Below are 56062 nucleotides of genomic sequence, written 5' to 3'. Positions count from 1 at the left end.
TCGGTGGGGGCCGTGGCGGCGCCGCTTCCGGCGACCACGCGGGTCGTGCGCGGCCGCGTACGGCGGTCCAGGCGCAGGGCGATCACGGTGAGGGCGATCGCGGTGACCGTCATGGCGGCGCCCGCCCAGGCGGTGGCGGCGAAGCCCAGGTCGGCGTCGATGACGGTGCCGCCGAGCCAGGGGCCACCGGTGTTGCCGAGGTTGAAGGCGGCCGTGGTGGTGGCACCGGCCAGGGTGGGGGCGGCGCCGGCCACGTTGAACATGCGGGCGTTGAGCGCAGGGGCGGTGAAGAAGGCCGAGAAGCCGAGCAGGAAGGCGAGGGCGACCGCCGCGGCGGCGGTGGAGGCCAGCAGGGCGAGCGCGCCGAGGAAGACGGTGGAGGCGGTGATGCCCCAGATCATCACGCCGAACAGGTGCGCGTCGGCGACCCGGCCGCCGACGGTGGTGCCGGCCAGCGCGCCGATGCCGAAGAGGCCCAGGATCCAGGGGACCCACTGCGAGTCCAGCCCGGCCACGTCCGTGAGCAGCGGTGAGAGGTAGCTGAAGGCGCAGAAGACGCCGCCCGCGGCCAGCGCCGTGATGCCGATGGAGAGCCATACCTGGCGGTCGCGGTAGATGCGCAGCTCGCGCCCGAGCGAGGGCTTCTCGGCGGGCAGCGGGATCTTCGGGATCAGCGCCAGGATGCCGACGAGGGCCATCGCGGAAGCCGCGCCGACCGACCAGAAGGCCGAGCGCCACCCCAGGTGCTCGCCGAGGAAGGCGCCGGCGGGGACGCCGAGGACGTTCGCGATGGACAGGCCGCCGATCATGACGGCCATCGCACGGGCCCGCTGGTCCTTGTCGACCATGGCGATGGCGACGGCCGCGCCCACGGCCCAGAAGCCGGCGCAGGCGAGCGCGGAGACCACGCGGGAGGCGAAGAGGAGCTCGTACGAGGGGGCCAGCGCGCCCGCGATCTGCCCCAGGCCGAAGAGGCTGATGAGGGAGACGAGAGTGGTGCGGCGGGGGAGCCGCAGGGTGGCCACGGCCAGCAGCGGTGCCCCGACGACCATGCCGATGGCGAAGGCGGATATGAGCAGGCCCGCCTGCGGGATGGTGACGCCCATGTCCTCGGCGATGGGTGGCAGCAGCCCGGAGAGCATGAATTCGCTGGTGCCGAGCGCGAAGACGGACAGGCCGAGGACGTACACGGCGACGGGCATGCGGGGGCGTGCGGCTGCTGCGGGCATGCCTGTCACCAACCAGCGCGAACGCGATCAAATTCCCCGGTCGGTGAGGGCGGCGAGTTCGGCGGCGAGGTTGGCCCGGGCCGGGGCCTCCCAGTGCGCGGCTCCGTAGGGCGTGCGGAAGAGCCGCGGCAGGGCGAGGAGCTGGCGCAGGACGGCGGCGCGGCCGGTGCGGAAGGCGTCGTCGGGGACGAAGCCGTACTCGGCGCGGACGGCGGCCGCGTACGCGGCGTAGGCGTCGGGCGACCCGGCCAGGACGGCCAGGTCGGCGTCGCAGAGGGCCTCGCCGTCGGTGTCGCCGGGGGCGGGATCGTGGGTGACGGTGAGCCGGACCAGCCGGGCCACCTCGGCGGTGCGCGCGGGGTCGATGCCGAGCTCGGGCAGGGCGCGCTCGGCGAGGGCGGCGCTGCGCTCCTCGTTCTCGGAGCGGTCGGGGCGGTAGACGGCGTCGTGGAACCAGGCGGCGAGCCGCACGGCGGCCGGATCGGCGGCGTGCGGGGCCAGTACGTCGATCCGCGCGAGGACATCGGCCAGGTGGGCGGTGGTGTGGTACCGGCGCTGCGGTTCCGCCCAGGCGGCGAGGAGGCGGTCGGCGTAAGGGGCGGGATCGCGGTCGGCGGGGGCGCCGGCGTCGGTGACGGTCGCGTGCCAGCGGGCCCGGAGATCGGCGGTGTCGCTGCGCGGGGTGCCTGTGTCCATGGGCACATTGTGGGGTGGCGTGATTGTGCTGGTGAAGGGCGGGGGGAGCCCCGTACTCTGAATATTGGACTAGACCTATTTATCTGGTTTCCCCGGTTTTCCGAGCTGCTTTCCGAAGGATGGGATCGAATGAGCAACCGTGCGCTCCTGGAGGTGATCGCCCTCGACGTGGAGGATGCGGTCGCGGCCCAGGCCGGTGGGGCGGACCGACTCGAACTGGTCACCGACATGGCCGCCGACGGGCTCACCCCGCCGCGCGAGACCTTCGCGGCGATCAGGGCGGCCGTCGAGATCCCGCTGCGCGTGATGCTCCGCAGGACCGACGGTTTCGCGGCCGGTGACGTGTCCGACCTGGTCCGGGTGGCGCGGGAGCTGCGGGCGGAGGGCGCGCAGGAGTTCGTACTCGGCTTCCTGCACGCCGACGGCACCCCCGACCTGGCCGCCGTCGAGGCGGTCGTCGCGGAGCTGGACGGCTGCCGCTGGACCTTCCACCGGGCGATCGACCGGGCGGCGGACCGGGACCAGCTGCGCAAGGCGCTGGCCGATGTGCCCGGGCTGGACACGTACCTGACGGCGGGCTCGCCGGAGGGCGTGGAGGCGGGGCTGCCGGTGCTGCTGGCGGAGGCGGCGCGCGGGGGCGAGCCGGGGTACGGGGCGCGGATCCTCGTGGGCGGCGGCCTGACGCTGGCGCACCTGCCGGTGCTGCGGGCGGGCGGGATCGACGCGTTCCACATCGGCGGCGCGGCCCGTCCCTCCGGGTGGGGCCGGCCCGTCTCGGCGGAGGCCGTCGCGGACTGGCGCGCCGCCCTGTCCTGACGGGGGCTCCGCCCCCGGGCCCCCGCTCCTCAAACGCCGGCGGGGCTGAAAGATCGCCTCAAACGCCGGCGGGGCTGGAATCGCGCCGGCGGCGCTTGATTTCCAGCCCCTCCGGCGTTTGAGGAGCGGGGTTCGGGGCGGAGCCGCAGGAGCGGACCCGCGGGTCAGGTCACGTCACCTCAGGCGAGAGCCACAGGCAGTGGGGCCGAGTGGAGGGCCGTCAGGCCCGAGACCGCGCGGGTGAGGCAGACGTACAGCCGGCGCAGGCCCGTCCGTTCGTCGGGCTCGCCGTCCACGATCGCCGCGGGCTCGTCCAGGACCACGTAGTCGTACTCCAGACCCTTCGCCAGCGACGCCGGCACCAGCGTCAGCCGGGACTCCGAGGTCGTCTCCTCGCCGGGGGACAGGTGGGGCAGCCCCGCCGCCAGCAGGGCTTCGGCCAGCACCGGGATCCGCGCGTCCGCCGCGATCAGGCCGATCGAACCCTCGTGTGCCAAGGAGTCACGGCACGCGGCGACCACCGCCGCATCGAGACCCGCGGCCTCCGCGACCGCCGCGACCCGCAGCGATCCCGGGGTCTCGCGGACCGAGGAGACCGGGGCCAGGCCCGGGGAGATCGACGGGAGCAGCCGGGAGGCGTAGGCGATCACCTCGCGCGGCACGCGGAAGCCCGCCGTCAGCTCCTCCAGTACCGCCTGCGGCTTGCCCAGGTGCGCGAGTGCCTCGTCCCAGCTGCGCGTGGCCCACGGCGTGGTGCCCTGCGCGAGGTCGCCGAGGACCGTCGCCGAGCCCGTGGTGCAGCGCCGCCCCACGGCCCGGTACTGCATCGGCGACAGGTCCTGGGCCTCGTCGAGCACCACGTGACCCAGCGAATGCGTCCGTTCCACCAGGTCGGCCGCCTCGTCGATCAGGACCAGGTCGGCCGCCGACCACTTCGCCGACTTCACGCTCCGGAACGGCTTCGGCCACAGGAGCAGCTTCTGCTCGTCCTCGGTGAGGACGTCCGCCGCGTGCAGCGCGAGGAACTCGGGGTCGGACAGCAGGCGCAGGACCAGCTTCGCCGGTTCGACGGGCGGCCAGATCTCCTTCACCGCCGCCTTCACGGCCGCGTTGCGGGCCACCGCGTCCTGCACCCGGTCGTCGGGTGCCTCGCCCGCCTGCTCCATCCGTACGAGCACCGCGTGCGCGATGCGCTGAGGCAGCGCCTCGCGGGCGGCGCCGTAGCGGATGTCGCGCTTCTGGAGTTCCTCGACCATCTCCTCCAGCTCGTACGCGGGCACCCGCCAGCGGCGCGAGCCGCGGACCACCATCAGCGGCTCCGTGGGGCGGCTGACGTGCGAGCGGACCGCGCGGCTCAGCACCTCCGCCATCCGGGCGTCGCCCTTGACCACGGCGGATTCGGCGGCGTCGGTGCCGCGTACCTCCAGGCCGGGGCGGGCCACCAGGTCGTCGACGGTGGCCTGCTTGACCTCCAGCTCGCCCAGGGCCGGCAGGACCTGCTCGATGTAGTGGAGGAAGGAACGGTTCGGCCCGATGACGAGGGTGCCGGTGCGGGCGAGGCGGTCGCGGTGCGCGTACAGCAGGTACGCGACCCGGTGCAGGCCGACCGCGGTCTTTCCGGTGCCGGGGCCGCCCTGCACGCAGACGGAGCCGGACAGGCCGGAGCGGACGATCTCGTCCTGCTCGGGCTGGATCGTCGCGACGATGTCGCGCATCGGGCCGACGCGCGGGCGCTCGATCTCCTGCTGGAGCAGCTTGCTGACCGCGGCCGCCTCGGCGGGGTCGGACAGGTGCTCGTCCTCGTACGCGGTCAGCTCGCCGCCGGTGTACCCGAAGCGGCGGCGCAGGGAGATGTCCTGCGGGTCCTTCTTGGAGGCCCGGTAGAAGGGCTGGGAGACGGGCGCGCGCCAGTCGATGACCATGGGGTCGCCGTCCGCGTCGTGGACGTGGCGGCGGCCGATGTAGAACTGCTCGCCCTCCGCGCCCTCGGCGAGCTCGGCGCCGGGTGCGTGCAGATAGTTCAGGCGGCCGAAGAAGAGCGGGGTGTGGGCGAGGTCGGCGAGGGCCTTGATGCGGTCGTCGATCTGGGCCTGGAGGACGATCGCGTTGACCCAGTTCGCGGTGACGTCGCGGATGTCGAGGGCTTCGACGTCCTCGCGCATGGCGCGCAGCGCGGAACGGGAGGCGGTGAGGTGGGCGCGTTCGCGGCCCAGCGGATCGTCGTGCGTGGTCTCGGGGGCGTGCGCGGGCACGGAACTGCCTCCAGCTGCTGGGTGCGGAACAGATGGCCCGCCGGTTTCCGGCCGGAGGGCGGCTCTCCCCGATGAGGCGGCGGGAGGCGGCAAGAGCGGAGATTCTAGCCACCGGTGCGGTGCGGCGCGAATGGATTAACGCGTGGCGGCAGGGGCGGCGGCGGGGCGTCGGGGAGGGGCGGCGAGGGACGTCGGTGGACATCGGGACGCCGGTGGGATGCCGGGGGAGGCCGGTGGACGTCGGGGGGATGCCGGGGGAGGCCGGGCGGTCCGGAGCGGGTGTCATACGGGGGAGTGTCAGACTTCGGTAGCTCCCCTAGGGGTGCGCATGCGACGGGAGGAGGACCCGGGGACCCGTGAGGTTCCCTCCCGGGAGCGATGTGCGGGGCGGCGCGCAAACGCACCATGGATCCATGAGCACCGCAACCTTCACCCCGATCCAGGGCGGCCGCCCTAGCGGCGCCACCGACACTTCCGATTCCCGTCCGCGCCAGGGCCTCGGCGGCATGCTGCGCGCCGTCAGGATCTTCGCGGCGACCGCCGTCAGCGTCGTCGTCCTCGGCGAATACGCCGAGGACGCGGGCGTCATACGTCACTGACCTGCTCCCTGCACGTCCCGGCCCGTGCACGCCCGCCCTGGCTCGGTGCAGGCCCGTGCAGGCCCGCGCAGCGCGGCCACTGATCCACTAGGGTCACGCGGGTGACCCGGAGCCCCGTTCCCAGCCGCTCGCCGTCGCCTCTCGCCGATGTGCTGCTGACCGGCTCGCTGCTGGTGCTGGGCGTGCTCTGCATCGCCCTGCGCATTCCGGTGGCCGACGCGCTCGTCGAGGGTTTCTCCGCCGCCGAGTGGGGGCCGCCCGCCACGTATCCGCCGTTCGCGGCGATCCTGTTCACGCCGGCCGCGTGGCTGCCGGCCGGCGCACTGAAGGCCTTCCTCGTCCTCGGCAACGCCGGCCTGCTCGCGCTCCTGGTCACGCTGTCCTGCCGCCTCGCGGGTCTGCGCTCCCGGCCCGGGCCCGTGCTGGCGGCGACCATCGTGGGGCTGTGGCTGCAACCGCTGTTCCAGGCCCCGCTGCCCGGCCAGATCAACCTGGCTTTCGCCTGCCTGGTCCTGTGGGACCTCGGCCGGCCCCGCTCGGCGCTCGGCAAGGGCTTCGGACTGGGCGTCGCCGCCGGGATCACCCTCGCCCCGGCGGCCATCGCCGCGTACCTCCTGCTGACCCGCCACGTCCGGGCCGGGCTCACGGCCCTGGCGGCCTCGGCCGCCACCGCCCTGCTCGGGCTGCTGGTCCTCCCGGAGGCCTCCGCCGACTTCTGGACCGGGCAACTGCCCGCCGCCGCCCGGTCCCTCGTCCTGGACTGGCCACCGCTGTGGGTGTGGTGCGCGCCCTTACTGGCCGTCCTCGCGGCCCGGGCCTGCCGGGGTCAGTCGCTGGCCAGCAGCTCGTCGGCGTCCATGATCCGGTAGGCGTACCCCTGCTCGGCGAGGAACCGCTGGCGGTGCGCCGCGAAGTCCTGGTCAATGGTGTCGCGCGCGACGACCGAGTAGAACCGCGCCTCGTGGCCGTCCGCCTTCGGCCGCAGCACGCGGCCCAGGCGCTGGGCCTCCTCCTGCCGGGAGCCGAAGGTGCCCGACACCTGGATGGCGACGGTGGCCTCGGGCAGGTCGATGGAGAAGTTCGCGACCTTCGACACGACCAGCACGCTGATCTCGCCCTCGCGGAAGGCGTTGAAGAGCTTCTCGCGCTGCGCGTTGGAGGTCTCGCCCTTGATGACGGGCGCGTCCAGGTGCTCGCCCAGCTCGTCGAGCTGGTCGATGTACTGGCCGATCACCAGGGTCTGCTCACCGCGGTGCTTGGCCACGAGTGCCTCGGTGACCTTCCGCTTCGTCGCCGTCGTCGCGCAGAAGCGGTACTTCTCCTCCGTCTCGGCGGTGGCGTACGCGAGCCGCTCCGACTCCGTCAGGTTGACCCGGACCTCCACGCAGTCGGCGGGCGCGATGTAGCCCTGCGCCTCGATCTCCTTCCACGGGGCGTCGAACCGCTTCGGCCCGATGAGCGAGAAGACGTCGGACTCCCGACCGTCCTCGCGCACCAGCGTCGCGGTCAGGCCGAGCCGCCGGCGCGCCTGCAGGTCGGCGGTGAACTTGAAGACCGGCGCGGGCAGCAGGTGCACCTCGTCGTAGACGATCAGGCCCCAGTCCCGGGAGTCGAAGAGTTCCAGGTGCGGGTAGATGCCCTTCCGCTTCGTCGTCAGGACCTGGTACGTGGCGATGGTGACGGGCCGGATCTCCTTGCGGGTACCGGAGTACTCACCGATCTCTTCCTCCGTCAGCGAGGTCCGCTTCACCAGCTCGTGCTTCCACTGGCGGGCCGAGACGGTGTTCGTCACCAGGATCAGCGTCGTCGCCTTGGCCATCGCCATGGCTCCGGCGCCGACCAGCGTCTTGCCGGCGCCGCAGGGCAGCACGACCACGCCGGAACCGCCGTGCCAGAAGCCCTCGACGGCCTGCTGCTGGTAGGGGCGCAGGGCCCAGCCGTTCTCGGCCAGCTCGATCGGGTGCGCCTCGCCGTCCACGTAACCGGCGAGGTCCTCGGCGGGCCAGCCCAGCTTGAGCAGGGTCTGCTTGATCTGCCCGCGCTCGGAGGGGTGCACGGCCACGGTGTCGGCGTCGAGCCGCGCACCGACGAGCGGGGCGACCTTCTTGGACCGCAGGATCTCCTCCAGCACCGGCCGGTCGGTGCTGGTCAGCACCAGTCCGTGGACGGGGTGCTTGCTGAGGGTGAGGCGGCCGTAGCGCGCCATGGTCTCGGCGACGTCGACGAGGAGCGCGTGCGGGACGGGGTAGCGGGAGTACTCGACGAGCGCGTCGACGACCTGCTCGGCGTCGTGACCGGCGGCCCGGGCGTTCCACAGGCCGAGCGGGGTGATCCGGTAGGTGTGGATGTGCTCGGGAGCCCGCTCCAGCTCGGCGAAGGGGGCGATGGCGCGCCGGGCGGCTCCGGCGAGCTCGTGGTCGACTTCGAGGAGGAGGGTTTTGTCGCTCTGGACGATGAGTGGACCATTCACGCGCGGCGCCCCGTTTCATTCAGGTCAAACCTCCAGTGTGCCGTACGGCGCGGAGGCTGGGAACACGGCGCTTCGGCGGGGTGCCGACCGGGGCACCCGGTCAGGCGTCCCGCCGGGTCAGCGGCCCAGGCCATCCAGGAGCAGGGTGAGGCCGCCGTGGAACTCGCGGTCCTGGGTGAAGGAGCGCGCGCCGAGGGCGGCCTCGCCGTGCCGCTGGGCCTGCGCAAGGGCATCGCGATCGGTCTCGGCCTGTTCACCATGCTGATCGGCTGGCCGTCGGGTACGGGGTGCACGCGGAGGACCAGTGGCCGGTGGAAAAGCTGCTGACGCTGGCGGAGCGGGCACGTACGGTCCGAACGTGAGTCATGATCAGCAGCTGTTCGTGCCCGCCGACTTCGCCGTGCCGCGGACCCTCGTCGCCGACGGCTTCCGGCTGGAGCCGCTCGGCGCCGAGCCCAACGAACGGGACCACGCCGCCTGGACCGGCAGCATCGCGCACATCAGGGCGACACCCGGCTTCGTGGGGCGGGGCCGGCCACCGGTCGAGGGGATGTCCGCCGAGGCGAACCGTGCGGACCTGGTCCGCCACGCGCGGGAATTCGAGGAGCGGGTCGCCTTCGCGTACAGCCTCCTGGAAGGGGATCCGGACGGTGGCGGCGACGTGATCGGCTGCCTGTACGTCCACCCCTCGCGGGAGGACCCCGCACGGGTCGCGGTCAGCCACTGGGTGCGATCCGACCGGGCCGCCCCGGACGCGCGGGTCCACGAGCAGGTCACCCGCTGGCTCCGCGAGGTGTGGCCCTTCGATGCCGGGCGGATCGACTACGCCCCCAGGTGAGGCGGGTGGCGGCGACGCCGCGGCAGCGGCATCGCCCCCACCGTCGGGCAGGTGTTCTACGGCCGAACGGGTAGACGGCAGGGTCGATGGGGCCGGCCGGTGATGTTGCGCCGGGGTGTCGTGGGCGGGCGTCGTACGGTGGCCGTCGCTGCCAGGCGATCTCTGAACGGACCCTCATGATGCAGACAAGCTGGGACCGCACGCTCTTCAGCACCTCCTCGGCTCCCGCCACCACCATCACCCACGACACCGGCCTGCTCCTGCTCCGGCTCGTCGTCGGCCTCAGCATGGTCGGCCACGGCACGATGAAGCTCTTCGGCTGGTTCGGCGGCCCCGGCCTCACCGCGACCGGCAAGGGCTTCACGATGGCCGGCTACCCCGCCGGCGACGCCATGGCCGTCATCGCCGGTCTCTCCGAGACCCTCGGCGGCCTCGGTCTGGCCCTCGGCCTGCTCACCCCGCTCGCCGGAGCGGCCCTGACCGGCATCTTCATCAACGTCCTCGACGTCCGGGGCCTGAGCGCGTACTTCCCGCCCAAGGGCGTGGAGCTCGAAGTGGTGCTGTTCGCCGCGGTCGTCGCCCTCACCCTCACCGGCCCGGGACGCTTCGCCGCCGACCACTACCTCCCCGTGCTGCGCGAGTCCCGCCCCCGCTACTCCCTGCTCGCACTGCTGGTGGGCATCGTCGCGGGATTCATCGTCCTGATCATCCGGGACTGAACCGCCCCGCCGGGCCGTCTCTTTCGGAGCTTGACGGGCCCACGGCGCCCGGCAGGATCCGAAAGAGGTCGGCCTACGCACCCAGATGCGGCAGCGGCCCCGCCGGGTACGGGGTCTCCTCGGGCAGCAGGGCCCGCGCGGCCGCCTCGTCCCCGGACCCGATCAGTCCGCGGATCTCCCGGGCCAGCCCGGTCACATCACGGATGCCGACCGTCCACTCGTCCGCGTAAGCACGGGACGCCGGACCGGACAGGCCGAGCTGGAGCGACCGGTAGGGCAGCGGATTCAGCCGAAGGTCCCGCTCCGGGTCCCACTGGACCCGCACGGGCGCCGCGCGCAGGGCTTCCTTCCAGGCCGCCCGGTCCGCGTGCACGCCTCGCGCGTAGTGGGACAGGCAGGCCTCGCGCAGCGCCCGGTCGAAGCCCTCACGGGTGATCTCGACCGCGAGCACCGTCTCCTGGCCGGCCTTGGACCCCCAGCCGCAGCGGTACATCATCCACAGGAACGACGGCTTGATCCACGTCATCCGCTCCCGCTTCCAGGCGGGCGGGAAGCGTCCGTCGCGGGCGGCCGGCACCCCGAGCGCCGGGGAGTAGGCCTGGTACACGGTGATGGTGGTGCCGGTGTGCGCCGCGCGGATCTGGCGGTTCGGTACGTCGTCGGACATGAGCACAGGATGGCGGCTCGTCATCGCGCCGACCATCGGATTTCGGGCCGGGGCGGGGAGAGGCCGGGCGGGGCGCCGGCCGTCGGCCGGCCGGCCGGGCGGCCGGGCGGGCCACCACCGCCACCGCTCCTACACCTGGTCGTCCGCCAGCTCCGCGACACCGGTGATCCGGTGCAGCGCGTACGTCCGTACCTCGTCCGCCGTGTGGTCGTACCCGGTGACGAAACCGCCCTCCACCCGGACCGGCGCGATGACCCGCTGGCTCGCCGCGCCCTCCGCGTTCACGTAGCCGATCCACACCGCCGACCCGGTCAGCGCCGCCGCCTGCACCGTCGCCAGGGTCTCCGCCGCGCTCGTGCGCGGCAGCTCGCCCGGCACTCCCGCCGCGGAGGTCGCCGCGGGCTCCTTGCGCACCGCCGTCGCCGCCACGTCGCCCGCGCGGATCGCCCGTACGGCCGCCGCCAGCAGCGTGGCGTCCGGCACCGGCGGGCCGTCCGGCACCGGTACGGGCGCCGAGCGGGCCGGGGTGCGGTGGGCGTCGGCCCGCGCCACCAGCACGTCGCCGGTACGGGACTCCGCGGCCGGCGCATAGCCCATCGCGCGCAAGCCCTCCAGCAGGACGGTCGGTTCGGCCTGCGCGGCCAGTACCGTCGGCGCGAGGCGGCGCAGCCCCAGCCCGGCCGAGCGCTTGTCGGCGAGGATCTCGCCCAGCATCGCGTCGTCGTCGCAGCGCACGTACGAGGAGGCCGCGCCGACCCGCAGGTGCCCGTGCCGGCGGGCCACGTCGTCGATCAGGTAGGCGAGCGGCTGCGGGACCGGCGTACGGCTGTGCTCCTTGAGGAAGGCGTGCAGGTCGGCGGCGGCGTGGCCGGCGTCCAGGGCCCGGCGCACCGAGCCGGGCGTGAAGCGGTACACCGTCGCCCCGCCCTTGGACTCCACGTCCGCGAGGACGGCCAGCGTGTCGCCCAGCGGGCGGCGCAGCGGGCCGGGGGCCACCGCCGTCAGGTCGGCCTGGAGCAGCACGTGGTCCACCGGCTCCGGCAGCAGCGGGGCCAACAGCGGCGCCGGGTCGCGGTGCTCCAGCAGGGCCCGGCCGGGCCCGGACAGGGCGCCGCGGCCGGTCACGCCGAGGACCTCCGCCTCGGTCAGCACCCAGTGCGCGAGCCGGGCCCGCAGGTCGCTCGCGCCGCGTACGGGGCGCTCCCAGGCGAGCCGCGCCAGGAGGGTGCCGGGGTCGGGCGAGCCGCCCTCGGGGAGCTCCGCGAGCAGTTCCAGCACGCGCCGGCGCACCTCGGGGGCGGCGGAACGGTCGAGTTCGGGGCCGAGCGCGGAGAGCGTGCGCCCCTTGGCGTCCTGCTCGCCGACCAGCGGGGCCGTGCGGGTGGCCGGCAGCCAGGCCGCCACGAGCTGCGACCAGCGCTCGGCGGGCGGCAGTTCGACCCAGTCGTCGAAGGCCGGGGTGGGCGCGTACCGCTCGTCGGCCTCCCCGTCGCTGGCCAGCAGCCCGGCCGCGTAGGCCAGTTCGATCCAGAAGGCCGCCTGCGGCTCGGTCGTGTCCAGCAGGGCCGCGGCCCGCTTCAGATCCCGTACGGAGAGCCCGCCCGCGCGCAGCACCGGCGGACCGGCGTGCTCCCAGGACTTCACGAGCTCCTCGACGGTGCCCAGTGCGGCCAGCGCCTGACCGGCGGCGTTCGCGTCCACAAGCTGTGGACGGTGCTCGCGGGCCGCGGGCACCGGCGGCGCCACCGGCGCGGTGTCACGGTGCGCGAGCCCGCCGCGCAGGTGCAGTGCCACCTCGCGGGGCAGTAGGACGGTCCGCGCCGTCGCGGGCAGCAGCAGGCCCCGGTCGCGCAGCCAGCGCACGGGCGGCGTCGGGTTCGGGGTCACCTCCCCGTACGGCGGCCCCCACACGAGCCGGCCCAGCACCTGGTGCGCCTCCGCCGGTGCCTCGTCCAGCAGCGCCGACATCCGCTCCGGGTCGGTGAACAGCCCGGTCAGTGCGGCCACCGCGGACACCGGGTCGTGGGTGGCGGGCAGCCCGACGGCCGCCACGATCTCCTGCACCCGGGTCGGCGACATCCCGGAGGTGGCCTCCGCGACGGTCGGCCCGAGGCCGGTGGGGGAGGGGCGGGAGGCGGCCGGCGCGAGCAGCTCGCGCGCCGTGCGGACCAGCCGCAGCCGGTCCTCGTCGCCCCACACCAGGGCCTGGTCGCGCAGGGTGGCCAGCGCGTCGGGCAGCGCCGCGCGGGCCCGTTCGTCCTCGCCGCCCGTCAACAGCCCCTCCAGCACCGGGTACGGGCACGGGTCCGGAGCCACCGCGAGCGCCTCGGCGGTCTGCAGGGCGAACCGGTCCAGCCGGTCGAGGGCCCGCACCACCGAGGCCCGGGTCCCGGCGCGGGTGGCCAGCTGGGTCACGTCGCCCGGCACCGGGCCGAGCAGGTCCGGCCGGGCGCGCAACAGGGCCGCGAGCGCCGCGTCGTCACGGGCGCGCAGCGCCTCGGCGAGTGAACGCGGGGAGCTTCCCGCCGGGCTCCCGCCGGCGGATCCCGCCGCAGTGCTTGCCTCGGGCACAGTCGCCTCCTGGTCGCGTCGGCCGGTCAGTCGGCCGGTCCCCATCCGGTCAACGGTATCCGCTGCGCCCGCAGCAGCTCCACGGGCGCACGCGCTACCTTCGGGTCAGGGGGTAAGGGAGGAGCCTGGGCGTGGGGATCGAGAGCGACCACCTGGTCTACGAATATCTGAGCCGCGTCGGGGACTTGGCGCAACGGCGGCAGCTGTCCTCGGGCGACCGGATGCGGTTGGTGGCCGGGCTGCGGGACGAGATCGACCGTCGGCGCGCCAAGTACGACCCGGACACCCCGGCCGCCGTGCGTCGCATCCTGGAGCGGATCGGCACGCCCGAGGAGGTCCTGGACACCCTCGGCTCCCGGCAGGGCTCGGCCCCTGCCTCCGCCCCGGCCCCCGCCTCCGCCTCCTCCGACGCCGGGCTGTCGGTCCCCGTCCAGCGGGGACCGGGCCGGCTGCGCCGCCGGGAGGCGCCCCCGGCCCGCCCGGCGGAGCCCGAGAACGTGCCACCGCACCTGGCCGGGCTCGACGACCTCGGCCCCTCCGGCGGGGCCGAGCCCGACTGGTGGCGGGTGAGCCCCGGGGCGCACGGGGCGGGCCCGCAGGTGGAGGGCTTCGCGGGCGGCATCGAGATCCCGGACCTGTTCAAGGAGGGGCCGGAGGAGGAGTCCGCGGAGGCGGGGAAGCCCGGGGCGGCTCCGCCCGGGGAGGACGGGGGGCGCGCGCGGACCCTCGTACGGTTCCTGCGCGAGCGGCGGCGTGCGAAGAAGGCCGCGGCGGCCGGGGCGGTGGCGGAGGCTGCGGCGGTCCGGCCGCGGCCGAACGCCTTCCTGCTGCTGGCGGCGGCGGTCCTCGTCGTGGGCATGGTGACGGGCTACTGGCTGCTGCTCGTCATCGGCTGGGCCCTGCCGTACGCGTCGCGCGTGCTGGGCCCGGCGGAGCGCAAGTGGGTCGTCCTCGGGCCGCCCGGGGCGGTCCTCGCGGGGGCGGTGCTGTGGGTGTGGGGGCGGATGAACGGCAAGTGGGGGGAGGCCCTGGCCGACGAGCAGGTCAGCGGTGCGCTGCACGGGATGTGGCCGTGGGTGCTGAGGGGCGCGGCGCTGGCGTCCGTCCTCTACCTGGTGTGGCGGGCGCGGCGGAGGTAGCCCGCGGAGTGCGGCGCCGCTGCCCGGCCCCGGGCCCCGCGCCTCAAACGCCGGCGGGGCTGGTAGTGCCGCCGGCGGGGCCGGTGGTCGTCCGTTCCCCCCGGCGTGGCCCCGGTGTCGGCCGCCCGTACGGCAGCCTCGGCACAATGGCAGGTATGAACCTCACAGTCGGCTTCGACCTCGACATGACCCTCATCGACTCGCGCCCGGGAATCAAGGCCGCCTACCAGGCCCTCGCGGCCGAAACGGGAACGTTCATCGATGCCGACGCGGCGATCACCCGACTGGGCCCGCCGCTGGACGAGGAGCTCGCGCACTGGTTCCCGAAGGCCCGGATCCCGGCCGTGGCCGACCGCTACCGGGAGATCTACCCCACGCACGCCATCGCGCCGACCCCGGCGATGCCGGGCGCCCGCGAGGCGATCGACGCCGTCCGGGCGCTCGGCGGCCGCGCGATCGTCGTCACGGCCAAGCACGAGCCCAACGCCCGCCTGCACCTGGCGCACCTGGGCATCGAGCCCGACGCGGTCATCGGCTGGCTCTGGGCGGAGGCCAAGGCCGACGCCCTGCGCGAGTACGGCGCCCAGGTCTACGTCGGCGACCACGTCGGCGACGTACGCGGGGCCCGTACGGCCGGCGCGCTGTCCGTGGTGGTGCCGACCGGCCCGTGCCCCGAGGCGGAGCTGCGCGAGGCGGGCGCGGACGTGGTCCTGCCCGACCTCACCGCGCTGCCGCAGTGGCTCGCGCAGTACGTGGCCGCGCAGCCCGTGTAGGTCCCGCTACGCCTGCGAGGCGCGGGCCGCCCTGCGCTGCGCCGCCGCCGAGCGGAGCACGCCCGCCGCGGAGATCGCGAAGCCGACGCCCATGAGCATGCACACCGCCCACGCGTACGGCGGGAACGGGTCGATGTCGAGGAACAGCGGAGCCATGGTCGCCAGCGTGGCCACGGCCCCGGCGATGAACACGATGCCGCCGGCCTTGACGAGTCCGTCGCCCGGCCGCGCTTCGTCGGAATGAGGAGTAACAGTCACCTCACCAGGGTAGTTGCCTGGCCGAAGGCAGCCGACGGCGAAGGACCGGGGAACGTCTTGTCACCCGGCACTGGACCATTAGCCTTGAGGTGGCGGGTCACACATGGCCCGCTGCGCTGTTGTCCGGAGCCGTTCACGGCACTCCGGACCCCGACGAGCACAAGGACAGAGGACGGACGTGCCTACCGGCAAGGTCAAGTGGTTCAACAGCGAGAAGGGCTTCGGCTTTCTCTCCCGTGACGACGGCGGCGACGTCTTCGTCCACTCGTCGGTGCTCCCTGCCGGGGTGGACGCACTCAAGCCCGGCCAGCGCGTCGAGTTCGGTGTCGTCGCGGGTCAGCGCGGCGACCAGGCACTTTCGGTGACAGTACTGGACCCGGCGCCCTCCGTCGCGGCGGCGCAGCGGCGCAAGCCCGACGAGCTCGCCTCGATCGTGCAGGACCTCACGACCCTCCTGGAGAACATCACCCCGATGCTGGAGCGCGGCCGCTACCCCGACAAGGTGCACGGCACGAAGATCGCCGGCCTGCTGCGCGCGGTGGCCGACCAGCTCGACGTCTGACCCCTCGCCGTCGCACGCACGGCTGCGCCCCGCCACTCGAAAGAGCGGCGGGGCGCAGCCGTGTACGGGGCGATCAGCCCCGCGGGAAGTCCAGCGAGCCGGGCGCGATGGCCGGTACCAGCCCCTCCGCCGCCGCCCGGGTCAGCAGCCCGCGCACCGCCGCGTACCCGGAGTCGCCGAGGTCGGCGGTGAACTCGTTGACGTAGAGCCCGATGTGCTGGTCGGCGACGGCCGGGTCCAGCTCCTGGGCGTGCGCGCGCACGTACGGGCGGGAGGCCTCCGGGTCGTCCCAGGCCATCCGGACCGACGTACGCGCCGCCGCGGCCAGCTCGCGCAGCCGCTCGGCGCCCAGCGAGCGCTTGGCGATGATCGCGCCGAGCGGGATGGGCAGGCCGGTCGTGGACTCCCAGTGCTCGCCCATGTCGGCCAGGCAGTGCAGCCCGTAGTCCTGATAGGTGAACCGGGCCTCGTGGATGACCAGTCCGGCGTCCACCCGGCCGTCGCGGACCGCCGGCATGATCTCGTGGAACGGCAGGACGACCACCTTGCCGACGCCCTCCGGCAGCACGTCCGCCGCCCACAGCCGGAACAGCAGGTAGGCGGTGGATCGCTCGCTCGGCACGGCCACCGTCCGCCCGGCCAGGTCGAGCCCCGGCCCACGGGTCAGGCTGGGATCTTTCACGAGCACGAGCGGACCGCAGCCGCGCCCCAGCGCACCGCCGCACGGCAGCAGCGCGTACTCCTCCAGCACCCACGGCAGCACCGCGTACGACACCTTCAGCACGTCCAGCTCGCCGCGCTCGGCCATGCCGTTGGTGAGGTCGATGTCCGCGAAGGTGACGTCGAGGGCGGGCGCGTCCGGGACCCGGCCGTGCGCCCACGCGTCGAAGACGAAGGTGTCGTTCGGGCAGGGCGAATAGGCGATCCTCAGCGGGTCACCGGTGATCGTGCTCATGGCGTTCTCCCCAGTTCGCGAGTACGGGACCCAGCACGCGGAAGCCGTCGGTGAGCGCGGCGAGCGCGTCCCCGATCCGCCAGGCGGCACGGTCTCGCGGGCCCACGGCGTTGGACACGGCGCGGACCTCCAGTACGGGCAGGCCGTGCGCGGCGGCCGCCTCCGCGACCCCGAAACCCTCCATGGCCTCGGCCCCGGCCATCGGGTGCCGGGCGGCGAGCTCGGCGGCCCGTTCGGCGGTGCCGGTGACGGTGGAGACGGTCAGCACGGGCGCGAGCAGCGCCCCCGTCGCCTCGGCGGCGCGGGCGGCGAGCTCGGCGGGCGGCAGGTGCACGGTGTGGCCGAAGCCGAGCTGCGTCACGTCGAGGAAGCCGTCGGGGGTCTCGGCCCCCAGGTCGGCGGCGACGATCGCGTCGGCGACCACGAGGGAACCGAGCGGGGCGGCGGGTGCGAACCCGCCGCCGATGCCGGCGGAGACGACGAGCGAGTAGTCGGCGAGGGCCAGGGCGGTGGCGGCGGCGGCGGCCGCCGCCGCGGGCCCGACGCCCCCGACGAGCACGTCGAAGGCGATGCCGGGAAGGTCCCGGCGGTTGATGAGGTAACCGCCGGGGAGCGTGCGCGGACCGGGACCGAAGGCGTCCGGATGAGGGGTCAGCCCGGTGGTGACGGAGTCTGCCTCCGCCGCCACCGCGGTCACGACGAGCGCGCGCACCGGTACCGCCCCGGTTACTTGAGCTTGAGGTTGAAGGACCAGACGGCGATCGGCTTGCCGTCCTCGCTGGTCTGCAGGAACGCCAGCTTCTTCGAGGAGGGAGCCTCGCCCTGGCCTCCGGTGGCGAAGACGTCCGCGCCGGGGAAGCTGCGGTAGGTGTTCGAGGAGGGCTCCGTGATCGGCTGGCCGTCCAGGACCGCCGACCAGCGGCTGCCGTCCTCGACGATCTCGGGCTCGACACCGAGACGCAGCGTGTCACCCCGGGCGTACTCGACGGTCTTGGGGTTCTTGAGGTTGGTGAGGCACTCCTGGACCTGTTCCATGGAGAGCTCCTTGCCGTCGTTCTGGCAGGAGGCTTCGGCGGACACCGACGAGGTGCCGACCGTCACGGTCGCCAGCGGTGTCGGCTTCTCGCCGCAGGCGGAGAGGAGGAGGAGGCCGGCGGACACGGCTCCGAGGGCCGCGACGCTGCGGCGGGCCCTACCCGAGAAAAGCGGTGCGGTCATGAGCCGAAGGCTATCGGGCCGGTGGGCTGCGCCGCCGCACGGGGTACCGGTGGCCTGCGGCGCGGCGTTGCTCCGGTTGCGCGAAGCCCCGCCCGGAGGCATGCCGGGTGCGGCCCCGTTGCCGGTGCGCTGCCCCCGGACCCCCGCGCCTCAAACGCCGGCGGGGGGTGATTTCGCTACGCCACGCGGGGGCGGGACGTGCCCGGGTGGTGGGTGGAGAGGACGCCGCGGAGGGCCATCGTCGTGCCCAGGGCGACGATCGCGGCGGCCACGGCCATCCCCAGTACGCCGTTCAGCGGCAGGACGATGCCGATCGCGCCGCCCATCACCCACGCCACCTGGAGCAACGTCTCCGAACGGGCGAAGGCCGAGGTGCGCACCGCCTCCGGCACGTCCCGCTGGATCATCGCGTCCAGCGACAGCTTCGCCAGCGCCTGGCAGAACCCCGCCGTCGCGCCCAGTACGGCCATGAACAGCCCGCTGAAGAACACCGCCGCGAGCACCGCCACGCCGAGGGTCAGGCACAGCACCGCCGCGATGATGACCTCCGGCGCCCGGGCCCGCAGCCACGAGCCCACCGCCGTGCCGCACGCGTTGCCCACGCCCGCCGAGACGCCCACGATCCCCAGCGACACCGCCGCGCTCTGCCCCGCCAGGGGATGCTCGCGCAGCAGGAACGCCAGGAAGAAGATCAGGAACCCGGACAGCGCGCGCATCGAGGCGTTCGCCAGCAGCCCGCACAGCACCGACCGGCTCACCGTCCGCAGGCCCGGCCGCTTCGAGTGCGCCTCGTGCGTGGACAACCGCGCCCGCCGCTCGCCCTTGGCCTCGTCCACCTTGTGCGGCAGCGTGAACGCCGCGAAGGTGCCCCATACGAAGATCACGCAAGCCCCGTACAGCGGCCACGGCGGCCCGATCATGTGCAGGGCGGCGCCCAGAGGCGCCGCGGCGCCCGTGGCCAGCAGACCGGCCAGGGTGACCCGCGAGTTCGCCTTCACGAGTGAGAATTTCGGTGGCAGCAGCCGCGGCACCACCGCACTGCGCACCACGCCGTACGACTTCGACGCCACCAGCACGCCCAGTGCCGCCGGATACAGCTGGATGCCCCCCGTGGCCACCGCGCCCGACATCATCAGCGCGAGCAGCGCGCGGGCCAGCATCGCGGCCGCCATCGACGCCCGGCGGCCGTGCGGCAGCCGGTCCAGCAGCGGGCCGATCACCGGGGCAAGCACGGTGAAGGGGGCCATCGTGATGCCGAGGTACAGGGCCACCCGGCCGCGCGCCTCGTCCGTGGGGACGGAGAAGAACACCGTCGAGGCCAGCGCCACCGTGATCATCATGTCGCCGGCGCCGTTGATGGCGTGCAGCTCGATCAGCCTGCCGAGGCCCGATTCCCCGGCCCCGTGCGCGTGCGTGGCCCGCCGGATGCCGCGCGCCGGAAAGTGCAGCGCACGTCCGACAGCCCGGCCGGCCCGCCTGGCCGGTCCCGAGCCGTCGTCGGACGACCGTACGGGTGCCACACTCGACATAGTGCCCCACCCGGCCCTCCCGGGGCGCCCCCCGGCGCGTCGCCGACCCGGTGGCTTGTCCGCGAATCGGACCTTGCATGTGTGCCCGAGGCTTAAGAGGAGGTAGCGTGCGTAGCGCGCCACCGGCGGTTGCTCCTGGCCGCGCGCCTCTTCGTGATCCCGCAGAATGGGTTGCAGTGAGGTGCGCCCGGAGTCCGATCGGGTGCGGACGTCGACGCGGCCCTCTGGTCCGCTCCGCCCGTGCCCCGTACGGACAGCACCGACGGGTCGTTGTGGACGACAGTACGGACGGCGCACACGTGAGACGGCGTAGGAGAGAACGAGACCAGTGAGTGCTGCGACGACGCGAAGCCGTACCCCGCGTACCCCCGACCGCCTGTGCGTCGAGGCGGTAGAACTCGCCCGTGCGGCGGCCGAGGAGGCCGCCTTCCCCGGAGTGGTGGGCGCGCACGTCTCCGCCGTGGCGGAGGGCGACCGCGTCGTCACCCACTTCTTCGAATCCAAGGAACCCGGCTACCGGGGCTGGCGCTGGGCCGTCACCGTGACCCGCGCCTCCCGCGCGAAGAACGTCACCCTCGACGAAACGGTGCTGCTTCCCGGCGACGACGCGCTGCTGGCCCCCGAGTGGGTGCCGTGGAGCGAGCGGCTGCGCCCCGGCGACATGGGCCCCGGCGACCTGCTGCCCACCGACGCCGAGGACCTGCGGCTGGAGCCGGGCTGGTCCGGCGAGGACACCCCGCCGCCGAACTCCGTGGTCTCCACCGAGATGGCCGAACTGGTCGAGGCCGAGGACGCCGACGTCACCGACCGCGCGGTGGTCCCCGTACGCGGCTCCATCACCTCGGTCGCCGAGGAACTGGGCATGCGCCGGGCGCGCGTGCTGTCGCGGTACGGGCTGCACACCGCCGCCGACCGCTGGGACGAGTCCTTCGGCGCCAAGACCCCGATGGCGCAGGCCGCGCCCGCGTCCTGTGTCTCCTGCGGCTTCCTGGTCGCCATCGGCGGCTCGCTCGGCCAGGCCTTCGGCGTCTGCGCGAACGAGTTCAGCCCCGCCGACGGCCGTCTGGTGTCGCTGTCCTACGGCTGCGGCGGTCACTCGGAGGCCGCGGTCATGCCGGCGCCGTTGCGGCCCGCCCCGCCGGTGCTCGACTCGATGGCCTCGGACGAGTTCACCCTGCGCCCGGCTGCCGACAGCGGCTCGGTGCCGGTCTCGGCCTCCGACCTGCCGGCCGCGGATCTCGGGCACTCGTAGCCCGGCTCACCGGCAGCACGCACGCCCGCACGCCCGCACGCCCGTCCGGCCCTGTCCGCGGGCGCCGCGGCGTACCCTCGCCCCATGGGGGACACGGGCGCGGACGCGGACATGGTGGGAATGATCGGCCGGGTGACCGGGACGGTCGGGCCGGGCCTGGTGGGCGAGGTCATCGTCCGGATCCGCGGCGGGGCGGAGCACTTCCTCGCCCATCCGGTCCACGGGACCGGCCGGCTCGCCGTCGGGACGGTGGTCACGGTGGTCGAGTACCTGCCGCCGCGCACGGTGTACGTCATGGCGGCCTACGACAACTGACGCCCCGTCCCACCTGTACGTATCAGGACGGCGACAAGAGGCGGCCCACGTCTTCCGGAGCGGCCGCGGCAGGCGCAGACTCGCCCTCGTCGGTGCCGAACGGCACCGCGCTAAGGGGGCGTTGCCGATGGCTATCGGCGTCGTGGCGGGTATCGTTCTCGCCGCAATCGTGGCTCTGATCGGCCTGTTCAAGCTCATGTGGCGGGTGGCCGAACCGAACGAGGCACTCGTCATCTCCGGCTCCACGCACAAGACCGAGGGCCTCGGTCAGGGCATGGGCTTCCGGATCGTCACCGGGCGGGGGACGCTCGTGCTTCCGGGCGTCCAGGCGGTGCGGAAACTGTCCCTGGACCTCAACGAGACCCAGCTGTCGGTGGACTGCGTCACCCACCAGGGCATCCCGCTGCGGGTGAAGGGCGTCGTCATCTTCAAGGTCGGCGACGACCTGGTGTCGATCGCCAACGCGGCCCGCCGCTTCCTGGACCAGCAGAAGATGATGCCCGAGCGCGTGCACATCGTTTTCGCAGGTCATCTGCGGTCCATCGTGGGCGGTTTGACGGTCGAGGACATGATTCGCGACCGGGAGAAGCTGACGGGCCAGACCCGGATGGCCTGCGGTACCGAGATGGAGAAGCTCGGCCTGATCGTCGACTCGCTGCAGATCCACGAGATCGAGGACCCGACCGGCTACATCAAGAACCTGGCGATGCCGCACGCGGCGGCCGTGCAGCGGGACGCGAGGATCGCGCAGGCCGAGGCGAACCGGCTGGCGACGGAGGCCGAGCAGGCCGCCTTCGCCCGGATGGCCGAGGCCACCCGGGACAGCGAGATCCTGCAGGCCGGCTACCAGGCCGAGCGGGACAAGGCGGCGGCTACGGCCCGTCAGGCGGGCCCGCTGTCGGAGGCGGCCGCCCGCCAGGAGGTCGTCGTTCAGGAGACCCGGGTCGCGGAGCTGGAGGCGCACCGGCGCGAGCAGCAACTGCAGGCGGACGTACGCAAGCCCGCGGACGCGGCGGCGTACGAGACCCGCACCCGGGCCGAGGCCGAGCGCGACGCGCGGATCTCGGCGGCGCAGGCGAAGGCGCGGGAGACCGAGCTGGCGGCGGCCGCCGAGGCGACGCGGGTGACGACGGCGGCGACCGCCGACGCGCAGGCCGTGGAGGCGCGGGGTATCGCGTCGGCGAAGGCCACCCGGGCGACGGGTGAGGCGGAAGCGGCGGCCACGCAGGCGCGGGGCCTGGCGGAGGCGGAGTCGGCGAAGGCCCGCGGTCTGGCCGAGGCGGAAGCGATCAAGGCGCGGGCCGCCGCGCTGGCGGAGAACCAGGAGGCGGTGGTCGCGCAGCAGCTGGCCGAGAACTGGCCGGCGATCGTGGAGGCGGGGGCCGGGGCCTTCGGGAACGTGGAGCACATGGTCCTGCTGAACGGGGCCGAGGGCATGTCGGAGATGTTCGCGAAGGCGCTCACGATGGGCGGTACGGGCCTGGGCGTGGCCCGCCAGCTCCTGGCCTCGATGGGCCAGCCCCCGACGCCGGGGCCGTCCCCCGCGTCCCCACCGGTGAACGGCCGCATCCCGATCCGCGAGGAAAATTGAGCCGCTCCTCAAACGCCGGCGAGGCTGAAAGAGGGCGCCTCAAACGCCGGCGAGGCCGGATTCAGCGCCGACGGAACAGTCGCTTCGCGCCGAAGACCAGTACCAGGCCCCCCGCCAGGACAAGGGCGCCCTTGCCGAAGCTGCCCGTCGTCTCCGTCAGGGGGGCCGCTTCCGGCGGGGAGCCCGGCTGCGGTGAGGCGGAGGGGGCGGATGCGACCGGGACCGCGATGACCCGGCTTCCCTCGCCCTCCGCGCCGAACATCAGCGTGGAGCCGTCCGGCGTGTACGTCACCGACTCCGCCTGGCCCTGCCACGGCGCGTCCACCCGCTCGCCCTCGCCCACCGGCAGGCCGTCCTTCCACGGGTAGCTGCGCGCCATGAAGTACCCGCGCAGCGTCAGCCGGGTGCCGTCCGGGGAGAAGGCCCCGTCCGTCACCCACGGCACGTCGGCGACCCGCCGGAAGACGTTCGCGCCGCCTGTCGACAGCTCCCCGGGCCCCTCGTACAGGCCGCCCTTGTTCTCGTCCTTGCTGGCGATGTAGACGCGCCCGGTCACCGGATGCACCATCAGGGCCTCCGCGTTGCGTGCCCCGTCCGCGTACTTCACCGTGAACTGGGTGGCCTTGACGGTGACGTCACCCAGTTGCTTCGGCTCCGGGAAGCGGTAGATCCACACGTGGTCCCAGGTGCCGTTGCGGTTGTCGCCGATGTCCCCGACGTACAGCTGGCCGTCCGGTCCCAGGGAGATCGCCTCGACGTCGCGCGGTGTGCCGATGCCGGTCAGCGTCACCCGGGCCACCGTCGTGCCCGTGGCCGAGTCCACCGCATAGATGTAGGGGCCGTCGTCGCTGTCGTTGTGCGTCCAGTAGACGCCCGGGTGGATCCGGCTGGCGGCCAGGCCGCTCGACTCCCTGATCCGCGGGTCGGAGATGGTGAAGGAGGCCGCGGCGGGGGTCTCCGCCGCGGCGGCCGGGCCCGGCAGCACGGCGAGGGCGGCGGCGACGGCGGCGGTGACGGCAACGGCGGCGGACGCGGCGGCGGACGGCAGGGACAGGCGCATTCCCCCAGCCTGCCAGTACGTGCCGCGTGTCCGGCGTCACAGGGGTTTCTGTCGCGCGATCCGCGATGATGACCGGATGCGTTTCATGTTCGTCGGTGACTCCATGACCATCGGACGCGCCGGCGACTACACCTGGCGCTACCGGATGTGGCAGCACCTCAGCTCGACCTTCGGCGGTCCCTACCGGATCGTCGGCCCGCGGTGCGAGCTGTACGACACCGTCGCCGACACGCCCACCAGCCACGCGTACGCCGATCCGGGCTTTCCGGAGCACGCCCGCGGCCACCTGGCCGGCTGGGGCGAGGGCTGGCAGCACATGGCCCCCCTGATAGGACCCGCGGTCGCCGCCACCGGCGCCGACGTCCTGCTGGTCTCCCTCGGGCTGATCGACCTCGGCTTCTACACCGATGCCGAGCAGACCGCCGCCAACGCCCGCCGGTTCGTCGCCGGGGCCCGCGCCGCGCGCCCCGGCGTCCGGATGGTCCTGCTGCCGGTCATACCGAACAGCCGGGCCGAGGAGGACGCGCCCTTCGCGGCCGAGGTGGCCCGCTTCAACGAGCTCCTCGCGAAGGCGGTCGCCGACCTCACGACCGATGCCTCGCCGATCCTGCTGGCCGCGCGCCCGGACGCGTACGACATCCACCGCGACACCTACGACGGCACGCACCCGAACGCCTCCGGCGAGCACCGGCTGGCGGGCGAGTTCGCGGCCGTCCTGCACCAGGCGTGGGGGATCGGCGGCCCCTACCGGCCCGCGCCGGGGCTGTAACACGCCCGTCACGGCGGGGTCTTGCTTCGAGCGCACTCGAAGCAGTTGGCTAGGGACCCATGAAGTACACGCAGCTCGGACGCACCGGCCTCAAGGTCAGCCGACTTGTACTCGGCACCATGAACTTCGGCCCCCAGACGGCGGAGCCCGAAAGTCACTCGATCATGGATTCCGCCCTCGACGCGGGCATCAACTACTTCGACACCGCCAACGTGTACGGGTGGGGCGAGAACAAGGGCCGCACCGAGGAGATCATCGGCACCTGGTTCGCCCAGGGCGGCGACCGCCGCGAGAAGACGGTCCTCGCCACGAAGGTGTACGCCTCCATGTCCCGCGAGGGCGACACCTGGCCCAACTACGACCGCCTCTCGGCGCTGAACATCCGGCGGGCCGTCGACGCCAGCCTCAAGCGGCTCCAGACCGACTACATCGACGTCTACCAGTTCCACCACGTGGACCGGCTGACCCCCTTCGAGGAGATCTGGCAGGCCGTCGAGGTCCTCGTCCAGCAGGGCAAGATCCTCTACGCGGGCTCCTCCAACTTCCCCGGCTGGAAGATCGCCCAGGCCAACGAGACGGCGGCCCGCCACGGCCGGCTCGGCCTGGTCAGCGAGCAGTGCCTCTACAACCTCGCCGAGCGGCGTGCCGAGATGGAGGTCATTCCGGCCGCCGAGGCGTACGGGCTCGGGGTCATCCCGTGGTCCCCGCTGCACGGCGGGCTGCTGGGCGGGGTCATCAAGAAGGAGGTCGAGGGCGGCCGCCGTGCCTCCGGCCGGTCGGCGGAGGCGCTGGCGAACACCGCCGTACGGGCGCAGGTGCAGGCGTACGAGGACCTGCTGGACAAGCACGGCCTGGAGCCGGGCGAGGTCGGGCTGGCCTGGCTGCTGACGCGTCCCGGGGTCACCGGGCCGATCGTCGGGCCGCGCACGCAGGAGCAGCTCGACTCGGCGCTGCGCGCGGTGGAGCTGGAGCTGCCGGAGGAGGTACTGGCGGGCCTGGAGGAGATCTTCCCCGGTCCCGGGGCGTCGCCGGAGGCCTTCGCCTGGTAGGCGGCGGGGGCTACTGGCCGACGGCAGCCGCCACGGCCACGACGACGAACATCAGCACGAGCACACCGGCCATCACACGGTTTCGGGTCTTGGGATCCACCCGTCGAGCGTAACGCGGCGGCTCCTGCACCGTGGACGCAGGGGCTGTGCCGTGGTGCGCTGCCGGCCGTGGCGTGGGTCACGGTCGCGGCTCAGCCGCCGAGCGGCCAGGCCCGGACGGTCTCGTACCGGGGCTGCTCGCCCGGCACCCCGCTGACGGGGAGGTTGCTGCGGACCAGGCTGAGCGTGTCCACCTGCCAGGGCGTGCCCTCGAACTCCGCGAGGGCGTCCAGGTACGGCTTCAGCGGGGTGTCGGCGCGGTGGCTGCGGGCCAGGGTGAGGTGCGGGGTGTACCGACGGTGCTGGTCCATCGGTACCCCGGCCCGCCGGGCGGCGGCGTCGGCCCGTTCGGCGAGCATCCGCAGGGCGGTGAGCTCCCCGGCGGCGCCGGCCCACAGGGCCCGCTCCCCGAAGTGGCCGCTGCCGCGCAGCCGCAGCGTGAAGGGGGCGGTGCGGTGGGCGGCCCGCTCCAGGCGCGTGTGCAGCTCGGGGAGCACCTCGTCCCGTACCTCGCCGAGGAAGGCGAGGGTGAAGTGCCAGCCTGCCCTCCCGGTCCAGGTCAGCCGATCGTCGTGGACCTCGTCGACGGCCCGGGCCAGCTCGGCGACGGCGTCGTCCGGCGGGAGGACGGCTGCGAACAGTCTCATGCGGCGAGCGTAGCCGTGCGCGGCGCCGTTTTCGGGGGCTGCGCCCCCGGAACCCGGGCCGCGAGGTCAGGCCACCGTCACCAGTTCGCTGCGGCGCGGAACGGCCGGGACGAAGGTCACGCCGTGGCGGTTCACGCGGAGGCGGAGGTTGCCCACGCGGGCCAGGACCACCGCGATCGCGACGGAGGCGGCCAGGGAGATCGCACCGCCCGCGGCCATGCCGATCCGGGCGCCGTAGGTGTCCGTGATCCAGCCCAGCAGCGGGGCGCCCAGCGGGGTGCCGCCGGTGAAGACCATCATGAACAGGGCCATGACCCGGCCGCGCATCTCGGGGTCGGTCGCCATCTGCACGCTGGAGTTGGCCGTGACGTTGACCGTCAGGCCGAAGATCCCGATGGGCACGAGCAGGGCGGCGAACAGCCAGAAGCCGGGTGCCAAGGCGGTCACCAGGAGCAGGACCGAGAACAGCGCGGCGGCGGCCACCAGCACCCGCAGGCGGGACTGTCCGCGCCGGGCGGCGAGGAGGGCGCCCGCCAGGGAGCCGGCCGCGATCAGGGTGTTGAAGAGCCCGTAGGTGCCCGCGTCCCCGTGGAAGACGTCGCTGACGTATGCGGAGAGCCAGATCGGGAAGTTGAACCCGAAGGTGCCGATGAAGCCCACGAGCACGATCGGCCAGATCAGCTCCGGGCGGCCGGCGACGTAGCGCAGGCCCTCGCGCAGCTGGCCCTTGGCGCGGGGCCGGGGCTCGACCGGGTGCAGTTCGTGCGTCCGCATCATCAGCAGACCGGCGATGGGTGCCGCGAAGGACAGTCCGTTGAGCAGGAAGGCCCAGCCGGAGCCGACGGCGGTGATCAGCACGCCGGCGATCGCCGGGCCGACCAGCCGTGCGGACTGGAAGTTGGCGGAGTTCAGGCTGACGGCGTTGGCCACCTGGTCCTTGCCGACCATCTCGGCCACGAAGGTCTGCCGGGCCGGGTTGTCGACGACGGTGACCAGGCCGAGCGCGAAGGCGGCGAGGTAGACGTGCCACACCTGGACGTGTCCGGCCAGGGTGAGCGCGGCGAGGGCGATGCCGGTCAGGCCCATCGCGCTCTGGGTGGCGAGGAGCAGCGGCCGCTTGGGCAGCCGGTCCGCGAGTACGCCGCCGTAGAGGCCGAACATCAGCATCGGCAGGAACTGCAGGGCGATGGTGATGCCGACGGCGGAGGCGGAGCCGGTGAGCGAGAGGACCAGCCAGTCCTGGGCGATGCGCTGCATCCAGGTGCCCGTGTTGGAGACGACCTGGCCGGTGGCGAAGAGCCGGTAGTTCCGGATCCGCAGCGAGCTGAACATGGAGCCCTTGCCCGCGGGTGCTGCGACGGCCCGGTCGGCGGTCGCGGCGGTAGTGGGGGTGGATATGTGGCCGGGTGCGGAGTCTGCTCCGGTTCCCGTACTCAAAAGCGTTCGCCTCCTGGCGTCGTTCCTACAGGTGCGCGAGCTTCTCCAGGACGGGTGCGGCCGCGCGCAGCTTGGCCCATTCGTCCTCGGTCAGCTCGGCCGCGAGCCCGGCCAGGAAGGCGTTGCGCTTGCGGCGGCTCTCTTCGAGCATCGCCTCGGCCTCCTCCGTCTGGCGGACCACCTTCTGGCGGCGGTCGTCGGGGTGCGGTTCCAGCGTGACCAGTCCCTTGGCTTCCAGCAACGCGACGATGCGTGTCATCGACGGCGGCTGGACGTGCTCGCGGCGGGCGAGCTCTCCGGGTGTGGCCTGGCCGCAGCGGGCGAGGGTGCCGAGGACCGACATCTCGGTCGGGCTCAGCGACTCGTCGACGCGCTGGTGCTTCAGGCGTCGCCCCAGCCGCATGACGGCGGAGCGGAGGTCGTTCACGGCGGCAAGGTCGTCGCCATGGGAAAGGTCATGCATGTATTTAGAGTAACTCATTACTCTTCCTAAGGAACACCGGGTTTCCGCCTCATGCCCGGGGTCACTCATACGGGTGAGTCGGCGGCTGAAAGTGACACGCGTACGCACCCTCTGCCCCGACTCTTTCGGCATGGGGACACATGTGCTGAGCATGCGCATAGACGGGGAGCTCCTCGACAGGCTCCGGATCCATGCAGCCAAACGCGGAATGAGCGTCCAGGACTATGTGGTCCGGACGCTCATTCGCGATGACTTCGACGAGCGCTTCAAGGCGGCCGTCGACGAGACAGAGAAGTTCTACGGGCTGACGTGAGCTACTGGCCGAGGCCGAGGGCGGGCATCGCGTAGTAGAAGACGAACACCGCTGCCACCACGTACATGGCGGCCGGGACCCCGCGGCCCCGGCCGGTCGCCAGACGCAGAGCGCAGAAGCTGATGAAGCCGATGCCGATGCCGTTGGTGATCGAATAGGTGAAGGGCATCATCACCATGGCCAGGAAGGCCGGGACGGCGATGGTGAAGTCGCTCCAGTCGATGTCCTTGACCGAGCCCGCCAGGATCAGGAAGCCGACCGCCACGAGCGCCGGGGTGGCCGCCTGGGACGGGACCATGGTGGCGAGCGGGGTCAGGAACAGCGCCACGGCGAAGAGGCCGCCCGTCACGACGTTCGCCAGACCCGTACGGGCACCCTCGCCGACACCGGCCGTGGACTCCACGAAGCAGGTGGTCGCGGAGGAGGAGGTGGCGCCGCCCGAGGCGACCGCCAGGCCGTCGATCAGCAGGACGCGGTTGATCCCGGGGAACTCGCCGGTCGTCTTGTCGATCAGCTTCGCCTCGTCGCCGACGCCCAGGATCGTGCCCATGGCGTCGAAGAAGCAGGACAGCAACACGGTGAAGACGAAGAGGATGCCGGTCAGCATCCCGACCTTGGCGAAACCGCCGAACAGGCTGACCTCGCCGACGAGCCCGAAGTCGGGCTTGGCCACCGGATTGCCCGGCCACTCCGGGACCGTCAGGCCCCAGCCCGAGTCGGGCACCTCCGCGATCAGCTGGACCACGACGGCGACCAGGGTCATGGCCACGATGGAGATCAGGATCGCGCCCGGGACCTTGCGGATCAGCAGGGCGAGGGTGAGCAGCACACCGAGCGAGAAGATCAGGACGGGCCAGCCGTCCAGGTGACCGGTGGTGCCGAGCTGGAGCGGGACCGTGGTGTGCGCGGCGTCCGGGATGCGCGAGACGAAGCCCGCGTCGACCAGACCGATCAGCATGATGAACAGGCCGATACCGATCGCGATGCCCTTGCGCAGGCCCAGCGGCACGGCGCTCATGACCCGCTCGCGCAGACCGGTGGCGACCAGCAGCATCACCACGAAGCCGGCCAGGACCACCATGCCCATGGCGTCGGGCCAGCTCATGCGCGGGGCGAGCTGGAGCGCGACGACCGTGTTCACGCCGAGACCGGCGGCGAGCGCGATCGGGACGTTGCCGATCACGCCCATGAGGAGCGTGGTGAAGGCGGCCGTCAGGACGGTGGCCGTCACCAGCTGCCCGGCGTCGAGCTGGTGCCCGTACATGTCCTTCGCGCTGCCCAAAATGATCGGGTTGAGCACGATGATGTAGGCCATGGCGAAGAAGGTCGCGAAGCCGCCGCGGACCTCGCGGGCGATGGTCGAGCCGCGCTCGGAGACCTTGAAGTAGCGGTCCAGTCCGCCGGCGGGTCCCTGGCGGGAAGGCTCGGGGGCGGTGTCTGCGGGGGCGGGGGCCGGGGTGCTCATACGGTCCTCATTGGGTGGTTCATACGAAGAAAATGGGCCGCGCCCAAACCGTTTCAGTATGAACACATGAACGAAAGTGCGTCCATCTCCGCGCGTAGATGGCGTTTCGCGCCGCCTAGACTTGCCGCATGGCCAAATGGACTGCGAAGCACGAGGCGCCCGAGCCCCTGGAGGGCCCCGTCGTCGCCACCGTCACAGGTGGCACGATCCTGTGGTTCGCCCTCTTCCTGGTCCAGCTGCCCTTCTACGGGTGGTTCGCGGACCGGGGCCAGCTGTGGTGGGTCTGGACCTGCGCGGCCGGTGGCTTCCTCGGGCTGATCGGCATCTGGTACGTCCGGGGGCGGGACGCGGCGCTGAAGCGCCACGCCGCCGAGGCCGAAGCTGCTGCGCAGGCCGAGCGGGACGGGCAGGCCGGGCAGGCGGGTCAGGACGGGCTGCCCGGACAGCCCGGGCAGGCGGGTACGGAGCCGCAGGCCTAGTCGGGCGCGGCGGCGCGGCTTCGGGTGGGACGGTGCCCCTCCAGGACGTCTCCTCGGCTCGCGAACCCTTGGCCGGACCGGCCCGTGGTTCGGCGGTGGGTTCGCTCGGCCTGCGGGGATGTCCCTCCCGGAGTGTCCCCGCCCCACGGCACAGCTCTTCGGCCTGCGGGCGCCGGGCCCGGCGTCGGATCGGCCTTCGGGGGTGTCCCGGAGAGGCGCCGCCCCGCGGGGCTACCAGGGGACGATTCGGGTCATCCCGAAGTCGGATCTTCGGGCTTCTCGGCGGGTGAAGCGCAGGAAGCCCGCTTAACGTCGAAGGCATGACGCAGCGGGCTGGAACCGAATCCGACGGACCGGAGCCGGGTGGCGGGACGGCCGCCCCCGCCATCGACGCGGGAGCCGAGCTGGACCCCGTACACCCGATGCAACCGCCCGCACCCCGTTTCAAGCCGGCCGGACTGACCACCGCCGAGGTCGCCGAGCGTGTCGCGCGGGGCGAGGTCAACGACGTTCCCGTCCGGAGCAGCCGCTCCACCACCGATATCGTCCGCGCCAATGTCTTCACCCGGTTCAACGCGATCATCGGCGTGCTCTGGGTGATCATGCTCTTCGTCGCACCGATCCAGGACAGCCTCTTCGGCTTCGTGATCGTCGCCAACACCGGCATCGGCATCATCCAGGAACTGCGCGCCAAGAAGACCCTCGACAGCCTCGCCGTCATCGGCGAGGCCAAACCCAGCGTGCGCCGCGACGGCCTGACCGCCGAGATCTCCACCTCCGAGATCGTCCTCGGCGACGTCATCGAACTCGGCCCCGGCGACAAGGTCGTCGTCGACGGGGCCGTCGGCGAGGCCGACGGCCTGGAGATCGACGAGTCCCTGCTCACCGGCGAGGCCGACCCCGTCCTGAAGAAGCCCGGGGACGCGGTCATGTCCGGCTCCTTCGTGGTCGCCGGCGGCGGCGCCTTCACCGCCACCAAGGTCGGCCGCGAGGCCTACGCCGCCCAGTTGGCCGAAGAGGCCTCCCGCTTCACGCTCGTCCACTCCGAGCTGCGCTCCGGCATCTCCACCATCCTCAAGTACGTCACCTGGATGATGATCCCGACCTCGATCGGCCTGATCATCAGCCAGCTCCTCGTCAAGGACAACAACCTCAAGGACTCCATCGCCCGGACCGTCGGCGGCATCGTCCCGATGATCCCCGAGGGGCTCGTCCTGCTCACCTCCGTGGCCTTCGCGATCGGCGTCATCCGGCTCGGCCGCAAGCAGTGCCTGGTCCAGGAGCTGCCCGCCATCGAGGGCCTCGCACGCGTCGACGTGGTCTGCCTCGACAAGACCGGCACCCTCACCGAGGGCGGCATGGACGTCACCGAGCTGCGTCCGCTCGGCGGCGCGGAGCCCGCGTACGTCAAGAAGGTGCTCGGCGCGCTCGGCGAGTCCGACCCGCGCCCCAACGCCAGCCTCCAGGCGATCATCGACGCCTACCCGGACAGCGCGGAGTGGCGCTGCACCGAGTCCCTGCCCTTCTCCTCCGCCCGCAAGTACAGCGGCGCCAGCTTCAGCGAGGGCGACGGCGAGAACAACACCTGGCTGCTCGGCGCCCCCGACGTGCTGCTCCCCGCCGGGGACCCGACCCTCGACGAGATCAACGACCTCAACGAGCAGGGACTGCGCGTCCTTTTGCTGGCGCGCTCCGCCCGCGAACTCGACGACGCGGCCGTCGCCACCGGGGTCCGGCCGACCGCCCTCGTCGTGCTGGAGCAGCGGCTGCGCCCCGACGCCGCCGACACGCTGCGCTACTTCGAGGACCAGAACGTCCGGGCGAAGGTCATCTCCGGCGACAACGCGGTCTCCGTCGGCGCGGTCGCCGGCAAGCTGGGGCTGCCGGGCGCGGAGAACACCGTCGATGCCCGCAAGCTCCCCACGGACCGGGAGGACATGGCGAAGGTCCTCGACGCCAACTCCGTCTTCGGGCGGGTGAGCCCGCAGCAGAAGCGGGACATGGTCGGGGCCCTCCAGTCCAAGGGCCACACGGTCGCCATGACGGGCGACGGCGTCAATGACGTGCTCGCCCTGAAGGACGCCGACATCGGCGTGAGCATGGGATCGGGCTCGGAGGCGACGAAGGCGGTGGCCCAGATCGTCCTCCTCAACAACAGCTTCTCGACCCTGCCCTCGGTGGTCGCCGAGGGCCGCCGGGTCATCGGCAACATCACCCGGGTGGCCACGCTCTTCCTCACCAAGACGGTCTACTCGGTGCTGCTGGCCATCCTGGTGGTCTGCTCGCAGGTCGAGTACCCGTTCCTGCCGCGCCACCTGACCCTGCTGTCCACGCTCACCATCGGCATTCCGGCCTTCTTCCTGGCCCTGGCCCCCAACAAGGAGCGCGCGAAACCGCACTTCGTGAAGCGGGTCATGCGGTACGCGATTCCCGGCGGTGTCATCGCGGCCGTGGCCACCTTCCTGTCGTACCTGATCGCCCGACACCACTACACGGGCCAGGGCGCCCTGGAGGCCGAGTCCAGCGCCGCCACGCTGACGCTGTTCCTGACCTCGATGTGGGTACTGGCGATCATCGCCCGGCCGTACACCTGGTGGCGGGTGGCCCTGGTCGGCGCGATGGGCGGGGCCTTCCTGATCGTTCTCGTCGTGCCGTGGCTGCAGGACTTCTTCCAGCTCAAGCTGGTCGGCGCCACGGTGCCGTGGATCGCGGTGGGCATCGCGGTCGCCGCCGCGGTCCTGATCGAGTTCACCTTCAGGTGGGTCGACCGGAAGTTCCCCGCCTAGGACGCGGGGCCGGCGGTGGCCGGCGGCGGTCGGTGGCGGCGGTCGGCGGCGGTCGGCCTAGGCGAGGCCGTCGGCGACCAGGCCGGCGAGGACCGCCTGGCCGAGGGCCTGCACGGCGGACTGCGGGCGGACCATCACGGTGAACTCCTTGATCCGGCCCGCCCCGTCGAAGTGGAGCAGGTCGATGCCGTGGATCTCCCTGCCGTCGACGGTGGCCCGGAAGAGCAGGACCTCCGCCGGGGCCTCCGTGCCGTCGGCGGAGGTCTCGGCGGCGCCCTCGAAGCGGCCGACGTAGCGGAAGTCCTCGAAGACGCGCAGCAGGACCCCGAAGAGCCCCAACACCATGGGCCGGCCCTCGAAGGGGGTGAACTTCACCGGGCTGTAGAGCCGGACGTCCTCGGTGAACAAGTCCTCCATCGCAGCGAGATCCCGCTTCTCCACGGCGGCGCGGAAGCGTTCGGCAGTCTCCATGACCCCTCCTCGTACTCACACTCATACTCATGAATCTGACTAGTCACTTTCATGAGTATGATGCCGGTGTCGGCGACGAAGCGGAAGGGGTGGCCGGAATGGCCTTGCGACATGCCGTACTGGCGGCGCTGCTCGACGGCGAGTACAGCGGCTACGAACTGGCCAAGTCCTTCGACATCGGCGTCGCGAACTTCTGGCACGCACTGCCCCAGCAGCTGTACGCCGAGCTCGCCAAGCTGGAGAAGGAAGGGCTGGTCGAGGGCCGCGAGGTGGTCCAGGAGACCCGGCCCAACAAACGCCTCTTCCGGGTCACCGAAGCCGGCCGCACCGAACTGGAGGAGTTCGCCGCGGCACCGCTGAAGTCCTCGGTCATCCGCGACGACCTCCTCGTCAAGGTGCAGACCGCCGACCGGATCGGCATCCAGCCGGTGATCGAACAGCTCGAAGCGCGCGCGGTCGCCGCCGACGCCAAGATCGAGCTGCTCGGCAAGGTGCTGCGCAAGATGCGCGGAGAGACGGACGAGGAGGAGTTCCTGCTCCACGGCGAGCGGATCGGCGGGTACCTGACCGGCCTGCGCGGCCTCGCCTTCGAACAGGGACACCGCGACTGGTGCCGCCGCAGCGCGGCCGTCCTGAGGGAGAGGCTGAACCGTGCCGAACGGTGAGTACCTGCGCTACGTCGCCCTGGGCGACAGCCAGACCGAAGGCCTCGGCGACGGGGACGACACCGTGGGCCTGCGCGGCTTCGCAGACCGGTTCGCCGCGCACCTCGCCGCCGCCAACCCCGGCCTCCAGTACGCCAACCTGGCCGTACGGGGACGCCTCGCGGGGCAGGTCCGCGCCGAGCAACTGGGCCCCGCCCTGGACCTGCGCCCCGACCTGGCCACCGTCGTCGCCGGGGTCAACGACATCCTCCGGCCCAAGTTCGACGCCGCGGAGGTGGCCGCGCACCTGGAGGAGATGTTCGCCGTGCTCACCGCCGCCGGGGCCCACGTGGCGACCGTGACCTTCCCCGACCTCAGCGTGCTCGTGCCCCTCGCCCGGCCCGTCGCACCCCGCATAGCCGACCTCAACGACCGCATCCGCGCCGCGGCCGCCCGCCACGGCGTCACCGTCGCCGACACCGCCCGGCCGGCCGCCGTGAGAGACCCGCGGATGTGGACCACGGACCGCCTCCACGCGAGCCCCGTCGGACACGCCCGGATCGCCGCGGCCCTCGCCCACGCCGTCGGCCTGCCCGGCAGCGACGACACCTGGACGCACCCCCTCCCGCCCCGGCCGCCCGCCGCGGGCGGCTCCACGGTGGCGGCGGAACTGCGCTGGGCGGCCGCGTTCCTCGGCCCCTGGCTCGGCCGCCGCCTCCGCGGCCGCTCCTCGGGCGACGGCCGCACCGCCAAGCGGCCGCACCTGTCGCCGCCGGGTGCCGTCTCGGGGAAGGGCCCGGGCGCCGTCTGAGAGGTGACCCGGCTCCGTACCGGGAGCCCGGTCCTGCCCCCCTCCTGCGCCTTCCTAGTCGAACCAGCGGTCGCGGGCCAGTTCCGACGTGCGGGAGGGGTCCTCCAGGAGGGCCGCCACCTCGAAGCGGCGGGGCCACTGGCCCGCCGACCAGGCCAGGCCCGCGGCCACGCCCTCCAGGGTGGACGCGTGGAGGGTGCCGTCGGGGGTGCGGCGCCAGTCGAGTTCCGTGCCGCCCGCGACCAGTTCCTCGTGCTCGATGTACGTCGCCGGGGTGGCCGGGCCCAGCAGCAGTGCCACCGACTCCGGCACTTCGTGCTCCTCGCCGGGCGTGGTCACCTCCGCCGGGACCGTGTCCGAGAGCCGCCGGACCTGGAGGAGGTCCGCCAGGTCCGCGGCCCTCGACGGGGAGACGGGCAGGAGGGGCAGTCCCGCCGTCAGGGGGAGCAGGTCCGGGGCGTCCGCGATCAGCGCCTCGGCCGCGTCCACCACCACGACCTCGCCGTCCACCACCGCACGCAGTTCGTCCGGCAGGGTGACCTGCTCGGGGTCCAGGTCGGCCAGCGCGCCGTACAGGCCGTGCAGCTGGTGGCCCGTCACCTCGCGTTCCGGGTCGGCGAGCCGGCCCAGCAGCTCGGCCGCTCCGCCGGGCTCGTCCAGCAGGGCCGCCGTGGTGGTCCGTACGCCGAGCGCCCGCAGGACCTGTTCGTCCTCGAAGCCCGTGGCATCCGCCGAGGTGTAGAGGCCCGCCAGCAGCGGGTCGCCGCCGGCCGCGCGCAGGCCCGCCGGGCGGCGGCCGTCGAGCACGGGGTGGTCGCGCAGCCACCAGGCGGTGTACGGGCGCACCGACTGCGTGGTGCCGTCCGGCAGCAGGATCCGTACGGGCTGGGTCAGCGCGTCGCGCAGCGGCGGCTGCGCGAGCATGGCCAGGGCCTGCGGCCAGCAGTCGTCGTCCACCAGGTCGAGGTCCCGTACGGCGATCAGCTCGGTCGCCACCGGCGGCACCGGGGTGTCCGGCAGCTGGTCCAGGACGTCCTCGCACCACACGTCCACCGCGTCCAGCAGGCCGGCGTCGTCGGGTTCCGCGAAGTCGCCCTCGCGCGGCTCCAGTTCGTCCGGGTCGAGGACCACATCGGTGGCGCGGACCAGCTGGAAGGTGGCCAGTACCCCGCACGCCGTCAGCGGTCCGGCGCCCCACCGGTCCGCCAGGTCCGCGTCCACGTACGGGACTTCGTCCTCGCGGATCACGGAGGCCAGCGGGCTTCCGGGCAGCAGCAGTTCGCCCGCCGGAACCAGTTCGCCGTCCTCGTCGGGCAGCGCCAGCGCGCCGAGCCACGGCTCGTCGCCCGGCGCCAGATCGGCATCCCGGACCAGCCCCAGGACCACCTCGGCCAGCTCGTCGGCGTCCAGGGCGTCCGCGTCCTCGTCCCAGATCTCCCCGGCGTCCAGCGAGGCGGCGACGGCGGCCCGTACCTGCGGGGTCGTCAGGACCGCCCGCGCCGTGGCCGGGAGCGCGCCGAGCTTCTCCAGCAGCGGGTGCGCCGCGTCGGGGTGCGCCACCTTCAGCCCCAGCCGGGCCAGGCTCGTGGGAGTGTCCGCGCCCGGCAGCAGGATGTGCCGGGGGCCGATCGAAGTACGGCCGTCGGCGAGCGGCACGGGCAGCCCCGACAGCCGGTCCGGATCCACTCCGGCGAGGCTGTCGTAGAGCCGGTGCCACCAGTCGGGCGTCCGCTCGATGCCCGCGATCCGCTCGATGGCATCGCCCAGCGGGAGCCGGCCCACGCCCAGTGTGCGCAGCTCGGCGCGGCGCTCCAGGCCCGCGGGCAGCAGCGTCGGCAGGACCTCGGCGAGGACGCGTACGGTGTCGGCGCCCGCGCCCTCCACGACCTCCGCCTCGAAGGGGCGCAGGGCGGCGCGCTCCTCCGCGTGCTCGGGCGGAGCGGCGGGCGCGAGGAAGGCCGTACGGGGGAGGCGCTGGAGCACGGCCGCGCGCAGGGCCCCGTCGAGCTCGCCCTTGCCGAGCGGGCCGGGCACCAGGTCCACCAGCGCGGTGGTCACCGGGTCCCAGGCGCCGAGGAGTTCGGCGTACGCGTCGGCCGCGCGCTCCACGAGGAAGTCGGTCAGGGGTCCCGGCGCCGGGTGCCGGCGGGTGGTGTCCAGCGGCAGGGTCGCGATGAGCAGCGCCGGGATGCCCAGCGGCTCGTCGGTGGGGGTCGGCGCGTGCACCACAGGGGCCGTGACCGGGCGCACCGGGGCGCCGTCGGTGTCGACGGGCACCGCCCAGGACACCGCCCAGGCGGGCCGCAGCCGCTCCTCGACGGGCCGGTCGGCGAGCAGCGCGCGCTCGATGGGGCCGCCGTGGCGGACGGTGCGCCAGCGGTGGGTGACGGTGCCGGACGCGGTGGTGTCCTCGATGACGGTGTACGGGCCCTCGTCGCGCCGGTACAGGGTGCGCGTGCCGTCGGCCGGGGTCTCCACCACGACCTCGCGCAGCCCGGGCAGCGTGAGCAGCAGGGCGTCGTCGATGCCCGCGAGCAGTCGCTCCACCAGAGCCTCGGCGGCGGAGTCGCGCAGCGGGAGGACCACGACGGTGTCGTAGCCCTCGGGGGCGGTGCCCTCGGCGGGCAACGGGAGGCGCAGCAGCGGGACGTGCCCGTCGCGGCGGCGCAGCTCGTCGCCGAGGCCCGGGCTGCCGACGGCGGCGTCCCGGGCCAGTTCGCGGGCCTCGGCCAGGGACCAGCGGACGCCGCCGTGGCGGCCGAGCACGGCGGGCTCGTCGGAGACGGCGAGCACGGCCGCGAAGCCGACGCCGAAGCGGCCGACGCTGTCCCCGGAGGGCTCCCGCTTGGCGGAGGCGCGCAGGGTGCTCAGCGACTCCACGCCCGTCGCGTCCACCGGTGCACCGGTGTTGGCGACGGCCAGCAGCGCGTGCCCGCCCTCGCCCGGGTGCAGGGTGAGCCGCAGCCGGCCGGGTACCTTGGCGCGGGCCGCGGCATCGGCGGCGTTCTGCGCCAGTTCGATGACGAGCCGGTCGCGGTAGCCGCCGAGCGCGAGGTCCTCCTCCGCGTTGGCGTCCTCGCGGAACCGGGCCGGGCCCGCACCCCACGCGTCGAGCACCCCGCGCCGCAGCCGGGCCGTGCCGAAGGGGTCCACGCCGCTCTGGGCCGCCGTCACTCGCACGCTCACGCCGCTGCCTCCATGATTCGCCTCCGGACCCCTGAAGGTACCGCGTGCGGCAGACCCCCCACGCCGGTGGCCTCCGGGTGTCCGGGGAACGCCGAAGCCCCCGGCGACAGCAGGTCACCGGGGGCTCCACGTCGTACCGGACGGGTGATGGTCAGAGCTTCTCGATCACGTGGTCGATGCAGGCGGTCAGCGCCTGCACGTCCGCCGGGTCGATCGCCGGGAACATCGCGATGCGGAGCTGGTTGCGGCCCAGCTTGCGGTACGGCTCGGTGTCCACGATCCCGTTGGCGCGCAGCACCTTGGCGACGGCCGCCGCGTCGATGTCGTCCGAGAAGTCGATCGTGCCGATGACGGAGGAGCGCTTGTCGGCGTCCACGACGAACGGGGTCGCGTACTTCGACGCCTCCGCCCAGCCGTACAGGTTGCGCGCACTGGCCGCGGTACGGCCGGTGGTGAACTCCAGGCCGCCCTGGCTGTTCATCCACTCCAGCTGCTGGTCCAGCAGGAACAGGGTGGCCAGCGCCGGGGTGTTGTACGTCTGGTTCTTGAGCGAGTTGTCGATCGCCGTCGGCAGCGAGAAGAACTCCGGGATGTGCCGGCCGGACGCGTGCACGCGGGCCGCGCGCTCCAGGGCCGCCGGGGAGAACGCGGCCAGCCACAGGCCGCCGTCCGAGGCGAAGGACTTCTGCGGGGCGAAGTAGTAGACGTCCGTCTCGGTGATGTCCACCGGCAGACCGCCGGCGCCCGAGGTCGCGTCCACCAGAACGAGGGACCCGGCATCGGCGCCCGCGACGCGCTTGATCGGCGCCGCCACACCCGTCGAGGTCTCGTTGTGCGTGTACGCGTACACGTCCACGCCCGCCTCGGCCACCGGCTCCGGGTGCGTACCCGGCTCCGAGGAGATCACGGACGGCGCGTCCAGCCACGGCGCGAGCTTCGCGGCCGTGGCGAACTTCGAGGAGAACTCGCCGAAGGTGAGGTGCTGGGACTTCTGCTCGATCAGACCGGCGGTCGCGATGTCCCAGAAGGCGGTGGAGCCGCCGTTGCCCAGGATCACCTCGTACCCCTCGGGGAGGGAGAAGAGGTCCCGGAGGCCCTGGCGCACCGAGCCGACCAGGTTCTTGACCGGGGCCTGGCGGTGTGAGGTTCCGAGCAGGGAGGTACCGGTGGCGGCGAGGGCGTCCAGCGCCTCGGTCCGCACCTTGGAGGGGCCCGCGCCGAAGCGTCCGTCGGCGGGCTTGATGTCAGCGGGAATCTGGATCTCAGCCACGAGCGGAGCGTATCGGGTCCCGGTCCGCGCTCCGGACGCGCGTCCACCGGATGAGACGGCTCCGGCCGGTGGGAGGCTGGGGACGTGACGTCACCCGGTGAACTCGAACGGACATTGCGGGAGAACCTGCGCGGGGAAGTCGACTTCGGCGCCGCCGCACGGGCCCTGACCACCATGGACGCCTCCAACTACCGCCGCGTGCCGGTGGGCGTGGTCGCCCCGCGCGACGCCGAGGACGTGGCGGCCGCGCTCGCCGTGTGCGCCGGCGCCGGGGTGCCCGTCGTGCCGCGCGGCGGCGGGACCTCCATCGCGGGCCAGGCCACCGGGGTGGGCGTGGTCCTCGACCTCACCCGGCACATGAACGCCCTCGTCTCGGTGGACCCGGCGGCCCGCACCGCCGTGGTCCAGCCGGGGCTGGTCCTCGACCGGCTGCGGGACGCGGTGCGCCCCTACGGGCTGACCTTCGGGCCCGACCCGTCCACACACGCGCGCTGCACCCTCGGCGGCATGATCGGCAACAACGCCTGCGGAGCCCACTCGGTGGCCTGGGGCACCACCGCCGACAACGTGACCGAGCTCGCGGTGGCGGCGTACGGGGGCACCGCCCACCGGATCGGAACGGGCTGGACCGGCGCCCCCGACGGACTGCGGGAGCTGGTCACCGCGCACCTCGGACTGCTGCGCACCGGGATGCGGCCCGTCGGGATGCCGCCCGTCGGGAAGGCGCCCGCCTTCTCGCGGCGGATCTCCGGCTACGGGGGCCTCGACGCACTGCTGCCCGAGCACGGGGTGCAGCTCGCGCGGGCGTTCTGCGGGAGCGAGGGCACGCTCGGGGTGGTGACGGAGGCGGTGGTGCGCCTGGTCGAGGCGCCGCCCGCGCCGGTGCTCGCGGTGCTCGGGTACGCCGACGAGAGCGCGGCGGCGGACGCGGCGGCGGGGCTGCTGCCGTACGGGCCGCTGACGGTGGAGGGGATGGCCGAGGACCTGGTGGGGGACCGCGGCAGCGCCGGGAGCGGGGCACCGGCGCTACCGCGGGGCCGGGCGTGGCTGTTCGTGGAGATGCCGGACGAGGGCGGGGCGCGGGCCCTGCTGCGGGCAGCCGACCCGCTCGACGTGACGGTCGTCACCGACCCGGCGGCGCAGCGTGCGCTGTGGCGGATCCGCGAGGACGCGGCGGGCACGGCGACGAGGATGCCGGACGGCCGGATGGCCTGGCCGGGGTGGGAGGACTGCGCGGTGCCGCCGGCCCGGCTGGGGGCGTACCTGCGGGAGTTCCGGGCGCTGCTTGCGGCGCACGGGCTGCGCGGATCCCCGTACGGGCACTTCGGCGAGGGCTGCGTGCACGTACGGATCGACTTCGACCTGGTGTCGGCGGCGGGCGTCGCCCGCTTCCGGGCCTTCTCCGGGGAACTGGCCGATCTGGTCGTCGCGCACGGCGGTTCCCTGTCCGGGGAGCACGGGGACGGGCAGGCGCGGGCGGAACTGCTGCCGAAGATGTACGGGGCGGAGGTGGTCCGGCTCTTCGGCGCCTACAAGGACGTGTGGGACCCGGCGGGCGGCATGAACCCGGGAATGCTGGTCAGGCCGGCGCGGCTGGACGAGAACCTGCGTTTCGCGGTGCTGCCGGCCACCTCGTTCGCGGGCGAGGTCGCACGGTGCGTGGGGGTCGCGAAGTGCCGTACGACCGAGCCGGGCGGGACCGGCGTGATGTGCCCCTCCTACCGGGTGACGGGGGAGGAGCGGCACTCCACGCGGGGCCGGGCGCGGCTGCTGCACGAGATGCTGGCCGGGGAGATCGTCACGGACGGCTGGCGCTCGGCGGAGGTCGCCGAGGCGCTGGACCTGTGCCTGGGGTGCAAGGGCTGCCGCAGCGACTGCCCGGTGGGCGTGGACATGGCCGCGTACAAGGCGGAGTTCCTGCACCGGCACTGGGCGGGCCGGATCCGCCCGCTGTCCCACTACACGCTGGGCGGGCTGCCGGCCTGGCTCCGCCTGATCTCCCGCCTGCGGGCGGCCGGGGCAGTCAACGCGGCCGCGCGCCTGCTGCCGGTAACGGTGCCGGGGCTGGCCCCGGAGCGGGCCCTGCCGGAACTCGCGAGGCGGCCGTTCACGCGTGGCACGGGCCGCCGGCCCGGGGAGGGGGGTGGCGGGGCGGCGGACGGCTCGCCGCCCGGGCGCGGAACCGCGCCGGGGCCCGGTCTCACGCCGGCGCCCGGTCCTGCGCCCGTGCCCGGTGCCGTGCCCGGTGCCGGTCCTGCGCCCGTGCCTGGTGCCGGTTCCGGTCCCGGTCCGGGTCCGGGATCCGGTCCCGGTCCTGCGCCCGCGCCTGGTCCCGGTCCTGCGCCCGTGGGATCCGGTCCCGTGCCTGGTGCCGGTCCGGGTCCCGGTCCCGCGCCTGGTGCCGGTCCCGCGCCCGGTCCCGTGCCCGTGCCCGGTCCCGCCGTGACCCTCTGGCCCGACACGTTCACGGAGTACCTCGCGCCCGAGGCCGGCCACGCCGCGCTCCGCGTGCTCCGGGCGGCCGGCCTGGATGTGTCCGTCCCCCGCGGCGGCCGGGTCTGCTGCGGCCTGACGTACGTCTCCACCGGCCGCCTCGACCGGGCCCGCCGGGTCCTGCGTCGGACGCTGGACACCGTCGGCGAGGTCCCCGGCCCCGTCACCGTCCTCGAACCGAGCTGCGCGGCCGCCCTGCGCACCGACCTGCCCGCGCTGCTCCCCGACGACCCCCGCGCGGCCCGCCTCGCGGCGGCGGTGCGGACCTTCGCGGAGACCCTGGAGGAGTACGCCCCGGACTGGCGGCCGCCGCGCCTGGACCGGGCGGTGGTCGGCCAGACCCACTGCCACCAGCACGCGGTGCTCGGGGACGGCCCCGACCGGCGGCTGCGCGAGCGGGCCGGACTGGTGGGCGGGCTCAGCGGCGGCTGCTGCGGCCTGGCGGGCAACTTCGGCTTCGAGCCCGGGCACCACGAGGTGTCGGTGGCCTGCGCGGAGGAACAGCTGCTCCCGTCCCTGCGCGCGGCCCCGCAGGACGCCGTGATCCAGGCGGACGGGTTCTCGTGCCGTACGCAGATCGCGCAGCTGGGCGGGGTCCGGGCCCGGCACCTGGCCGAACTCCTGGCGGAGGGGTTGTAAGGCAGCACATACGGCAACACTCCTTACGGACCCTTAGGCTGGAGAAATGCCCGCACCTTCCTCCTCGTCCCCGACGAGCTCGCCCACGGCCGCCACCGAAGCGGTTCCGGCGCCGGTTCCGTCGACCGCCAAGGGCTCCGTTTCCGGCTCCGGTTCCGGTTCCGGCTCCGGACTGGGGCCCGTGGCGCTGGTGATCTCGGCGGGGATCTCGGTGCAGTTCGGCGCCGCCCTCGCGGTCATGATCATGCCGAGGGCGGGCGCGGCGGGAGTGGTCACCCTGCGCCTCGCGGCCGCCGCGCTCGTGCTGCTGGTCCTGTGCCGCCCGAAGGTGCGCGGCCACTCCCGTTCCGACTGGGGCACGGTGCTCGCCTTCGGCGCCGCCATGGCCGGTATGAACGGCCTCTTCTACCAGGCCATCGACCGGATCCCGCTCGGCCCGGCCGTCACCCTGGAGGTCCTCGGGCCGCTCGCCCTCTCCGTCATCGTCTCCCGGCGCCTGGTCAACCTGCTCTGGGCCGGCCTCGCGCTCGGCGGCGTGGTCCTGCTGTCCGGGCACGGCGGGGGCGGCCTCGGCTTCGGCTCCCTCGACCCGCTGGGCGCGGCGTACGCGCTCGGGGCGGGCGCGATGTGGGCGGCGTACATCGTGTTCAGCGCGCGTACCGGCCGTCGCTTCCCGCAGGCGGACGGGCTGGCCCTCGCGATGGCGGTGGCCGCGGTCGTCTCGCTGCCGCTGGGCATCGCCGAAGCCGGCTCGGACCTGCTGGTCCCGAGCACGCTGGCCCTCGGCCTGGGCGTGGCCGTCCTGTCGTCGGTCCTCCCGTACACCCTGGAACTGCTCGCGCTGCGGCGGATGCCGGCCCCGACCTTCGCGATCCTGATGAGCCTGGAGCCGGCCATCGCCGCCACCGCGGGCTTCCTCGTCCTGAACCAGGCCATGTCCGCACTGGACGCGCTGGCCATCGCCCTCGTGATCGCGGCCAGCATGGGCGCGGTCCGCTCGCAGATCCGGAAGAAGGCCGCCTGATGGACGTCGCCACCTACCTGGCCGCGGCCCCGGAGGCCCGCCGGCCGGCCCTGGAGCGGCTGCGGGAGCTGTGTGTGGAGGAGCTGACCGGCTTCGAGGAGGGGATCGCGTACGGGATGCCGGTGTACGTGCGGGCGGGTGCGACCGACGGCGAGATCGCCTGGGCGAACCAGAAGCAGTACATCTCCTTCTACCTGATGCGCACGGACATCCGGGACGCCTTCGCGGCCCGCCTGGCCCCGCACGACATGGGCAAGGCCTGCCTCCGCTTCCGCACCCCCGCCAAGGTCGACTTCGACCTCCTCCGGGACCTCCTGCGCGCGACGGCCCGGGCGGCCCCGGGCGAGGTCTGCTGAGGGGTAACGGGAGCTGCACGCGCGGGGCCTTCACCCCCTCGGCACCCCTGCTCGCGGGCGGTGGCTGCCCACCCGCCCCCCTCGGAGGCTGGGCGGAGCCGATGGCCTGCTGGGCGGGGTCGGGCGTCGGCGAGCTCTGCCTGGCCCGGCCGGCTGGACAGGCCGGCTTCGGTGGGCGGGAGCCTCTTGATCGGCATCAGGGATGTGTATGGGGGTTTCCCGACAGTCTCATCGTCTCTCCGTGTCGGGCCGGTCCCTCAAGGGCGCTCCTTCGTCGCGTCACCGCGTGATGGCCTTCGGCCACCCTTGACCGACCGTCCCGCCCCGGAAATCCGAAGACTGCCGGGATACCCCCAAAGGAACGGCCCGGGGGGCAAGGGACCACCGGGGCGGTCGGAGATCCCCGGGGATCCCGGTGGGCACGGCCTTGAGATGCGGCCCATCCGGACCGGACCCGGGGTCGGTGGGGCGCACCGAATCGCTACGCGCTTCTCATTTCTCAGCGTCTCCGGGCCGTCTTGGGCCGGGCATAGGCCGCCACCACATGTGGGTGCTCTCCTCCTCGACTGCGACCGGTGGTTCGGGCGTGGTCACGGGGTGAGATCGAGGACTCGGACCGGCTGTCCGGTCCGGACCGCTGTGCGCTCCGCAGTTGCCGCTGCTCGGCGCGATCGCCGGCTCAGTCAGACCTGGACGGTTCTGCGTACTCGGGTGATCACCCTCTGGGCCTCTGCGCCGAACACTGCGGCCGAGTGGAACGCTTCCCAGACCCTGCGGTAGACACCGATCGTCTCCGCATCGTCCAGCCACAATTCCGCATACCAGTCGTCGACAATGACGAGTTGGTCATCGAAGATCCAGAAAGGGTTGCCCGGCGGCAGCCTCAGGGCTGCTTCGTACGGGACAATTCCCAGCTTCACGGTGTCCATGCCCACGACCCCCAGTAGACGGTCCAGCTGGGCGACCGGATGTGTCTTTCGAACCCTTTCAGGCGGCCGTGCAGCTCCTCATATGTGCCCGGTTGGCCTGTGGCCTCGGCCCACTGCCGGAGGTCGTCAGGTGTGGCCGTCTGGCGTCCGTTCTCCAGCTTGGAGATCTTGCTCTGTCCCCAGCCCAACCGCTCGGCCAGAGCAGTACCGGTGATCCTGCCATGGGGGCTCGACTCGCGCAGCTCACGCAGGCGCAGCCCGAGCGCCTCGCGGGCCTTCTGGTAGTCCGTACTCACCGGTGGTCGTTCTGTCTACTCGCCCGCAGTCAGCCCTGCCAGGAACCTCTCGTACGGGACCGCGTGATCCCACCGCGCCGCTCCGGTTTCGATGAACTGCCCATACGTCTCGGTGGCTTCGTCGCTGGCATACCGACTTCGGGTTTCCAGTCGCCACGCGGTGTGCTCGAACGTCCGGAACAGGTTCTCGAACTCGTCCAGGTCGATGATGCTCGCCTTCCGCGTGGTGTCCTTCGGCGTCCAGTCCACCAGTAGCTCGCGAGGCACGACGACAGCGACCTCGCCCTCGGAGAGGTGCTGTAGCTGGGCCACATCGTCGGGGTCTGCCAGTGGCGGGCCGTGGACGATCACCTCTCGGCTGTCCACGTCCTCGTGGACCGAAGGGCATCCGGTCCCGCCGCTGCCCGTGCCGTTGAACCGCAGCCTGCGTGCCATTCGCGATCACCTCTCGCGGAGGAAGGACGTCCCGACAAGGGTGTCGGCCGCCGCAGCCGAATGTCGAGGTATGACGGGACCCCGCGCGAGAATATCTGGGAATAGTCTCGGTGCGGTCCAACTCCTGGCTTCCAGAGTTCCGTTCATGGACGCGACCCCAGCCAAGAAGCGGGACGGGATCTGGAGCATGTTGTGGCAGCAGACGCCGCAGCGCGATGCGTTCCCCAAGCCCGATGCCGAGCCGACTGACGGATGTGACGAGTGCACCCGCCTGCGCAAGCTGCGTCGCGCGGCCCGCAAGGAACACGACGGCAGCACCGCGACCGACTGCAACATCCGCATCCGGCTGCATGCCGATGGGCACGGGAGGCGGGAATCGTGACGGCTTCCGGGTCCGGGCTTGAACCAGTCCCGTTCATCGACTGTGGCGTGTGCGAAGCCCTCAACGAGGAACGGGCAGAGGCATGGCGAGCGGCGGATCTTGTGGAGGTGGCGAAGATGAACGCCGAGATTCGCAATCATCCGCACCGCCGCAGGAGGGCATTCAAGCGAACCGGCAGCAGGGAGGGGCAGCCGTGACCGTCAGGTCCGTCGTGACTTCGTCAAGCATGTGATCAAGCGGCATCCCGATGCCGAGACGACCGCCACAGCCCGTTGTGTGCACCCTGACTGCGGCTGGGAAGCACCTCCGACCGGCGACGCGAACGAGTGCGCCGACTGGTGCATGGAACATACCGGCCGCACTGGGCACGGCATCTTCCTGCGCACGTTCTCCACGACGGAACAGCCGGCGGCCTATGTCCAGCCCCGGACGGTCGTCGGGCGCTGGGAGATGAGGAGCGCGTAGCGATCGGGTGCGCTTCCCCCGACCCGGGTCCTGGTGTGGATGGGCCCGCCCCGGGAACGGGCCTACACCCGTCCCCGTCGCGCGTCTCCGGCCGCCCCGTCCCCAAAGGCTCGGACCGGCCCGACACGGAGAGACGATGAGACTGACGGGAAACCCCCATGCGCCTCTCCGATGCCGCCCGAGTGGCTCCCGCCCACCGAAGCCGCCCCGAAGCCCCCGACGGCGGGTCAGCCCAGGGGGAGGTCCAGGTAGGACGGGGTGGCGTCCGGGGAGGTGAACGCCAGGGTCGCGCGCGGGAGATTGGCGTCGCCGTAGAAGGGGTCGCGGGCGTCGATCACCAGCATCAGCCGGTGGCCGCGCGGCACGTCGTAGGCCGTGGCCTGGAGTTCGATGTCCGCGCTGATCAGGCTGTCGGGCGGGGAGTCGAGGTCGGTGTACGGGGCGTGCGTGACGATGTGCGCCGTCCCGTCGGGTGCCGTGTCGAGGAGGTACGCGACGAAGGTGGATCCGGGGTTCGCCGCCCGGTACGTCACGCGCAGCCGCGGTATGCCGCGCAGCCGGGTGGTCTCGGCGACGGGGTCCGCGGTCCACACGGCGGCGACGGTGCGGTCGATGTCCTGGGTCCGGTAGATCTTCGGGCGGCCGGCGATCTCCGCGTAGCCGGACTGCACCACCTTGTCGGCGACGGTCGCCGGGGTGTCCACCCCGCACAGCACGGTCGACGTCCAGCCGGGCTGCGGCTCCTCGCCGAGCTCGCCGTCGTCCGCCAGGTGCAGCCGTTCCACGCGTTCGGTGAGGGAGGGCCAGGTGGGGCGGGGTTCGAGGGCCTTGCTCCACATGATCTCGCCGAGCACCTCACCATCGGCGTCGATGCCGTTGTCGATGTCCTTGAGGTGGCGGTCGAGCCAGCGGTGGGCGTCCGTCCAGATCCGGTTGGGCAGGCCGAGCATGCCGGTCATCTCGGGGCCGGAGTGGTCGCCGATGGATACGGCGAGGCGTTTGGGACCGGTCAGTTCGTTGAACATCTTCAGCGTCTGGTTGGGCGGGAAGAGCGTCTCGTGCCAGGCGTGGGAGAAGAACACCGGTACCTGGCGGCGGTTGAGCTCCTTGATGTGGGAGAAGGGCGAGCGGGTCTCCGCCCAGCGCAGGGTGCCCTGGACGTCGCGGTTGGCGAGGACGTTGTCGAAGACGCTCTGCGTCTGCGGGCTGAGCCGGGCCTTCGCGGCCGCGTCGAGCAGGGCCCGGACGGCCGCGACGTGCCGCGTGGAGTTCTCGTAGAAGGCTTCGCCGAGGTCGCCCCAGGTGCTGAGGGCGACGACGGCGTCGACGCGGGTGTCGTGCGCGGCGACGAGCTGGCTGACGCCGGAGCCGTACGAGTCCCCGAGGAAGCCGATCTTCGTCACGGTCCCGGTGCTGCGCTCGATGAGGTGGTCGAGGGCGCGGCTGCCGTCGGCGACGTCGAGCGGGCCCGCGACGTCGACCTGGCCCTCGGAGCCGGCGAAACCGCGGGTGGAGTAGGCGAGGACGTTGTAGCCGCGGGCCGCGAAGAGGGAGGCCTGGACGGCGTACGGGAGCCAGCCCAGGCTGGACCAGGGCGAGGGCATGACGATCGCGGGGCGGGGCTGGGTTCCGGTGTGTCGCCAGAGCGCGGCGTCCAGGAGGTCCCCGTCGGCGCCCGTCACCTTGCCGCGGGTGAAGACGGCGACCGAGCGGACCTCGGCGATCTCGGCGGCGCGGGCGGGTGAGAGGCCGGTGACGTCGCCGCTCTCCAGGGCGGCGACGAAGGCGGTGAGGGCGGTCCCGTCGAGTTCGGGATAGAGGGAGAAGGGAGTTCGGGCGGCTGGAGTCACGTCAGTCCATCCTCTTCGTCGTCGTCTTTCGTCGTCGAACGGTTCGAGTGACACGAACGTGGGGGTGCGGTGCGTGGTGTGTGCGCCCGTCCGGGCCGGAGCGGAACGTTCAGTATCGACAGGACATCCGGTGACGTATCGCGAGTTTCCGGGTTACGGCCGAAATCGCCCCCTCCGTGCCCGCGGGCCGCCGCACGGCGGGACCTGCGTCCGGCGGGTGGGAAGGCAACTGCCTTTCTGTTGTGCTGGTTTGGTGCGTGTGGCGGGAAGGCGCCGGCACGGGAAAAAATCATGCAAGCATGCTTGATTGTTTTGGTGGGTGCTGCCAGTCTTCCCCTCACGCCGAGAAGGGGAGCGCACCGTGCCCGATCCGTCCGCCGCCCGCGCAGCCGTCGCCGTCTTCGCAGATCTGCGCGAAGAGGGTCATGAACTGGACTCCCTGGTAGGGGAGTTGGCCGCCACCGACTGGGCCCGGCCCACCCCGGCGCCCGGCTGGACCGTCGCCCACCAGATCGCCCACCTGCACTGGACCGACCGGGCCTCGCTGCTCTCCCTCACCGACGCCACCGGCTTCGGACGCATGGTCGAGGAAGCCCTGAAGGCCCCCGACACCTTCGTCGACGAGGGCGCCCGCGAGGGCGCGGAACTGGTGCCCGCCGAGCTGCTCGCCCGCTGGCGGGCCACGCGCGGCGCCCTCGACGCGGCACTGGCCGCGGCTTCGCCCGACACCCGCTTCCCCTGGTACGGGCCGCCCATGAAGGCCGCCTCGATGGCCAGTGCCCGGCTGATGGAGACCTGGGCGCACGGCCAGGACGTCGCCGACGCGCTCGGCGCGCGCCGCACCCCGACCGCGCGGCTGCGGCACGTCGCACGGATCGGCGTACGGGCCCGCGACTACGCCTACGCCGTACGCGCCCTGCCCGCCCCCACCGAGGAGTTCCGGGTGGAGCTGACGGCCCCCGACGGCCCGCAGGTGTGGACGTACGGCCCGCCGGACGCTCCGCAGCGGATCACCGGCCCCGCGCTCGACTTCTGCCTGCTGGTCACCCAGCGGGCCCACCGCGCCGACCTCGACCTCACGGCGACCGGCCCCGACGCGGACCGCTGGCTGGACATCGCCCAGGCCTTCGCCGGCCCCGCGGGGCCCGGCCGGGAACCGGGGTCCTCCCGGTGACCCGGCGCCCGCTGGTCATCGGCAACGCCTCGGGCTTCTACGGGGACCGCTTCGGCGCCCTGCGCGAGATGCTCACCGGTGGCCCGCTGGACGTGCTGACCGGGGACTACCTGGCCGAGCTGACCATGCTGATCCTGGGCCGCGACCGCCTGAAGAACCCCGAACTCGGCTACGCCAAGACCTTCCTGCGCCAACTGGAGGAAGGGCTCGCGCTCGCGCACGAGCGGGGCGTACGGATCGTCGCGAACGCCGGCGGCCTCAACCCGGCCGGACTCGCCGACGCGATACGGGCCCTGGCGGCGAAGACCGGTGTCCCGGTGCGGGTCGCCCACGTCGAGGGCGACGACCTCACCGCGCAGGTGGACGGGGCCCTGACGGCCAACGCCTACCTCGGGGGCGCCGGGATCACGGCCTGCCTGCGCGCCGGGGCGGACGTCGTGGTGACCGGCCGGGTCACGGACGCGGCGCTGGTCAGCGGCCCGGCGGCCTGGTGGTTCGACTGGGCGGCCGACGACCACGACCGGCTGGCGGGGGCGGTGGCCGCGGGCCACGTCCTGGAATGCGGAACGCAGGCCACCGGCGGCAACTACTCCTTCTTCGCCCGGCACGACGTCCGCCGCCCCGGCTTCCCGCTCGCGGAGATCGCCGAGGACGGCTCGGCGGTCATCACCAAACACCCGGGCACGGGCGGCGCCGTCACCACGGGCACCGTCACCGCCCAACTCCTCTACGAGACCCAGGGCGTCCGGTACCTCGGCCCCGACGTGACCACCCGCCTGGACACCGTCCGGCTGACCCACGAGGGCGCCGACCGCGTGCGGATCTCGGGCGTGCGCGGGGAGGCCCCGCCGCCCGCCCTCAAGGCGGGCGTCACCCGGATCGGCGGCTGGCGCAACGAGGTCGTCTTCGTCCTGACCGGCCTGGACATCGAGGCGAAGGCGAACCTCGTCCGCACCCAACTCGCCGACGTGTTGGAGGGGGTGGCCGACGCCACCTGGACCCTGGCCCGTACCGACCACGAGGACGCCGACACGCAGGAAACGGCCTCCGCCCTGCTGCGCCTGGTGGTCCGCGACCCGTCCCCGGACCGGGTGGGCCGCGCCCTGACCCGGGCGGCGATCGAACTGGCCCTCGGCAGCTACCCGGGCTTCCACGTCACCGCCCCACCCGGCCCGGCACAGCCCTACGGCGTCTTCACCTCGACCCTGATCCCGTCGGACGAGGTCCCGCACACGGCAGTCCTCCCGGACGGCACCCGACTTCCGGTCCCGCCGGCCGACCCGGCTGCACGTCCGGACCCGCCGGCGTTCGAGGCGCGGCCCTACGGGAGCGGAGCCCCCGTAGCGCCGCCCGTAGGGCCCACCGTACGCGCGCCGCTCGGCGCAGTGGCCGGGGCCCGCAGCGGCGACAAGGGTGGCGACGCCAACGTCGGGGTCTGGGTCGAGGCCGACCCCGCCTGGGAGTGGCTGCTCCACACCCTCACCGCCGAGGTGTTCCAGGAGCTGCTCCCGGAGACCCGCGGCCTGCCCGTCACCCGCCACGAGCTGCCACTGCTGCGGGCCCTGAACTTCACCGTCACCGGCATCCTCGGCGACGGAGTCGCCTCCGGCCACCGCTTCGACCCCCAGGCCAAGGCCCTCGGCGAATGGCTCCGCGCCCGCCACCTCGACATCCCCGTCGCTCTCCTCCCGGCCCCGGAGGCCACCCCATGACCCGCCTCGGCACCACCGTCGACCCGCACGCCCCCGAGCACGCGCAGGCCCGTACCGCCGCGCTGGAGCGCCTCGCCGCCCTCGACACCGAACACGCCAAGGCCCTCGCGGGCGGCGGCGAGAAGTACACCGCCCGCCACCGGGCCCGCGGCAAGCTCCTGGCGCGCGAGCGCATCGAGCTGCTCCTCGACCCGGACACCCCGTTCCTGGAGCTGTCCCCGCTCGCCGCGTGGGGCAGCGACTACCCCGTCGGCGCCTCCATGGTCACCGGCATCGGCACCGTCGAGGGCGTCGAGTGCCTGGTCACCGCCAACGACCCCACCGTCCGCGGCGGCGCCTCCAATCCCTGGACGCTGAAGAAGGCACTGCGGGCCAACGAGATCGCCCGGCAGAACCGCCTGCCCTGCATCAGCCTCGTGGAGTCCGGCGGCGCCGACCTGCCCTCCCAGAAGGAGATCTTCATCCCGGGCGGCGCGATCTTCCGCGACCTCACCCGGCTCTCGGCCGAAGGCATCCCGACCGTCGCCGTCGTCTTCGGCAACTCCACCGCAGGAGGCGCGTACATCCCCGGCATGTCCGACCACACCATCATGATCAAGGACCGTTCCAAGGTGTTCCTCGGCGGTCCGCCCCTGGTCAAGATGGCCACCGGCGAGGAGAGCGACGACGAGTCCCTCGGCGGCGCCGACATGCACGCCCGCACCTCCGGACTCGCCGACTACTACGCACTCGACGAGTACGACGCCATCCGCCGGGCCCGCCGCGTCGTCGCCCGGCTGAGCCACCGCAAGCCGCACACGGACCCGCCCCGCGCCGAGGAACCCCTCCACGACCCCGAGGAACTCCTCGGCATCGTCCCGCCCGACCTCAAAACCCCCTTCGACCCGCGCGAGGTCATCGCCCGGATCGTCGACGCCTCCGACTTCGACGAGTTCAAGCCCCTCTACGGCCCCAGCCTCGTCACCGGCTGGGCCACCCTCCACGGCTACCCGGTCGGCATCCTCGCCAACGCGCAGGGCGTGCTGTTCAGCGCCGAGTCCCAGAAGGCCGCGCAGTTCATCCAGCTCGCCAACCAGCGCGACATCCCCCTCGTCTTCCTCCACAACACCACCGGCTACATGGTCGGCAAGGAGTACGAGCAGGGCGGCATCATCAAGCACGGCTCAATGATGATCAACGCGGTGGCCAACTCGAAGGTCCCGCACCTGTCCGTGCTCATCGGCGCCAGCTACGGCGCCGGCCACTACGGCATGTGCGGCCGCGCCTACGACCCCCGCTTCCTCTTCGCGTGGCCCAGCGCCAAGTCCGCCGTCATGGGCCCCCAGCAGCTGGCCGGCGTGCTCTCCATCGTGTCCCGGCAGTCCGCCGCCGCCAAGGGACAGCCGTACGACGAAGAGGCCGACGCCGGAATGCGCGCCTTCGTGGAGGCCCAGATCGAGTCCGAGTCCCTGCCGATGTTCCTGTCCGGGCGGCTGTACGACGACGGGGTCATCGACCCGCGCGACACCCGTACCGTCCTCGGCCTGTGCCTGTCGGCCGTCCACAACGCCCCCGTCGAGGGCGCCCGTGGCGGCTTCGGCGTCTTCCGGATGTGAGCCCGCACATGACGAACCTGACCTCCCTCCTCGTCGCCAACCGCGGCGAGATCGCCGTCCGGATCTTCCGCACCGCCCGCGCCCTGGGCCTGGCCACCGTCGCCGTCCACTCCGACCCCGACGCCGACGCCCTGCACGTCCGCGACGCCGACGCGGCCGTACGCCTGCCCGGAGCGGCCCCCGCCGACACCTACCTGCGCGGCGACCTGATCATCAAAGCCGCCCTCGCCGCGGGCGCCGACGCCGTGCACCCCGGCTACGGCTTCCTCTCCGAGAACGCCGACTTCGCCCGCGAGGTCCTGGCCGCCGGCCTGACCTGGATCGGGCCGCCCCCCGAGGCGATCGAGGCCATGGCCTCCAAGACCCGGGCCAAGGAACTGATGCGCGCCGCCGCAGTACCGCTCCTGGACCCCGTCGACCCGGCCGCCGCCACCCCCGCCGACCTGCCCCTGCTCCTCAAGGCCGCGGCCGGCGGCGGCGGCCGCGGCATGCGCGTGGTCCGCGACCTCGACCAGCTCAAGGAGGCCCTCGACGCGGCCGTCGCCGAGGCCCGCTCGGCCTTCGGCGACGGCGAGGTCTTCGCCGAGCCCTACGTGGAACGCGGCCGCCACGTCGAGGTGCAGATCCTCGCCGACGCCCACGGCACCGTCTGGGCGCTCGGCACCCGCGACTGCTCCCTCCAGCGCCGCCACCAGAAAGTCATCGAGGAAGCCCCCGCCCCGGGCCTGTCCGAAGCCCTCCGCACCACCCTCCACGAAGCCGCCGTCGCCGCCGCCCGAGCCGTCTCCTACCGGGGCGCGGGCACCGTCGAATTCCTCGTCACCGCCGACGGCCGCCCGTACTTCCTGGAGATGAACACCCGCCTCCAGGTCGAACACCCCGTCACCGAAGCCGTCTTCGACCTCGACCTCGTCGCGCTCCAGCTGCGCATCGCCGAGGGCGCGGCCCTGCCCCCGGCGCCCCCGCAGCCCACCGGCCACGCCGTCGAGGCCCGCCTGTACGCCGAGGACCCCGCCCAGGACTGGCGCCCGCAGACCGGCGCCCTGCACACCCTCGCCATCCCCGGCGAGGTCCGCGTCGACACCGGTTTCACCGACGGGGACACCGTCGGCATCCACTACGACCCCATGCTCGCCAAGGTCGTCGCCCACGCCCCCACCCGCGCCGAGGCCGTCCGCACACTCGCCCACGCCCTCGCCGGAGCCCGCATCCACGGGCTCACCACCAACCGCGAGCTCCTCGTACGCTCCCTGCGGCACCCGGAGTTCACCGCTGGACACCTCGACACCGGCTTCTACGAGCGCCACCTCGACACCCTCACCGGCGGCGCCCCGGACGCCACCGCGGCCGCCCTCGCCGCCGCCCTCGCCGAAGCCGCCCCCACCCCGGACGCCCCCCTCGCCGCCCGCCTCGGCGGCTGGCGCAACGTCCGCTCCCAGCCGCACACCCGCCGCTACCGGTCCGCCGGCGTCGAGCACGAGGTCCAGTACCACCCGGTGAACCACCCCGGGATCCGGGTCGTGGCTGCCACCCCCACCCTCGTCACCCTCGAAGTCGAGGGAATCCGGCGGGCGTTCCACGTGAAACAAAATTCGAACAAGACCGAGATCTACGTGGACTCAGCTCTCGGCGCCCACACCTTCACCCCCGTTCCCCGCTTCCCGGACCCCCAGGACCGCACGGAACCGGGCTCCCTGCTCGCCCCCATGCCCGGCACCGTCGTGCGCATCGCCGAGGGCCTGGCCCCCGGCAGCGCCGTCACCGCCGGCCAGCCCCTGCTCTGGCTGGAGGCCATGAAGATGGAGCACCGCATCCTCGCTCCGGCCTCCGGCACGCTCACCGCGCTCCACGTCGCCACCGGCCAACAGGTCGAATTCGGCGCCCTGCTCGCCGTAGTCCAGGAGGAACCGCAAGCATGAGCCCCGTCATCGAAACCGAAGAACACCAGGCCCTGCGCACCGCCGTCGCCGCGCTCGGGCGGCGCTACGGCCGTGAGTACCTCGCCCGCGTCGCCCGCGAAGGCGGCCACCCCGACGAGCTGTGGGCCGACGCCGCGAAGCTCGGCTACCTCGGGGTCAACCTCCCCGAGCAGTACGGCGGCGGAGGCGGCGGCATCGCCGAACTGTCCATCGTCCTGGAAGAACTCGGGGCCGCGGGCTGTCCCCTCCTCATGATGGTCGTCTCGCCCGCCATCTGCGGCACGGTCATCGCCCGCTTCGGCACCGAGACCCAGAAGGAGACCTGGCTGCCCGGCCTCGCCGACGGCAGCCGCACCATGGCCTTCGGCATCACCGAACCCGACGCCGGATCCAACTCCCACCGGATCACCACCACGGCCCGCCGCGACGGCCAGGACTGGATCCTCACCGGCCGCAAGGTCTTCATCTCCGGCGTCGACATCGCCGACGCCACCCTCATCGTCGGCCGCACCGAGGACGCCCGCACGGGCAGCCTCAAGCCCTGCCTGTTCATCGTGCCCCGAGACGCACCCGGCTTCGGCCGCACCGTCATAGACATGGAACTGCAGGCGGCGGAGAAGCAGTTCGAGCTCACCCTGGACGACGTCCGCCTGCCCGCGTCCGCCCTGGTCGGCGACGAGGACGCGGGCCTGCTCCAGCTGTTCGCCGGGCTCAACCCCGAGCGGATCATGACGGCCGCCTTCGCCATCGGGATGGGCCGCCACGCCCTGGCCAAGGCCGTGGACTACGCGAAGACCCGCCAGGTGTGGAAGAGCCCCATCGGCGCGCACCAGGCGGTGGCCCACCCGCTGGCCCAGGCGCACATCGAGCTGGAACTGGCCCGCCTGATGATGCAGAAGGCCGCCCGCCTGTACGACGCGGGGGACGACATGGGGGCGGGCGAGGCGGCGAACATGGCGAAGTACGCGGCGGGGGAGGCGTGCGTGCGGGCGGTGGACCAGGCCGTCCACACCCTCGGCGGCAACGGCCTCACGCGCGAGTACGGCCTCGCCTCCCTCATCACCGCGTCCCGGGTGGCCCGCATCGCCCCGGTCAGCCGCGAGATGATCCTCAACTTCATCTCCCACCAAACCCTCGGCCTCCCCAAGTCGTACTGACTGCCCTGCGGTACGGCTCGCGCGGGTTGCCCTGCGGGCGGCTCGGCGGCTCGGTGGTGCGGCTCGCGCCGGTGTGCCGGGCGCTGCCCGGACCCGCGCCTCAATCGCCGGCGAGGCTGGATGTGCGGGCCCGCACCTCAGTGGACGGCGTGACTGGGGTGTGCGGCGGTGTCGGCGGGGGTCGGTGCGTGGGGCCGTGCCGGGGTGTCTCCTCGGCTCGGCGCGCGCGGGCATGTCT

Annotated in this window: 49 protein-coding genes and 2 pseudogenes (1 of these 51 cut by a window edge); 29 read left to right on the top strand and 22 right to left on the bottom strand. The window is 73.2% G+C overall.

Going from position 1 to position 56062, the window contains the following annotated elements; genetic code table 11:
• Positions 1-1202: the 5' portion of a Cmx/CmrA family chloramphenicol efflux MFS transporter gene (locus IE257_RS30420; RefSeq protein ID WP_189973195.1), read on the bottom strand. 19 nt of this gene lie to the left of the window's left edge; 1202 of the gene's 1221 nt are visible here — the first part of the coding sequence; its start codon is at positions 1200-1202; the stop codon falls past the left edge of the window.
• A 54-nt stretch (positions 1203-1256) separates the two neighbouring features.
• Complete coding sequence (locus tag IE257_RS30415) at positions 1257-1925, bottom strand: HD domain-containing protein (protein ID WP_189973084.1); 669 nt, start codon at positions 1923-1925, stop codon at positions 1257-1259.
• A gap of 129 nt (positions 1926-2054) precedes the next feature.
• Here IE257_RS30415 and IE257_RS30410 point away from each other — a divergent pair, with 129 nt between their 5' ends.
• Positions 2055-2741, top strand: a complete 687-nt coding sequence (locus IE257_RS30410) for a copper homeostasis protein CutC (protein ID WP_189973083.1) — start codon at positions 2055-2057, stop codon at positions 2739-2741.
• Between the two features lie 179 nt (positions 2742-2920).
• Here IE257_RS30410 and IE257_RS30405 read toward each other — a convergent pair whose 3' ends face one another.
• The gene (locus IE257_RS30405; RefSeq protein ID WP_189973082.1) at positions 2921-4993 is read right to left on the bottom strand and encodes a HelD family protein; all 2073 of its coding nucleotides are present in this window, start codon (positions 4991-4993) and stop codon (positions 2921-2923) included.
• Between the two features lie 413 nt (positions 4994-5406).
• On the opposite strand from IE257_RS30405, the gene IE257_RS30400 reads away from it, so the two are divergent.
• Positions 5407-5592: a hypothetical protein gene (locus IE257_RS30400; protein WP_030387351.1), complete on the top strand. Its 186-nt coding sequence runs from the start codon at positions 5407-5409 to the stop codon at positions 5590-5592.
• Between the two features lie 101 nt (positions 5593-5693).
• On the top strand, positions 5694-6461 hold the full coding sequence (locus tag IE257_RS30395) for a glycosyltransferase 87 family protein (protein ID WP_189973081.1): 768 nt from the start codon (positions 5694-5696) through the stop codon (positions 6459-6461).
• Here IE257_RS30395 and IE257_RS30390 read toward each other — a convergent pair.
• Entirely contained in the window at positions 6419-8062 is a 1644-nt protein-coding gene (locus tag IE257_RS30390; RefSeq protein WP_189973080.1) for a DNA repair helicase XPB, read from the bottom strand. The two genes, IE257_RS30395 and IE257_RS30390, sit on opposite strands and share 43 nt — an antisense overlap.
• Positions 8063-8218: 156 nt before the next feature.
• On the opposite strand from IE257_RS30390, the gene IE257_RS30385 reads away from it, so the two are divergent.
• From IE257_RS30385 to IE257_RS30375, 3 genes are all read left to right on the top strand, one after another.
• Complete coding sequence (locus IE257_RS30385) at positions 8219-8389, top strand: hypothetical protein (RefSeq protein ID WP_189973079.1); 171 nt, start codon at positions 8219-8221, stop codon at positions 8387-8389.
• A 31-nt stretch (positions 8390-8420) separates the two neighbouring features.
• On the top strand, positions 8421-8900 hold the full coding sequence (locus IE257_RS30380; RefSeq protein WP_209468439.1) for an N-acetyltransferase: 480 nt from the start codon (positions 8421-8423) through the stop codon (positions 8898-8900).
• A 176-nt stretch (positions 8901-9076) separates the two neighbouring features.
• Positions 9077-9619: a DoxX family membrane protein gene (locus IE257_RS30375; RefSeq protein WP_372453140.1), complete on the top strand. Its 543-nt coding sequence runs from the start codon at positions 9077-9079 to the stop codon at positions 9617-9619.
• Between the two features lie 73 nt (positions 9620-9692).
• On the opposite strand, the gene IE257_RS30370 is transcribed toward IE257_RS30375, so the two are convergent.
• Positions 9693-10286 (bottom strand): DUF4291 domain-containing protein, encoded by a 594-nt coding sequence (locus IE257_RS30370; RefSeq protein WP_189973078.1) that lies wholly within the window; start codon positions 10284-10286, stop codon positions 9693-9695.
• 129 nt (positions 10287-10415) lie between these two features.
• Complete coding sequence (locus IE257_RS30365; RefSeq protein WP_189973077.1) at positions 10416-12902, bottom strand: helicase C-terminal domain-containing protein; 2487 nt, start codon at positions 12900-12902, stop codon at positions 10416-10418.
• An 86-nt stretch (positions 12903-12988) separates the two neighbouring features.
• Here IE257_RS30365 and IE257_RS30360 point away from each other — a divergent pair, with 86 nt between their 5' ends.
• Complete coding sequence (locus tag IE257_RS30360) at positions 12989-13996, top strand: hypothetical protein (RefSeq protein WP_189973076.1); 1008 nt, start codon at positions 12989-12991, stop codon at positions 13994-13996.
• A 155-nt stretch (positions 13997-14151) separates the two neighbouring features.
• Complete coding sequence (locus IE257_RS30355) at positions 14152-14769, top strand: HAD family hydrolase (RefSeq protein ID WP_229920746.1); 618 nt, start codon at positions 14152-14154, stop codon at positions 14767-14769.
• Positions 14770-14775: 6 nt separating this feature from the next.
• Here IE257_RS30355 and IE257_RS30350 read toward each other — a convergent pair whose 3' ends face one another.
• Positions 14776-15027 (bottom strand): hypothetical protein, encoded by a 252-nt coding sequence (locus IE257_RS30350; RefSeq protein WP_030387359.1) that lies wholly within the window; start codon positions 15025-15027, stop codon positions 14776-14778.
• Positions 15028-15205: 178 nt separating this feature from the next.
• Here IE257_RS30350 and IE257_RS39240 point away from each other — a divergent pair, with 178 nt between their 5' ends.
• Complete coding sequence (locus tag IE257_RS39240; RefSeq protein WP_030012939.1) at positions 15206-15589, top strand: cold-shock protein; 384 nt, start codon at positions 15206-15208, stop codon at positions 15587-15589.
• Between the two features lie 73 nt (positions 15590-15662).
• On the opposite strand, the gene IE257_RS30340 is transcribed toward IE257_RS39240, so the two are convergent.
• From IE257_RS30340 to IE257_RS30325, 4 genes are all read right to left on the bottom strand, one after another.
• Entirely contained in the window at positions 15663-16544 is an 882-nt protein-coding gene (locus tag IE257_RS30340) for a 1,4-dihydroxy-6-naphtoate synthase (RefSeq protein ID WP_189973074.1), read from the bottom strand.
• Positions 16525-17256, bottom strand: coding sequence for a futalosine hydrolase (locus IE257_RS30335; protein ID WP_189973073.1), 732 nt, complete (start codon positions 17254-17256; stop codon positions 16525-16527). Before IE257_RS30335 ends, IE257_RS30340 begins: the two co-directional genes overlap by 20 nt.
• A gap of 14 nt (positions 17257-17270) precedes the next feature.
• Positions 17271-17762: a DUF2771 domain-containing protein gene (locus IE257_RS30330; protein ID WP_189973072.1), complete on the bottom strand. Its 492-nt coding sequence runs from the start codon at positions 17760-17762 to the stop codon at positions 17271-17273.
• Positions 17763-17938: 176 nt separating this feature from the next.
• Positions 17939-19291, bottom strand: a complete 1353-nt coding sequence (locus tag IE257_RS30325) for an MFS transporter (protein ID WP_189973071.1) — start codon at positions 19289-19291, stop codon at positions 17939-17941.
• Positions 19292-19619: 328 nt separating this feature from the next.
• Between IE257_RS30325 and IE257_RS30320 the strand changes: the two genes are divergently transcribed.
• The 3 genes from IE257_RS30320 (at position 19620) to IE257_RS30310 (ending at position 22449) form a co-directional block, all read left to right on the top strand.
• Positions 19620-20543 carry a DUF3027 domain-containing protein gene (locus IE257_RS30320; protein ID WP_189973070.1) on the top strand — a complete coding sequence of 308 codons (924 nt, stop codon included), beginning with the start codon at positions 19620-19622 and terminating at the stop codon, positions 20541-20543.
• 111 nt (positions 20544-20654) lie between these two features.
• Positions 20655-20858, top strand: coding sequence for an NfeD C-terminal domain-containing protein (locus tag IE257_RS30315; protein WP_505383560.1), 204 nt, complete (start codon positions 20655-20657; stop codon positions 20856-20858).
• A gap of 121 nt (positions 20859-20979) precedes the next feature.
• The gene (locus IE257_RS30310; RefSeq protein ID WP_189973068.1) at positions 20980-22449 is read left to right on the top strand and encodes a flotillin family protein; all 1470 of its coding nucleotides are present in this window, start codon (positions 20980-20982) and stop codon (positions 22447-22449) included.
• A 61-nt stretch (positions 22450-22510) separates the two neighbouring features.
• Here IE257_RS30310 and IE257_RS30305 read toward each other — a convergent pair whose 3' ends face one another.
• A complete protein-coding gene (locus IE257_RS30305) occupies positions 22511-23509 on the bottom strand; it encodes a PQQ-dependent sugar dehydrogenase family protein (RefSeq protein WP_189973067.1) in 999 nt (332 codons plus the stop codon).
• A gap of 76 nt (positions 23510-23585) precedes the next feature.
• On the opposite strand from IE257_RS30305, the gene IE257_RS30300 reads away from it, so the two are divergent.
• Entirely contained in the window at positions 23586-24278 is a 693-nt protein-coding gene (locus IE257_RS30300) for a GDSL-type esterase/lipase family protein (RefSeq protein WP_189973066.1), read from the top strand.
• Positions 24279-24337: 59 nt separating this feature from the next.
• Positions 24338-25327, top strand: a complete 990-nt coding sequence (locus IE257_RS30295) for an aldo/keto reductase (protein WP_189973065.1) — start codon at positions 24338-24340, stop codon at positions 25325-25327.
• A 191-nt stretch (positions 25328-25518) separates the two neighbouring features.
• Here the strand turns inward: IE257_RS30295 and thpR are convergent, their stop codons facing one another.
• From thpR to IE257_RS30280, 3 genes are all read right to left on the bottom strand, one after another.
• On the bottom strand, positions 25519-26073 hold the full coding sequence (gene thpR / locus IE257_RS30290) for an RNA 2',3'-cyclic phosphodiesterase (protein WP_189973064.1): 555 nt from the start codon (positions 26071-26073) through the stop codon (positions 25519-25521).
• Positions 26074-26139: 66 nt separating this feature from the next.
• Complete coding sequence (locus IE257_RS30285; protein ID WP_245385689.1) at positions 26140-27510, bottom strand: MFS transporter; 1371 nt, start codon at positions 27508-27510, stop codon at positions 26140-26142.
• Positions 27511-27535: 25 nt separating this feature from the next.
• Positions 27536-27973 (bottom strand): MarR family winged helix-turn-helix transcriptional regulator, encoded by a 438-nt coding sequence (locus IE257_RS30280; protein ID WP_030387373.1) that lies wholly within the window; start codon positions 27971-27973, stop codon positions 27536-27538.
• Positions 27974-28103: 130 nt separating this feature from the next.
• Between IE257_RS30280 and IE257_RS30275 the strand changes: the two genes are divergently transcribed.
• Complete coding sequence (locus tag IE257_RS30275; RefSeq protein ID WP_030010567.1) at positions 28104-28286, top strand: hypothetical protein; 183 nt, start codon at positions 28104-28106, stop codon at positions 28284-28286.
• Between the two features lies 1 nt (position 28287).
• On the opposite strand, the gene IE257_RS30270 is transcribed toward IE257_RS30275, so the two are convergent.
• Entirely contained in the window at positions 28288-29751 is a 1464-nt protein-coding gene (locus IE257_RS30270; protein WP_189973063.1) for an NCS2 family permease, read from the bottom strand.
• Positions 29752-29879: 128 nt separating this feature from the next.
• On the opposite strand from IE257_RS30270, the gene IE257_RS30265 reads away from it, so the two are divergent.
• Both IE257_RS30265 and IE257_RS30260 read left to right on the top strand, forming a co-directional pair.
• Positions 29880-30230, top strand: a complete 351-nt coding sequence (locus IE257_RS30265) for a DUF2530 domain-containing protein (protein WP_189973062.1) — start codon at positions 29880-29882, stop codon at positions 30228-30230.
• Positions 30231-30550: 320 nt separating this feature from the next.
• Positions 30551-33016, top strand: coding sequence for a cation-translocating P-type ATPase (locus IE257_RS30260; protein WP_189973061.1), 2466 nt, complete (start codon positions 30551-30553; stop codon positions 33014-33016).
• 57 nt (positions 33017-33073) lie between these two features.
• On the opposite strand, the gene IE257_RS30255 is transcribed toward IE257_RS30260, so the two are convergent.
• Complete coding sequence (locus tag IE257_RS30255) at positions 33074-33487, bottom strand: nuclear transport factor 2 family protein (protein ID WP_189973060.1); 414 nt, start codon at positions 33485-33487, stop codon at positions 33074-33076.
• A 98-nt stretch (positions 33488-33585) separates the two neighbouring features.
• Here IE257_RS30255 and IE257_RS30250 point away from each other — a divergent pair, with 98 nt between their 5' ends.
• Together IE257_RS30250 and IE257_RS30245 are read left to right on the top strand one after the other, a co-directional pair.
• The gene (locus IE257_RS30250) at positions 33586-34152 is read left to right on the top strand and encodes a PadR family transcriptional regulator (protein WP_189973059.1); all 567 of its coding nucleotides are present in this window, start codon (positions 33586-33588) and stop codon (positions 34150-34152) included.
• Positions 34139-34942, top strand: coding sequence for an SGNH/GDSL hydrolase family protein (locus tag IE257_RS30245; RefSeq protein WP_189973058.1), 804 nt, complete (start codon positions 34139-34141; stop codon positions 34940-34942). Before IE257_RS30250 ends, IE257_RS30245 begins: the two co-directional genes overlap by 14 nt.
• Before the next feature lie 54 nt (positions 34943-34996).
• Here IE257_RS30245 and IE257_RS30240 read toward each other — a convergent pair whose 3' ends face one another.
• Complete coding sequence (locus tag IE257_RS30240; protein WP_189973057.1) at positions 34997-38128, bottom strand: sacsin N-terminal ATP-binding-like domain-containing protein; 3132 nt, start codon at positions 38126-38128, stop codon at positions 34997-34999.
• 151 nt (positions 38129-38279) lie between these two features.
• A complete protein-coding gene (serC, locus tag IE257_RS30235) occupies positions 38280-39398 on the bottom strand; it encodes a phosphoserine transaminase (protein ID WP_189973056.1) in 1119 nt (372 codons plus the stop codon).
• A 174-nt stretch (positions 39399-39572) separates the two neighbouring features.
• Between serC and IE257_RS30230 the strand changes: the two genes are divergently transcribed.
• Genes IE257_RS30230 through IE257_RS30220 form a run of 3 tightly spaced genes read left to right on the top strand, consistent with a single transcriptional unit; the run spans position 39573 to position 43910 of the window.
• Positions 39573-42530 carry an FAD-binding and (Fe-S)-binding domain-containing protein gene (locus tag IE257_RS30230; RefSeq protein ID WP_189973191.1) on the top strand — a complete coding sequence of 986 codons (2958 nt, stop codon included), beginning with the start codon at positions 39573-39575 and terminating at the stop codon, positions 42528-42530.
• 46 nt (positions 42531-42576) lie between these two features.
• Positions 42577-43554, top strand: a complete 978-nt coding sequence (locus tag IE257_RS30225) for an EamA family transporter (RefSeq protein ID WP_189973055.1) — start codon at positions 42577-42579, stop codon at positions 43552-43554.
• Positions 43554-43910 carry a DUF1801 domain-containing protein gene (locus IE257_RS30220; RefSeq protein WP_189973054.1) on the top strand — a complete coding sequence of 119 codons (357 nt, stop codon included), beginning with the start codon at positions 43554-43556 and terminating at the stop codon, positions 43908-43910. Before IE257_RS30225 ends, IE257_RS30220 begins: the two co-directional genes overlap by 1 nt.
• A gap of 683 nt (positions 43911-44593) precedes the next feature.
• Here the strand turns inward: IE257_RS30220 and IE257_RS30215 are convergent.
• Both IE257_RS30215 and IE257_RS30210 read right to left on the bottom strand, forming a co-directional pair.
• A pseudogene (locus IE257_RS30215) lies at positions 44594-45135 on the bottom strand (Scr1 family TA system antitoxin-like transcriptional regulator).
• Positions 45136-45186: 51 nt separating this feature from the next.
• Positions 45187-45570: pseudogene (locus IE257_RS30210) on the bottom strand (DUF6879 family protein); the annotation flags it as partial.
• A 145-nt stretch (positions 45571-45715) separates the two neighbouring features.
• Here IE257_RS30210 and IE257_RS30205 point away from each other — a divergent pair.
• Together IE257_RS30205 and IE257_RS39630 are read left to right on the top strand one after the other, a co-directional pair.
• Positions 45716-45952 (top strand): hypothetical protein, encoded by a 237-nt coding sequence (locus IE257_RS30205; protein ID WP_189973053.1) that lies wholly within the window; start codon positions 45716-45718, stop codon positions 45950-45952.
• Between the two features lie 135 nt (positions 45953-46087).
• Positions 46088-46417 carry a DUF7848 domain-containing protein gene (locus tag IE257_RS39630; RefSeq protein WP_444545140.1) on the top strand — a complete coding sequence of 110 codons (330 nt, stop codon included), beginning with the start codon at positions 46088-46090 and terminating at the stop codon, positions 46415-46417.
• A 227-nt stretch (positions 46418-46644) separates the two neighbouring features.
• On the opposite strand, the gene IE257_RS30200 is transcribed toward IE257_RS39630, so the two are convergent.
• Entirely contained in the window at positions 46645-48267 is a 1623-nt protein-coding gene (locus IE257_RS30200) for a CocE/NonD family hydrolase (protein ID WP_189973052.1), read from the bottom strand.
• A gap of 361 nt (positions 48268-48628) precedes the next feature.
• Here IE257_RS30200 and IE257_RS30195 point away from each other — a divergent pair, with 361 nt between their 5' ends.
• The 5 genes from IE257_RS30195 (at position 48629) to IE257_RS30175 (ending at position 55824) form a co-directional block, all read left to right on the top strand.
• Complete coding sequence (locus tag IE257_RS30195; RefSeq protein ID WP_189973051.1) at positions 48629-49441, top strand: TIGR03084 family metal-binding protein; 813 nt, start codon at positions 48629-48631, stop codon at positions 49439-49441.
• 68 nt (positions 49442-49509) lie between these two features.
• The gene (locus IE257_RS30190) at positions 49510-51153 is read left to right on the top strand and encodes an acyclic terpene utilization AtuA family protein (RefSeq protein ID WP_229920760.1); all 1644 of its coding nucleotides are present in this window, start codon (positions 49510-49512) and stop codon (positions 51151-51153) included.
• A complete protein-coding gene (locus IE257_RS30185; protein WP_189973049.1) occupies positions 51150-52748 on the top strand; it encodes an acyl-CoA carboxylase subunit beta in 1599 nt (532 codons plus the stop codon). The genes IE257_RS30190 and IE257_RS30185 overlap by 4 nt, the downstream gene beginning before the upstream one ends.
• A gap of 8 nt (positions 52749-52756) precedes the next feature.
• On the top strand, positions 52757-54667 hold the full coding sequence (locus IE257_RS30180; RefSeq protein WP_189973048.1) for an acetyl/propionyl/methylcrotonyl-CoA carboxylase subunit alpha: 1911 nt from the start codon (positions 52757-52759) through the stop codon (positions 54665-54667).
• Complete coding sequence (locus IE257_RS30175) at positions 54664-55824, top strand: acyl-CoA dehydrogenase family protein (RefSeq protein WP_189973047.1); 1161 nt, start codon at positions 54664-54666, stop codon at positions 55822-55824. Before IE257_RS30180 ends, IE257_RS30175 begins: the two co-directional genes overlap by 4 nt.
• Positions 55825-56062: the final 238 nt, after the last annotated feature.

It is taken from the genome of Streptomyces avidinii (assembly GCF_014650695.1).
GTDB classification, from domain to species: domain Bacteria; phylum Actinomycetota; class Actinomycetes; order Streptomycetales; family Streptomycetaceae; genus Streptomyces; species Streptomyces avidinii.
Note: the sequence above shows the minus strand (reverse complement) of the source record. Positions and strands in the feature narration are given on the sequence as shown.

Excerpts from the sequence above, each read along its gene's own strand:
- IE257_RS30415 (WP_189973084.1), bottom strand. The coding sequence starts at position 1,925 with ATGGACACAGGCACCCCGCGCAGCGACACCGCCGATCTCCGGGCCCGC.
- IE257_RS30410 (WP_189973083.1), top strand. The coding sequence starts at position 2,055 with ATGAGCAACCGTGCGCTCCTGGAGGTGATCGCCCTCGACGTGGAGGAT.
- IE257_RS30400 (WP_030387351.1), top strand. The coding sequence starts at position 5,407 with ATGAGCACCGCAACCTTCACCCCGATCCAGGGCGGCCGCCCTAGCGGC.
- IE257_RS30375 (WP_372453140.1), top strand. The coding sequence starts at position 9,077 with ATGATGCAGACAAGCTGGGACCGCACGCTCTTCAGCACCTCCTCGGCT.
- IE257_RS30370 (WP_189973078.1), bottom strand. The coding sequence starts at position 10,286 with ATGTCCGACGACGTACCGAACCGCCAGATCCGCGCGGCGCACACCGGC.
- IE257_RS30365 (WP_189973077.1), bottom strand. The coding sequence starts at position 12,902 with ATGGGGACCGGCCGACTGACCGGCCGACGCGACCAGGAGGCGACTGTG.
- IE257_RS30355 (WP_229920746.1), top strand. The coding sequence starts at position 14,152 with ATGAACCTCACAGTCGGCTTCGACCTCGACATGACCCTCATCGACTCG.
- IE257_RS30340 (WP_189973074.1), bottom strand. The coding sequence starts at position 16,544 with ATGAGCACGATCACCGGTGACCCGCTGAGGATCGCCTATTCGCCCTGC.
- IE257_RS30330 (WP_189973072.1), bottom strand. The coding sequence starts at position 17,762 with ATGACCGCACCGCTTTTCTCGGGTAGGGCCCGCCGCAGCGTCGCGGCC.
- IE257_RS30325 (WP_189973071.1), bottom strand. The coding sequence starts at position 19,291 with ATGTCGAGTGTGGCACCCGTACGGTCGTCCGACGACGGCTCGGGACCG.
- IE257_RS30315 (WP_505383560.1), top strand. The coding sequence starts at position 20,655 with ATGGTGGGAATGATCGGCCGGGTGACCGGGACGGTCGGGCCGGGCCTG.
- IE257_RS30305 (WP_189973067.1), bottom strand. The coding sequence starts at position 23,509 with ATGCGCCTGTCCCTGCCGTCCGCCGCCGCGTCCGCCGCCGTTGCCGTC.
- IE257_RS30300 (WP_189973066.1), top strand. The coding sequence starts at position 23,586 with ATGCGTTTCATGTTCGTCGGTGACTCCATGACCATCGGACGCGCCGGC.
- IE257_RS30295 (WP_189973065.1), top strand. The coding sequence starts at position 24,338 with ATGAAGTACACGCAGCTCGGACGCACCGGCCTCAAGGTCAGCCGACTT.
- thpR (WP_189973064.1), bottom strand. The coding sequence starts at position 26,073 with ATGAGACTGTTCGCAGCCGTCCTCCCGCCGGACGACGCCGTCGCCGAG.
- IE257_RS30280 (WP_030387373.1), bottom strand. The coding sequence starts at position 27,973 with ATGCATGACCTTTCCCATGGCGACGACCTTGCCGCCGTGAACGACCTC.
- IE257_RS30275 (WP_030010567.1), top strand. The coding sequence starts at position 28,104 with ATGGGGACACATGTGCTGAGCATGCGCATAGACGGGGAGCTCCTCGAC.
- IE257_RS30270 (WP_189973063.1), bottom strand. The coding sequence starts at position 29,751 with ATGAGCACCCCGGCCCCCGCCCCCGCAGACACCGCCCCCGAGCCTTCC.
- IE257_RS30265 (WP_189973062.1), top strand. The coding sequence starts at position 29,880 with ATGGCCAAATGGACTGCGAAGCACGAGGCGCCCGAGCCCCTGGAGGGC.
- IE257_RS30260 (WP_189973061.1), top strand. The coding sequence starts at position 30,551 with ATGACGCAGCGGGCTGGAACCGAATCCGACGGACCGGAGCCGGGTGGC.
- IE257_RS30255 (WP_189973060.1), bottom strand. The coding sequence starts at position 33,487 with ATGGAGACTGCCGAACGCTTCCGCGCCGCCGTGGAGAAGCGGGATCTC.
- IE257_RS30250 (WP_189973059.1), top strand. The coding sequence starts at position 33,586 with ATGGCCTTGCGACATGCCGTACTGGCGGCGCTGCTCGACGGCGAGTAC.
- IE257_RS30230 (WP_189973191.1), top strand. The coding sequence starts at position 39,573 with ATGGACGCCTCCAACTACCGCCGCGTGCCGGTGGGCGTGGTCGCCCCG.
- IE257_RS30225 (WP_189973055.1), top strand. The coding sequence starts at position 42,577 with ATGCCCGCACCTTCCTCCTCGTCCCCGACGAGCTCGCCCACGGCCGCC.
- IE257_RS30220 (WP_189973054.1), top strand. The coding sequence starts at position 43,554 with ATGGACGTCGCCACCTACCTGGCCGCGGCCCCGGAGGCCCGCCGGCCG.
- IE257_RS30205 (WP_189973053.1), top strand. The coding sequence starts at position 45,716 with ATGGACGCGACCCCAGCCAAGAAGCGGGACGGGATCTGGAGCATGTTG.
- IE257_RS30190 (WP_229920760.1), top strand. The coding sequence starts at position 49,510 with ATGCTCACCGGTGGCCCGCTGGACGTGCTGACCGGGGACTACCTGGCC.
- IE257_RS30185 (WP_189973049.1), top strand. The coding sequence starts at position 51,150 with ATGACCCGCCTCGGCACCACCGTCGACCCGCACGCCCCCGAGCACGCG.
- IE257_RS30180 (WP_189973048.1), top strand. The coding sequence starts at position 52,757 with ATGACGAACCTGACCTCCCTCCTCGTCGCCAACCGCGGCGAGATCGCC.
- IE257_RS30175 (WP_189973047.1), top strand. The coding sequence starts at position 54,664 with ATGAGCCCCGTCATCGAAACCGAAGAACACCAGGCCCTGCGCACCGCC.